54 protein-coding genes and 1 tRNA gene (2 of these 55 cut by a window edge) are annotated in these 57,221 nt (G+C 53.4%); 26 read left to right on the forward strand and 29 right to left on the reverse strand.

Annotation, left to right across the window (positions count from 1 at the left end):
- On the reverse strand, positions 1 to 204 hold the 5' portion of the coding sequence (gene ygfZ, locus RT644_RS04960) for a tRNA-modifying protein YgfZ (protein ID WP_313626056.1). 780 nt of this gene lie to the left of the window's left edge; only the first 204 of its 984 coding nucleotides appear in the window; the start codon lies at positions 202 to 204; its stop codon lies beyond the left edge, outside the window.
- 246 nt (positions 205 to 450) lie between these two features.
- Between ygfZ and sdhE the strand changes: the two genes are divergently transcribed.
- Entirely contained in the window at positions 451 to 717 is a 267-nt protein-coding gene (gene sdhE, locus RT644_RS04965) for an FAD assembly factor SdhE (protein WP_020455135.1), read from the forward strand.
- Positions 698 to 1,114, forward strand: a complete 417-nt coding sequence (locus RT644_RS04970) for a protein YgfX (RefSeq protein WP_020455134.1) — start codon at positions 698 to 700, stop codon at positions 1,112 to 1,114. The genes sdhE and RT644_RS04970 overlap by 20 nt, the downstream gene beginning before the upstream one ends.
- Positions 1,115 to 1,127: 13 nt before the next feature.
- Here the strand turns inward: RT644_RS04970 and fldB are convergent, their stop codons facing one another.
- Positions 1,128 to 1,649, reverse strand: coding sequence for a flavodoxin FldB (gene fldB, locus RT644_RS04975; RefSeq protein WP_020455133.1), 522 nt, complete (start codon positions 1,647 to 1,649; stop codon positions 1,128 to 1,130).
- Between the two features lie 99 nt (positions 1,650 to 1,748).
- Between fldB and xerD the strand changes: the two genes are divergently transcribed.
- From xerD to lysS, 5 genes are all read left to right on the forward strand, one after another.
- On the forward strand, positions 1,749 to 2,645 hold the full coding sequence (gene xerD, locus RT644_RS04980; RefSeq protein ID WP_065370112.1) for a site-specific tyrosine recombinase XerD: 897 nt from the start codon (positions 1,749 to 1,751) through the stop codon (positions 2,643 to 2,645).
- A gap of 24 nt (positions 2,646 to 2,669) precedes the next feature.
- Positions 2,670 to 3,380, forward strand: a complete 711-nt coding sequence (gene dsbC / locus RT644_RS04985; RefSeq protein WP_020455131.1) for a bifunctional protein-disulfide isomerase/oxidoreductase DsbC — start codon at positions 2,670 to 2,672, stop codon at positions 3,378 to 3,380.
- Positions 3,381 to 3,385: 5 nt separating this feature from the next.
- Entirely contained in the window at positions 3,386 to 5,119 is a 1,734-nt protein-coding gene (gene recJ, locus RT644_RS04990) for a single-stranded-DNA-specific exonuclease RecJ (protein ID WP_045512778.1), read from the forward strand.
- Between the two features lie 91 nt (positions 5,120 to 5,210).
- Positions 5,211 to 6,309 (forward strand): peptide chain release factor 2 gene (gene prfB, locus RT644_RS04995; protein ID WP_097406127.1). Its coding sequence is split into 2 segments (ribosomal slippage): positions 5,211 to 5,285 and positions 5,287 to 6,309, totalling 1,098 coding nucleotides; the frame shifts between segments, so codons are not numbered across the junction.
- A 9-nt stretch (positions 6,310 to 6,318) separates the two neighbouring features.
- Positions 6,319 to 7,836 (forward strand): lysine--tRNA ligase, encoded by a 1,518-nt coding sequence (gene lysS, locus RT644_RS05000; protein WP_097406128.1) that lies wholly within the window; start codon positions 6,319 to 6,321, stop codon positions 7,834 to 7,836.
- Between the two features lie 48 nt (positions 7,837 to 7,884).
- Here lysS and idi read toward each other — a convergent pair whose 3' ends face one another.
- The 4 genes from idi to RT644_RS05020 form a co-directional block, all read right to left on the reverse strand.
- Positions 7,885 to 8,436 (reverse strand): isopentenyl-diphosphate Delta-isomerase, encoded by a 552-nt coding sequence (gene idi, locus RT644_RS05005; protein WP_020455127.1) that lies wholly within the window; start codon positions 8,434 to 8,436, stop codon positions 7,885 to 7,887.
- A 116-nt stretch (positions 8,437 to 8,552) separates the two neighbouring features.
- Positions 8,553 to 9,269: a DUF554 domain-containing protein gene (locus RT644_RS05010; protein WP_313626057.1), complete on the reverse strand. Its 717-nt coding sequence runs from the start codon at positions 9,267 to 9,269 to the stop codon at positions 8,553 to 8,555.
- Between the two features lie 15 nt (positions 9,270 to 9,284).
- On the reverse strand, positions 9,285 to 9,872 hold the full coding sequence (locus tag RT644_RS05015; RefSeq protein ID WP_313626058.1) for a UbiX family flavin prenyltransferase: 588 nt from the start codon (positions 9,870 to 9,872) through the stop codon (positions 9,285 to 9,287).
- A gap of 10 nt (positions 9,873 to 9,882) precedes the next feature.
- Entirely contained in the window at positions 9,883 to 11,376 is a 1,494-nt protein-coding gene (locus RT644_RS05020; protein WP_045512769.1) for a UbiD family decarboxylase, read from the reverse strand.
- A 218-nt stretch (positions 11,377 to 11,594) separates the two neighbouring features.
- Here RT644_RS05020 and RT644_RS05025 point away from each other — a divergent pair, with 218 nt between their 5' ends.
- Both RT644_RS05025 and actS read left to right on the forward strand, forming a co-directional pair.
- Positions 11,595 to 12,494 carry a LysR family transcriptional regulator gene (locus RT644_RS05025; RefSeq protein WP_045512765.1) on the forward strand — a complete coding sequence of 300 codons (900 nt, stop codon included), beginning with the start codon at positions 11,595 to 11,597 and terminating at the stop codon, positions 12,492 to 12,494.
- Positions 12,495 to 12,559: 65 nt separating this feature from the next.
- Positions 12,560 to 13,294: an amidase activator ActS gene (gene actS, locus RT644_RS05030; protein ID WP_045512762.1), complete on the forward strand. Its 735-nt coding sequence runs from the start codon at positions 12,560 to 12,562 to the stop codon at positions 13,292 to 13,294.
- Positions 13,295 to 13,349: 55 nt separating this feature from the next.
- On the opposite strand, the gene RT644_RS05035 is transcribed toward actS, so the two are convergent.
- The gene (locus tag RT644_RS05035; protein WP_313626059.1) at positions 13,350 to 13,766 is read right to left on the reverse strand and encodes a hypothetical protein; all 417 of its coding nucleotides are present in this window, start codon (positions 13,764 to 13,766) and stop codon (positions 13,350 to 13,352) included.
- Between the two features lie 200 nt (positions 13,767 to 13,966).
- On the opposite strand from RT644_RS05035, the gene RT644_RS05040 reads away from it, so the two are divergent.
- Positions 13,967 to 14,040 (forward strand) — tRNA-Gly (locus RT644_RS05040).
- 709 nt (positions 14,041 to 14,749) lie between these two features.
- On the opposite strand, the gene RT644_RS05045 is transcribed toward RT644_RS05040, so the two are convergent.
- Complete coding sequence (locus RT644_RS05045; protein ID WP_313626060.1) at positions 14,750 to 15,904, reverse strand: PAAR domain-containing protein; 1,155 nt, start codon at positions 15,902 to 15,904, stop codon at positions 14,750 to 14,752.
- Between the two features lie 404 nt (positions 15,905 to 16,308).
- Here RT644_RS05045 and RT644_RS05050 point away from each other — a divergent pair, with 404 nt between their 5' ends.
- From RT644_RS05050 to RT644_RS05075, 6 genes are all read left to right on the forward strand, one after another.
- A complete protein-coding gene (locus RT644_RS05050) occupies positions 16,309 to 17,100 on the forward strand; it encodes a hypothetical protein (protein WP_313626061.1) in 792 nt (263 codons plus the stop codon).
- 108 nt (positions 17,101 to 17,208) lie between these two features.
- Positions 17,209 to 18,426 carry a flagellin lysine-N-methylase gene (fliB, locus tag RT644_RS05055; protein WP_313626062.1) on the forward strand — a complete coding sequence of 406 codons (1,218 nt, stop codon included), beginning with the start codon at positions 17,209 to 17,211 and terminating at the stop codon, positions 18,424 to 18,426.
- A 210-nt stretch (positions 18,427 to 18,636) separates the two neighbouring features.
- Positions 18,637 to 19,131 (forward strand): ATP-binding protein, encoded by a 495-nt coding sequence (locus RT644_RS05060; RefSeq protein WP_313626063.1) that lies wholly within the window; start codon positions 18,637 to 18,639, stop codon positions 19,129 to 19,131.
- A 76-nt stretch (positions 19,132 to 19,207) separates the two neighbouring features.
- Positions 19,208 to 19,438 carry a 4Fe-4S mono-cluster protein YjdI gene (gene yjdI, locus RT644_RS05065; RefSeq protein WP_017457634.1) on the forward strand — a complete coding sequence of 77 codons (231 nt, stop codon included), beginning with the start codon at positions 19,208 to 19,210 and terminating at the stop codon, positions 19,436 to 19,438.
- 11 nt (positions 19,439 to 19,449) lie between these two features.
- Positions 19,450 to 19,722, forward strand: coding sequence for a GNAT family N-acetyltransferase (locus RT644_RS05070; protein ID WP_020455113.1), 273 nt, complete (start codon positions 19,450 to 19,452; stop codon positions 19,720 to 19,722).
- Positions 19,723 to 19,993: 271 nt separating this feature from the next.
- Complete coding sequence (locus RT644_RS05075; RefSeq protein ID WP_313626064.1) at positions 19,994 to 21,454, forward strand: methyl-accepting chemotaxis protein; 1,461 nt, start codon at positions 19,994 to 19,996, stop codon at positions 21,452 to 21,454.
- A 192-nt stretch (positions 21,455 to 21,646) separates the two neighbouring features.
- Here the strand turns inward: RT644_RS05075 and RT644_RS05080 are convergent, their stop codons facing one another.
- The 3 genes from RT644_RS05080 to uxuA form a co-directional block, all read right to left on the reverse strand.
- A complete protein-coding gene (locus RT644_RS05080) occupies positions 21,647 to 22,852 on the reverse strand; it encodes an MFS transporter (RefSeq protein ID WP_313626065.1) in 1,206 nt (401 codons plus the stop codon).
- 186 nt (positions 22,853 to 23,038) lie between these two features.
- A complete protein-coding gene (locus RT644_RS05085) occupies positions 23,039 to 24,373 on the reverse strand; it encodes a gluconate:H+ symporter (RefSeq protein WP_313626066.1) in 1,335 nt (444 codons plus the stop codon).
- A gap of 66 nt (positions 24,374 to 24,439) precedes the next feature.
- The gene (gene uxuA / locus RT644_RS05090; RefSeq protein WP_044489729.1) at positions 24,440 to 25,507 is read right to left on the reverse strand and encodes a mannonate dehydratase; all 1,068 of its coding nucleotides are present in this window, start codon (positions 25,505 to 25,507) and stop codon (positions 24,440 to 24,442) included.
- Positions 25,508 to 25,890: 383 nt separating this feature from the next.
- Here uxuA and cspA point away from each other — a divergent pair, with 383 nt between their 5' ends.
- Both cspA and RT644_RS05100 read left to right on the forward strand, forming a co-directional pair.
- Positions 25,891 to 26,103: an RNA chaperone/antiterminator CspA gene (cspA, locus tag RT644_RS05095; protein WP_017457639.1), complete on the forward strand. Its 213-nt coding sequence runs from the start codon at positions 25,891 to 25,893 to the stop codon at positions 26,101 to 26,103.
- 9 nt (positions 26,104 to 26,112) lie between these two features.
- Positions 26,113 to 26,301 carry a cold-shock protein gene (locus tag RT644_RS05100; protein WP_071925288.1) on the forward strand — a complete coding sequence of 63 codons (189 nt, stop codon included), beginning with the start codon at positions 26,113 to 26,115 and terminating at the stop codon, positions 26,299 to 26,301.
- 90 nt (positions 26,302 to 26,391) lie between these two features.
- Here the strand turns inward: RT644_RS05100 and RT644_RS05105 are convergent, their stop codons facing one another.
- Positions 26,392 to 27,171, reverse strand: a complete 780-nt coding sequence (locus tag RT644_RS05105; protein ID WP_313626067.1) for a helix-turn-helix transcriptional regulator — start codon at positions 27,169 to 27,171, stop codon at positions 26,392 to 26,394.
- A gap of 60 nt (positions 27,172 to 27,231) precedes the next feature.
- Between RT644_RS05105 and RT644_RS05110 the strand changes: the two genes are divergently transcribed.
- Complete coding sequence (locus tag RT644_RS05110; protein ID WP_409521832.1) at positions 27,232 to 28,041, forward strand: class I SAM-dependent methyltransferase; 810 nt, start codon at positions 27,232 to 27,234, stop codon at positions 28,039 to 28,041.
- A 40-nt stretch (positions 28,042 to 28,081) separates the two neighbouring features.
- On the opposite strand, the gene RT644_RS05115 is transcribed toward RT644_RS05110, so the two are convergent.
- Positions 28,082 to 28,963, reverse strand: coding sequence for an alpha/beta fold hydrolase (locus tag RT644_RS05115; protein ID WP_160268771.1), 882 nt, complete (start codon positions 28,961 to 28,963; stop codon positions 28,082 to 28,084).
- Positions 28,964 to 29,102: 139 nt separating this feature from the next.
- On the opposite strand from RT644_RS05115, the gene RT644_RS05120 reads away from it, so the two are divergent.
- Entirely contained in the window at positions 29,103 to 29,678 is a 576-nt protein-coding gene (locus RT644_RS05120; RefSeq protein ID WP_313626069.1) for an ABATE domain-containing protein, read from the forward strand.
- Between the two features lie 558 nt (positions 29,679 to 30,236).
- Here the strand turns inward: RT644_RS05120 and RT644_RS05125 are convergent.
- Positions 30,237 to 31,304 carry an SDR family oxidoreductase gene (locus RT644_RS05125; RefSeq protein ID WP_313626070.1) on the reverse strand — a complete coding sequence of 356 codons (1,068 nt, stop codon included), beginning with the start codon at positions 31,302 to 31,304 and terminating at the stop codon, positions 30,237 to 30,239.
- Between the two features lie 103 nt (positions 31,305 to 31,407).
- Here RT644_RS05125 and RT644_RS05130 point away from each other — a divergent pair, with 103 nt between their 5' ends.
- Both RT644_RS05130 and RT644_RS05135 read left to right on the forward strand, forming a co-directional pair.
- On the forward strand, positions 31,408 to 32,340 hold the full coding sequence (locus RT644_RS05130) for a LysR family transcriptional regulator (RefSeq protein WP_020455101.1): 933 nt from the start codon (positions 31,408 to 31,410) through the stop codon (positions 32,338 to 32,340).
- Positions 32,341 to 32,404: 64 nt separating this feature from the next.
- Positions 32,405 to 33,526, forward strand: a complete 1,122-nt coding sequence (locus RT644_RS05135; protein WP_020455100.1) for a cupin domain-containing protein — start codon at positions 32,405 to 32,407, stop codon at positions 33,524 to 33,526.
- Positions 33,527 to 33,582: 56 nt separating this feature from the next.
- Here the strand turns inward: RT644_RS05135 and RT644_RS05140 are convergent, their stop codons facing one another.
- The 3 genes from RT644_RS05140 to RT644_RS05150 form a co-directional block, all read right to left on the reverse strand.
- A complete protein-coding gene (locus RT644_RS05140) occupies positions 33,583 to 33,894 on the reverse strand; it encodes a CcdB family protein (RefSeq protein WP_020455099.1) in 312 nt (103 codons plus the stop codon).
- Positions 33,895 to 33,897: 3 nt separating this feature from the next.
- On the reverse strand, positions 33,898 to 34,143 hold the full coding sequence (locus tag RT644_RS05145; RefSeq protein WP_020455098.1) for a type II toxin-antitoxin system CcdA family antitoxin: 246 nt from the start codon (positions 34,141 to 34,143) through the stop codon (positions 33,898 to 33,900).
- A 137-nt stretch (positions 34,144 to 34,280) separates the two neighbouring features.
- On the reverse strand, positions 34,281 to 34,997 hold the full coding sequence (locus tag RT644_RS05150; RefSeq protein WP_082071801.1) for a nitroreductase family protein: 717 nt from the start codon (positions 34,995 to 34,997) through the stop codon (positions 34,281 to 34,283).
- 483 nt (positions 34,998 to 35,480) lie between these two features.
- On the opposite strand from RT644_RS05150, the gene RT644_RS05155 reads away from it, so the two are divergent.
- Complete coding sequence (locus RT644_RS05155) at positions 35,481 to 35,912, forward strand: hypothetical protein (RefSeq protein WP_160268778.1); 432 nt, start codon at positions 35,481 to 35,483, stop codon at positions 35,910 to 35,912.
- Between the two features lie 2 nt (positions 35,913 to 35,914).
- Here RT644_RS05155 and oxyR read toward each other — a convergent pair whose 3' ends face one another.
- The 9 genes from oxyR to RT644_RS05200 all read right to left on the reverse strand — a co-directional run bounded on the left by oxyR (position 35,915) and on the right by RT644_RS05200 (position 49,244).
- Complete coding sequence (gene oxyR, locus RT644_RS05160; RefSeq protein ID WP_313626071.1) at positions 35,915 to 36,829, reverse strand: DNA-binding transcriptional regulator OxyR; 915 nt, start codon at positions 36,827 to 36,829, stop codon at positions 35,915 to 35,917.
- A 210-nt stretch (positions 36,830 to 37,039) separates the two neighbouring features.
- The gene (locus RT644_RS05165; RefSeq protein ID WP_097406150.1) at positions 37,040 to 38,050 is read right to left on the reverse strand and encodes a glycosyl hydrolase family 8; all 1,011 of its coding nucleotides are present in this window, start codon (positions 38,048 to 38,050) and stop codon (positions 37,040 to 37,042) included.
- Between the two features lie 43 nt (positions 38,051 to 38,093).
- The gene (galU, locus tag RT644_RS05170) at positions 38,094 to 39,023 is read right to left on the reverse strand and encodes a UTP--glucose-1-phosphate uridylyltransferase GalU (protein ID WP_313626072.1); all 930 of its coding nucleotides are present in this window, start codon (positions 39,021 to 39,023) and stop codon (positions 38,094 to 38,096) included.
- Positions 39,024 to 39,057: 34 nt separating this feature from the next.
- Positions 39,058 to 40,017, reverse strand: coding sequence for a sensor domain-containing diguanylate cyclase (locus RT644_RS05175; RefSeq protein WP_045512536.1), 960 nt, complete (start codon positions 40,015 to 40,017; stop codon positions 39,058 to 39,060).
- A gap of 46 nt (positions 40,018 to 40,063) precedes the next feature.
- Entirely contained in the window at positions 40,064 to 40,525 is a 462-nt protein-coding gene (bcsD, locus tag RT644_RS05180; RefSeq protein WP_044489478.1) for a cellulose biosynthesis protein BcsD, read from the reverse strand.
- Positions 40,526 to 40,537: 12 nt separating this feature from the next.
- Complete coding sequence (locus RT644_RS05185) at positions 40,538 to 44,239, reverse strand: cellulose synthase subunit BcsC-related outer membrane protein (RefSeq protein ID WP_313626073.1); 3,702 nt, start codon at positions 44,237 to 44,239, stop codon at positions 40,538 to 40,540.
- Complete coding sequence (locus RT644_RS05190) at positions 44,236 to 46,554, reverse strand: cellulose biosynthesis cyclic di-GMP-binding regulatory protein BcsB (RefSeq protein WP_313626074.1); 2,319 nt, start codon at positions 46,552 to 46,554, stop codon at positions 44,236 to 44,238. The genes RT644_RS05185 and RT644_RS05190 overlap by 4 nt, the downstream gene beginning before the upstream one ends.
- Positions 46,544 to 48,661: a UDP-forming cellulose synthase catalytic subunit gene (bcsA, locus tag RT644_RS05195; protein ID WP_313626075.1), complete on the reverse strand. Its 2,118-nt coding sequence runs from the start codon at positions 48,659 to 48,661 to the stop codon at positions 46,544 to 46,546. The genes RT644_RS05190 and bcsA overlap by 11 nt, the downstream gene beginning before the upstream one ends.
- A gap of 190 nt (positions 48,662 to 48,851) precedes the next feature.
- The gene (locus tag RT644_RS05200; protein ID WP_313626076.1) at positions 48,852 to 49,244 is read right to left on the reverse strand and encodes a hypothetical protein; all 393 of its coding nucleotides are present in this window, start codon (positions 49,242 to 49,244) and stop codon (positions 48,852 to 48,854) included.
- A 568-nt stretch (positions 49,245 to 49,812) separates the two neighbouring features.
- On the opposite strand from RT644_RS05200, the gene RT644_RS05205 reads away from it, so the two are divergent.
- A complete protein-coding gene (locus RT644_RS05205) occupies positions 49,813 to 51,456 on the forward strand; it encodes an EAL domain-containing protein (RefSeq protein WP_313626077.1) in 1,644 nt (547 codons plus the stop codon).
- Between the two features lie 119 nt (positions 51,457 to 51,575).
- Here RT644_RS05205 and RT644_RS05210 read toward each other — a convergent pair whose 3' ends face one another.
- A complete protein-coding gene (locus tag RT644_RS05210; protein WP_020455084.1) occupies positions 51,576 to 51,701 on the reverse strand; it encodes a hypothetical protein in 126 nt (41 codons plus the stop codon).
- Positions 51,702 to 52,336: 635 nt separating this feature from the next.
- On the opposite strand from RT644_RS05210, the gene RT644_RS05215 reads away from it, so the two are divergent.
- Positions 52,337 to 53,665: a sensor domain-containing diguanylate cyclase gene (locus RT644_RS05215; protein WP_313626078.1), complete on the forward strand. Its 1,329-nt coding sequence runs from the start codon at positions 52,337 to 52,339 to the stop codon at positions 53,663 to 53,665.
- Positions 53,666 to 53,685: 20 nt separating this feature from the next.
- On the opposite strand, the gene RT644_RS05220 is transcribed toward RT644_RS05215, so the two are convergent.
- Both RT644_RS05220 and RT644_RS05225 read right to left on the reverse strand, forming a co-directional pair.
- Positions 53,686 to 54,828: a trans-sulfuration enzyme family protein gene (locus RT644_RS05220; RefSeq protein WP_160268796.1), complete on the reverse strand. Its 1,143-nt coding sequence runs from the start codon at positions 54,826 to 54,828 to the stop codon at positions 53,686 to 53,688.
- A 10-nt stretch (positions 54,829 to 54,838) separates the two neighbouring features.
- Positions 54,839 to 56,209, reverse strand: coding sequence for a pyridoxal-phosphate dependent enzyme (locus tag RT644_RS05225; protein WP_044489477.1), 1,371 nt, complete (start codon positions 56,207 to 56,209; stop codon positions 54,839 to 54,841).
- 395 nt (positions 56,210 to 56,604) lie between these two features.
- On the opposite strand from RT644_RS05225, the gene RT644_RS05230 reads away from it, so the two are divergent.
- Positions 56,605 to 57,221 carry the 5' portion of a methionine ABC transporter ATP-binding protein gene (locus tag RT644_RS05230; protein ID WP_045512519.1) on the forward strand. It continues 406 nt past the right edge of the window, so the window shows 617 of its 1,023 coding nt (coding positions 1-617); the start codon lies at positions 56,605 to 56,607; its stop codon lies beyond the right edge, outside the window.

Raw genomic sequence — 57,221 nt, forward strand, 5'->3', positions numbered from 1 at the left:
TTTGCCTTTAGAATCGCAATGCGCCGCCAGCAGATGCTGATCCGCCGCCATCTTCGATACGTCAGCGGTAACCTGTCCTTGCAGATATTTCTCGCTATCCGCACCGGTAATGGTTGCCAGCGCCCAGTCATCGAGCGTCATAAGCGTCAGCGGCAGACGGGCAGATGCGGTCGGCTGACGCGGAGGAAATGGAGTAAAAGCCATAATAATGTCCTGATTAGCTTAACGCTGTGTTGGTACTTAATGGTAAAAGAGCCATTGTTCAATGCAAGCGATAAAGCATGCGATTTGTGCCATTGTGCGAGCATTGCGAGGCGCTACGCAGCACAGTGATAATTTTGCAGACGATGCGATTTATTCTGGAAGCTGGCCCGGGAAGCGAAATATTCCGCAAAAGGAATATTAAAAACACGTTACAATAGGCCTTCATGCCTATGAAGGGAGAAGAACATGGATATTAATAATAAAGCCCGTATCCATTGGGCCTGTCGCCGCGGAATGCGCGAACTCGATATCTCCATCATGCCTTTTTTCGAACACGAGTACGACTCGCTCAGCGACCATGACAAGCACCTGTTTGTGCGTCTGCTGGAGAGTGATGATCCGGATTTATTCAACTGGTTGATGAATCATGGCAAACCCCAGGACGCGGAGTTGCAGCGAATGGTGCAGTTAATTCAGACACGGAATCGGGATCGTGGTCCTGTGGCAATCTGATTTACGCGTCTCATGGCGCGCACAATGGATTTCGTTATTACTGCACGGGCTGGTGGCGGCGTTCATTCTTTTTATGCCCTGGCCGTTGAGCTATACGCCGCTGTGGCTTTTGCTGCTGTCGCTGGTGGTTTTCGACTGTGTGCGCAGCCAGCGGCGGATCAACGCCTGCCATGGCGAGATCAAATTGCTGATGGATTCCCGCCTGCGCTGGCAAGGTGTGGAGTGGGATATTGTCGGTACACCCTGGATGATCCGCGGTGGCATGATGTTGCGTTTACGCCGTGCGGAAGATGGGCGGCGCCAGCATTTATGGCTGGCGGCAGACAGTATGGATTCGCAGGAGTGGCGCGATCTACGCCGGATGATCACCCAAAATCCGGCGCAGGGGCTGCATTAAGGTGGGGGATGGCTCAGCCGAGCCGTTCCGCCATTTCCGTCAGTATTTGCTCGCACCAGCCTTGGATACGTTCATCGCTTAAATCGTACTGATTGGTTTCATCCAGCGCCAGCCCGACAAAGAGCTGCCCGTCGGCAATGACCGGTTTTTTACTGGTAAATTCATAGCCTTCTGTCGGCCAGTAACCGATGAATGTCGCGCCTTTGGGGGCCAGTTTGTCGTGGAGCATGCCGAGTGCGTCGAGGAACCATTCGCCGTAACCGAGCTGATCGCCCATGCCGTACAACGCAATGATTTTTCCGTCGAGATTGAGGTTATCAAGCTGATCCCAAATCGCTTCCCAATCTTCCTGCAGCTCGCCGAAATCCCAGGTTGGAATGCCCAGAATAAGCGCATCGTACTGTTCCATCAGGGCGGGAGCATCGTCTTTCAGGTTGTGCAGCGTCACCAGTTCCGGGCCGATAATATCGCGAATTTTTTCTGCCGCCATTTCGGTGTAGCAGGTGCTGGAACCGTAAAACAGACCGATATTCATAACGTAAACTTCTCGATTCTTGATGTGTCTTTTCACGCAGTGTACCAGAATCGTACATCAATCAGGCATAATGCAGCGTTTGAGTAAAGGAGACGCTGGATGGAACAGGATCTCGCACGTATCGAACAGTTTCTCGATGCTCTCTGGCTTGAGAACAACCTGGCGGAAAATACGCTAAACGCTTACCGCCGCGATTTGAAAAGCGTGGTGGAGTGGCTGCACCACCACGCCAGCAGTCTTGAAAAAGCGCAAGGCGATGATTTACAAGCGCTGTTAGCTGAAAGGGTGAGCGGTGGTTATAAGGCCACCAGCTCGGCGCGCTTGCTTAGCGCCGTGCGGCGTTTTTTTCAGTACCTTTATCGGGAAAAAGTACGCAGCGACGATCCCAGCGCTTTACTCGCATCACCTAAATTGCCGCAACGTTTACCGAAAGACTTGAGTGAAACGCAGGTAGGCAGGCTTTTGCAGGCGCCGGTGGTTGACCAACCGCTGGAGTTACGCGATAAAGCGATGCTTGAGGTGTTGTATGCCACCGGCCTTCGCGTCTCTGAACTGGTTGGCCTGACGATGAGTGATATCAGCCTGCGCCAGGGCGTGGTGCGAGTGATTGGTAAAGGCAATAAAGAACGCCTGGTGCCGCTGGGCGAAGAGGCGGTGTACTGGGTCGAAAACTATCTGGAGCATGGTCGCCCCTGGCTGCTAAACGGTGTCTCAATTGATGTGCTGTTTCCCAGCCAGCGCGCGCAGCAGATGACGCGCCAGACTTTCTGGCACCGCATCAAGCACTATGCGGCGCTTGCGGGCATAGACAGTGAAAAGCTCTCGCCCCACGTTTTGCGCCATGCGTTTGCCACTCATCTGCTGAACCACGGCGCGGATCTGCGCGTGGTGCAAATGCTTTTAGGCCACCAGGATTTATCGACCACGCAAATTTATACGCATGTCGCTACCGAGCGACTGCGCAAGCTTCATCAACAGCATCACCCGCGGGCGTGAATGCTGACAATCTAAGGATGTGTTATGAAAAAAGGTTTAGTGATGTTCACCCTGCTGGCTGCGTTTACCGGCGCGGCGCATGCCGATGATGCGGCTATCAAACAGTCGCTGGCAAAACTGGGTGTACAAAGTGGTGAAGTGCTGCCCGCACCTGTTGCCGGAATGAAAGCCGTATTGACCAACAGCGGCGTGCTGTATGTAACCGAAGATGGCAAACATATCATCCAGGGCCCGATGTACGATGTCAGTGGCGCGCAGCCAGTGAACGTCACCACGAAGATGTTGTTACCGCACCTGAACGCGCTGGAAAAAGAGATGATTGTCTACAAAGCGCCACAGGAAAAACATGTCATCACCGTGTTCACCGATATCACGTGTGGCTACTGCCAGAAACTGCATAGCGAAATGGCAGACTATAACGCGCTCGGCATCACCGTGCGTTACCTTGCCTTCCCGCGTCAGGGTGTGCCAAGCGAAGTTGAAAACCAGATGAAGGCTATCTGGTGTGCAAAAGATCCTAAAAAAGCCTTCGATAATGCGATGGAAGGTAAAGAGGTGAAACCCGCCAGCTGCGATATCGACATCGCCAACCATTACGCGCTGGGCGTGCAGTTTGGCGTCAACGGCACGCCAGCCATCGTGCTGAATGACGGCTACCTCGTTCCGGGGTATCAGGCTCCGGCGGAAATGAAAGCCTTCCTCGATCAACATCAAAAAGCGACCGGCGGTAAATAATTCGCGTGAAAGCTCAGATACAACTTCGCCGCCGTGAGGTGGATGACGCAGCAGAACTGGCCGCAGACTTGCCGCCGCTGCTGCGTCGCTTATACGCCAGCCGCGGTGTGCGCACGGCCAGTGAACTGGAACGCAGTGTTAAAGGCATGCTGCCGTGGCAACAACTTACCGGTATCGATGATGCAGTGGCGCAGCTTTATAACGCCTTGCGTGAAGGGTTGCGCATTATTGTGGTGGGCGATTTCGATGCGGATGGCGCAACCAGCACCGCCCTTAGCGTGCTGGCATTGCGTGCGCTCGGTTGCGAAAACGTCAGTTACCTGGTGCCGAACCGTTTTGACGACGGGTATGGGCTGAGCCCGGAAGTGGTTGATCAAGCGCATGCGCGCGGTGCGCAGCTTATTCTGACGGTGGATAACGGTATCTCCTCACATGCCGGCGTGGCGCGTGCGCATGAACTTGGCATTCCGGTGGTAGTGACCGATCACCATCTGCCGGGTGACACGCTGCCGGATGCCGAAGCCATTGTTAACCCGAATCTGCGCGACTGTGATTTTCCGTCGAAGTCGCTGGCCGGGGTTGGCGTCGCGTTCTATCTGATGCTGGCGCTGCGCGCCTTTTTGCGTGACAACGGCTGGTTTGAGGCGCGCGGCCTGGCGATGCCAAATCTGGCGGAACTGCTTGATTTGGTTGCGCTGGGAACGGTAGCGGACGTGGTGCCGCTGGATGCCAATAACCGCATTCTGACCTGGCAAGGGCTGAGCCGTATTCGCGCCGGACGCTGCCGTCCGGGCATTAAGGCGCTGCTGGAAATTGCCAACCGCGACGCGCAAAAGCTGGCGGCAAGCGATCTCGGTTTTGCGCTTGGGCCGCGCCTTAACGCGGCGGGCAGGCTGGATGATATGTCGGTAGGGGTTGCGCTGTTACTGTGCGATAACCTTGGCGAAGCGCGCCAGTTAGCCAGCGATCTTGACGCGTTGAACCAGACGCGCAAAGAGATTGAGCAGGGGATGCAGGCAGAAGCGCTGACGCTGTGCGAGCAGCTTGAACGCAGCGGTGAAACGTTGCCCGGTGGCTTAGCGATGTACCATCCCGAGTGGCATCAGGGAGTGGTCGGCATTCTCGCTTCGCGCATTAAAGAGCGCTTTCACCGTCCGGTGATCGCCTTCGCGCCAGCCGGAGACGGGGTGCTGAAAGGCTCGGGGCGTTCGATTCAGGGGCTGCATATGCGCGATGCGCTGGAGCGTCTGGATATGCTGTTTCCTGGCATGATGCTCAAATTCGGCGGTCACGCAATGGCGGCCGGTTTGACGCTGGAAGAAAACCGTTTTGAAGAGTTCCGCCAGCGCTTTGGCGAGCTGGTGACCGAATGGCTGGATCCGGCGTTATTACAAGGTGAGATTGTCTCTGACGGCCCGCTGTCGGCGCAGGAGATGACGCTGGAAGTCGCGGAGATGCTGCGGGAAGCTGGCCCCTGGGGGCAAATGTTCCCGGAACCGCTGTTTGACGGTGAGTTTCGCCTCCTGCAGCAGCGGTTGGTGGGTGAGCGTCATCTCAAGGTGATGCTGGAGCCGGTTGGCGGCGGTCCGCTGCTTGATGGTATCGCTTTTAACGTCGATACCTCCTGCTGGCCGGACAACGGTGTGCGGCAGGTAAATATTGCTTATAAACTGGATGTGAACGAGTTTCGCGGCAATCGTAGCGTACAGCTGATCATCGAGAATCTCTGGCCACTTTAGCGCCAGTATTCGCTATAAAACAGGGCGGGAATCCGGTAAACTTCCGCCCTTATCACCGCATTTTGACTAGTCCATTAAAAGAAATCAGACCATGTTTGAAATTAACCCGGTAAAAAATCGTATTCAGGACCTCACGGAGCGCTCCGACGTTCTTAGGGGGTATCTTTGACTATGACGCCAAGAAAGAGCGTCTGGAAGAAGTAAACGCCGAGCTGGAACAGCCGGACGTGTGGAACGAACCTGAGCGCGCACAGGCGCTGGGCAAAGAGCGTTCCTCACTCGAAGCTATCGTTGATACGCTGGATCAAATGCGTCAGGGGCTGGAAGATGTCAGCGGCCTGCTGGATCTGGCGGTTGAAGCCGAAGACGAAGAAACCTTTAACGAAGCGGTCGCCGAACTGGATGTGCTGGAAGAGAAACTGGCGCAACTGGAGTTCCGCCGCATGTTCTCTGGCGAGTACGACAGCGCCGACTGCTACCTGGATATTCAGGCCGGTTCCGGCGGCACCGAAGCGCAGGACTGGGCGAGCATGTTAATGCGCATGTACCTGCGCTGGGCGGAAGCGCGCGGCTTTAAAACCGAGATCATTGAAGAGTCTGAAGGTGAAGTTGCCGGCATTAAATCTGTCACCATTAAGATCATGGGTGATTACGCCTACGGCTGGTTGCGTACCGAAACCGGCGTTCATCGCCTGGTGCGTAAGAGCCCGTTCGATTCCGGCGGACGTCGCCACACCTCGTTTAGCTCCGCGTTTGTCTACCCGGAAGTGGATGACGATATTGATATCGAAATCAACCCGGCGGACCTGCGCATTGACGTGTATCGCGCATCCGGCGCGGGCGGTCAGCACGTAAACCGTACGGAATCCGCGGTGCGTATTACCCACATTCCAACCGGGCTGGTCACGCAGTGCCAGAACGACCGCTCCCAGCATAAGAACAAAGACCAGGCCATGAAGCAGATGAAGGCGAAGCTTTATGAACTGGAAATGCAGAAGAAAAATGCTGAGAAACAGGCGATGGAAGACACCAAGTCGGACATCGGTTGGGGCAGCCAGATCCGCTCTTATGTCCTGGATGATTCCCGCATTAAAGATCTGCGCACCGGGGTTGAAACCCGCAACACGCAGGCGGTGCTGGACGGCAGCCTGGATCAATTTATCGAAGCAAGTTTGAAAGCAGGGTTATGAGGAACCAACATGTCTGAACAACAAGCACAAGGCGCTGACGCGGCAGTCGATCTTAATAATGAACTGAAAACTCGCCGCGAGAAGCTGGCGCAACTGCGTGAGCAGGGCGTGGCGTTCCCGAACGATTTCCGTCGCGATCAGACCTCTGACAAGCTGCATGCGGAATTCGATGCCAAAGAGAACGAAGAGCTGGAAGCGCTGGGCATTGAAGTCGCCGTTGCGGGCCGTATGATGACCCGCCGCATCATGGGTAAAGCCTCTTTCGTAACCTTGCAGGACATGGGGGGCCGCATTCAGCTGTATGTCTCTCGTGACGATCTGGCGGAAGGTGTCTACAACGAGCAGTTCAAAAAATGGGATCTCGGCGATATCCTCGGCGCGCGCGGCAAGCTGTTCAAGACCAAGACCGGTGAACTCTCTATCCATTGCACCGAGCTGCGCCTGCTGACTAAAGCGCTGCGTCCGTTGCCGGACAAATTCCACGGTTTGCAGGATCAGGAAGCGCGCTATCGTCAGCGTTACCTGGATCTCATCTCGAATGATGAATCCCGCAACACTTTCAAAGTGCGCTCGCAGATCCTGGCTGGTATCCGCCAGTTCATGGTAGGCCGCGACTTTATGGAAGTGGAAACGCCGATGATGCAGGTGATCCCGGGCGGTGCGTCTGCGCGTCCGTTTGTCACCCACCATAACGCGCTGGATCTCGACATGTACCTGCGTATCGCGCCGGAACTGTACCTTAAACGTCTGGTGGTTGGCGGTTTCGAGCGCGTGTTCGAAATCAACCGTAACTTCCGTAACGAAGGTATCTCCGTTCGCCATAACCCTGAGTTCACCATGATGGAACTCTATATGGCGTATGCGGATTATAAAGATCTGATCGAGCTGACCGAATCTCTGTTCCGTACGCTTGCGCAGAACATCCTCGGCAAAACCGAAGTGCCGTACGGCGACGAAGTGTTTGATTTCGGCAAGCCGTTCGAAAAACTGACCATGCGCGAAGCGATCAAGAAATACCGTCCGGAAACCAACATGGCGGATCTGGATAATTTCGACAGCGCGAAAGCAATTGCTGACAGCATCGGTATCAAGGTTGAGAAGAGCTGGGGTCTGGGCCGTATCGTCACGGAGATCTTCGAAGAAGTGGCCGAAGCGCACTTGATCCAGCCGACCTTCATTACCGAATACCCGGCGGAAGTTTCGCCGCTGGCGCGTCGTAACGATCAGAACCCGGAAATCACCGACCGCTTTGAGTTCTTCATTGGCGGACGTGAAATCGGTAACGGCTTTAGCGAGCTGAACGACGCGGAAGATCAGGCGCAGCGCTTCCAGGATCAGGTCGATGCGAAAGCAGCGGGCGACGACGAAGCAATGTTCTTCGACGAAGACTACGTGACCGCGCTGGAACACGGCTTACCGCCGACTGCCGGCCTGGGTATCGGTATCGACCGTATGGTGATGCTGTTCACCAACAGCCATACCATTCGCGATGTGATCCTGTTCCCGGCGATGCGTCCGGTGAAATAATCGCTCAGCGATAAAAAAAGCCCCGGCGTTTGTCGCGTCGGGGCTTTTTTATTGCGCTAATTCTGCGGCAAATTGTCGTAACTGCTTTTCCGCGCTTGTGGCTTCCGCCGCCATCCACGGGCTGAAAGCCCAGGGCGCAGCATTGAGCGCGTGCAGCAACGCATCCAGTTTAACCCACTGATATTCCATCACTTCATCACTGTTTATTTTAAGCGGCGATACGATCTCTGCGGCAAAGACCGGGCAGATCTCATTTTCGACAATGCCTGAAGGATCGGTTTCCCGGTAGCGAAAACCCGGTGCGATAGTGGTGATAGCGGCGATTTCGGCTCCCACTTCGTAGCGGCAGCGGCGGACAATCGCCTGCTCAATGGTTTCACCCATTTGCGGATGGCCGCAAACGGAGTTGGTCCAGACGCCGGGCCAGGCTTTTTTACTCATGGCGCGGCGGGTAACCAGACATTCGCCTGTCGGGCGAAAAAGCCAGGAGGAGAAAGCCAGATGCAGCGGTGTATGTGAGGTATGCGCGGCATATTTCTCCTTTGTGCCGAGTACCTCTCCCTGGTCGTTAACTAAAATAACGTGCTCTTGTATAACCATAACGACTCCCGAACATAACAACGCCGGGTGGCGCTATGCCTGACTTACCGGAAGAACGCGATCTCACGGACCTGCCAGGCACAGCGCCACCGGGCAAACGCTAGTATATCCGAGGCTCAGGCAAAAAGAGTGGCCCAGAGAGCGGAAAAGGGCATCACCAGCACCAGACCGGGGAGCATGTTCGCCACCGGAAAGGGCTTGATATTACAAATTCGCAGCCCGGTCGCCACCATGATTAAACCACCCGCGCAGGAGAAGTCGCCCATCATATCCGGGGTGATCATATGCAGGATAAAGACCGCGAGCGTAGCCAGCGTCACCTGGACGATGATCAGCGGAATACCGATAGTCATCACCGAGAAGCCGAGCATGGTGGCAAAAATCGCCGCCGTGAACAGATCCAGCACCGTCTTGATATACAAAATCGAGGGATCGCCGGTCATACCTTCATGCATCGCACCGAAAATCCCCGTGCCGCTGGCGCAAAACAGCACCAGAATGGCGACGAACTTCTCGGTGAATTCATCATGGGTAAGACCCTGAACCGGCGGGAAAATACGGTTGATTAAACCACGCGTGGTGCCGGCCGCTTTGCCGATCTGTTTTTCGAGGAAAAACGCTTCGCCGATTACCGCGCCGATCACCATCGCCAGCACCACGGCGGGCATAAATTTCACTTTAATAACGAGATTGATACCCAGACCAACAGAGCACAAACCAAATGTCAGCGGCAGCGCCACTTTCACGCGTTCGGGAATGTGCGTACCAACCAGTGAACCGAGCAGACCACCAACAATGACGGCGGCGCCGTTCACATAAGGACCGATTAACATAATGTTTCCTGCACGTTACGCGTGATGAGCGAGGTTTCCCTCGCCCCAGCGCGGGAGATTTTTCACATCAATACCAAACAGATCCAGCGCACGGCTGACGCTGTGGGTAATGATCTCATCAGTGGATTGCGGACGCTGGTAGAGCGCCGGGACCGGCGGGAAAATAATCCCGCCCATTTCGGTCACTGCCTGCATATTGCGAATATGTCCGAGATTAAGCGGCGTTTCGCGCGCCAGCAGCACCAGACGGCGTCGCTCTTTGAGCACCACGTCGGCGGCGCGGGTGAGCAGGTTATCCGTCAGGCAGTTGGCGATAGATCCCAGCGTTCGCATGGAGCAGGGCGCAACCAGCATGCCCATGGTTTTATACGATCCGCTGGAAATGGCAGCCCCAAGATTGCCGACAGGATGCACCACATCCGCAAGCGCCATCACCTCATCTAGCTGATAATCCGTCTCCAGCGCACAGGTTTTTTCCGCTCCTTTCGAGACAACCAAATGTACTTCCAGGGGCTGCCCGCGCAAAAGCTCAAGTGCTTTCACGCCATACTGAAAACCGGAAGCGCCGCTGATGCCAACAATGATGCGTTGCAATGTGGTCACACCGGCCCCCTTATTCGAAATCTGGCAGGAAGCGTTTCACATCCACCGCTTTGAATTTCGAGCGTTCAAAGTGGCTTTTCAGATGGAACGGCACCGTACAGTCAAAAATGGTTTTGCAGGACATGCCCTGCTGCAAAATGCTCGGGCTGTATTCCGGCACCTGCGATGGATCGAGCGGGTGACAACGTACGCCGGGAATGGTGACGGTATCGACATCGCCCTGATAACGGGTTTGCATCGCCCACAGCACATCGTCGCTGTCGAAAATATCGACATCTTCATCAACCAGAATCACGTGTTTCAGTTCCGGGAACGCGGAGAATGCAAGCAGCGCGGCCTGGCGTTGACGGCCTTCATCCGCAGGCGAGAATTTTTTGAATTGCATCACTGCCAGCAGCTTGCCGCCGCCCGCTGAGTGCGCGAAGACGTTAAGCAGTTTACCCGGCATGGCGCGTCCCACCATATCAAGAATGCTGGCTTCTGTCGGAATACCCGCCATGTTGACGTGTTCTTCGCCCGGCCCAACTGTGGTACGCCAGATCGGGTTATAGCGATGGGTTACCGCTTTCACCTTGATAACTGGCAGGGCTTCTTTGGCTTCGCCGGTGTAGCCAGGAAACTCAGGCATCGCTTTGCCGGTATCGGTGTTCTGATCTTCACGCAGACGCACGTGCGGCAGCAGTTCGCCTTCAATAACGATTTCCGCATGGGCAATGGCGCGTTCGTTGATGGTTTTACACTGCACCATTTCCACGGCGTGCCCGCGTAGCGCACCGGCAACGCTCAGTTCGTCATAACCCAGCGGTGTGGTCGGCGGCTCAAAGCAGGCGGCAATTTCAATTGCCGGATCGACACCGATACTGATGGAGATCGGCAGCGGTTTCCCCGCGGCTTCCGCTTTCATGCGAAATGCGTCGATATGGCGACCCGGTGTTAGCCACATCGACAGTTCATCGCGGCTCTGCACGCACAGGCGGTGAATGGTGATATCGGATTCACGCGTTTCTGGATCAGAGGCGTAACATAGACCCATGGTGATGTAGGGGCCAGCATCTTCTTCGGTGTTCGTTGGTGCAGGTAGCAATTTGCGTAGATCGAAATTCGCATCACTTGCCAGATGCACCACTTCCTGGCACACCGCGTGGTCTTGGGTCAGCACTGGCGGAATCGGGTTTTGTACCGAGTCTTTCAGCAGGTGACCAAGTTTTTCCGGCGCGCAGTTAAGGAAGTGGCTGACGCGTTTGCGGGAACCGTTGAGGCCGATGGCGACGCTGATATCCTGAAAACCTTTTACCTTGTTGAACACCATCACCGGGCCGTTTTTCCGCGTCGGGCGCTGGCAGGTTCCGCCTGCGCCAACATAACGATAAACCCCGGAGAGTTCCGCGTGTGGATCCACTTCGGTGTCGGTTTCCACATATTCGCCGGGCAATGTTTTGAGTAATTCAAGAGCAGAACGTAAATCGCAAACGCCGCTGGCATTATTATTTTTGCTATTTGACATGGTCTTTTCCATTTTCAGATGGGAATTTACTGACTGCCGTTACCTTATTTTTCCTGTGGTGATTAAACAAATACCGTTTTCCTGAGGCAGACCAGATCAAAAAAGTACTCTTTATAAGAATGTTAAATTCAGGTTGATAAATGACATAAAATGTCGTGCTTTTCCTTTTTTACGCCAGGTGTGATACTGAGCGCTCAGGTATAGCGGAGAAAAGCGGTATGGATTTGAAAAGATTGCGTTATTTTTGCCGTGTGGTAGAGCAGGGCTCCGTAAGCCAGGCGGCGAAAGTGCTGAATATGGCGCAGCCGCCGCTCAGTAAACGGATCCAGGAACTGGAGGAAGAGTTACAGGTTTCCTTATTTTCGCGTCAGGGAAACAGAATTGAACCCACCGAAGCCGGTTATTTTCTTTATCGTAAAGCCTGTGAAATATTACGTCAGGTTGAAGATACGGCACGGGAAACTGTAGCAATTGCCAATAAAGAAAAATTCCAGCTAAGACTCGGCTTAACCCATCTTTTTCAATGCTATTTTAAACCGTTATTACTGGAGCTTTATAAGCGCCACCCCGACGCTGAAATTAATATATCCGTTACTGATTCCAGCCATTTAGAAACCATGCTCAATGAAGGCACGATCGATCTGGCGATGATCCAGCGGCCTTATCGCAGCGAAGGCTTCGATTATGTGTCTTTTGATCCGGTGCGGCTGGTGGCGGTGATCAGTAAGCAGTGCCTGGCGCAAGCTCCTGTGAGCCCGTTTGATTATCAGGCGCTGGCGGCGTTTCCACTGGTGTTGCTGCACCGGGCAAAAGACGCGGGTACTTACGAGATGCTGATCGATCTGTTTCGTAAAGCGGGTGGTAACCCGAAGGTGATTATGCACATCACCCAGCCGGGGGTGATTCTGGAGTGGCTGGAGTCTGGTCTTGCCGCGGCAACGCTGCTGCCGTCATCGGAAGTCGACGCCCGTAAACTCAGTCATTGCCATGTTGTGGATGTGTTTCCCTCACCGCAGGTATTTTATCCGGCGCTGGTGAAGATGCCCTCCACACCTTTTTTGCCGGAGATAATGGAAATTATCGCGCAGGGTTACCCGATTCCGCGCAACTCCGTTTGAAGGGTTTAGCAACCGGCGAGTGGCTGGTATGATATGTCGCCATTTATTCTATTCGAGGATCTGTTTTGCGCGCAGGATGCCTGACGAAAAGCCCGTTTCGTATTGTCATTTGCCTGGCAATCAGTTTGCTGCTGGCGAGCTGCGCCGGTAGTAACTCTACTTATTCCGGCTCCGTTTATACGGTGAAGCGGGGCGATACCCTGTACCGCATATCCCGTATTACCGGCACCAGCGTAAAAGATCTTGCCAGCATGAACGGTATTTCACCGCCGTATACCATTGAAGTGGGGCAGCGATTGAAAGTGAATGGCGCGTCGAAAACCACCTCATCCTCGACAAAATCCGGTACTAAAACCGCGAAAGTGGTGCCTTCCTCGCAAGTTCCGCTCTCGTCGTGGCCGCCGGTAGGGCAACGCTGCTGGCGCTGGCCGACAACCGGAAAAGTCATCATGACCTATTCCACCTCTGATGGCGGGAACAAAGGCATTGATATCGCTGGTACACGCGGTCAACCGGTTTATGCCTCTGGCGCCGGGAAGGTGGTCTATGTCGGCAATCAGCTGCGCGGCTACGGTAACCTGATCATGATTAAGCACAGCGAAGAGTACATTACCGCTTACGCGCACAACGATACGCTGCTGGTCAATAACGGGCAGAGTGTGAAAGCGGGTCAGAAGATCGCCACCATGGGCAGCAGTGACGCGGATTCCGTGCGCCTGCACTTCCAGCTGCGCTATAAGGCGACAGCTATCGATCCGCTGCGTTATTTACCGCCTCAGGGCAGCCCGCCGAAATGCTGATGAGTAAAGCTAACAGGCGGTCGCCCGGCCTGTTAGCTCGAATAGTTGTCTGGAATTAATTGTTTTGCGTATCCTGGCCGCCGAAGATATTTGCGCGGCTGGTTGAGGACTTACCGTTGCTGTAGCTAGTATCCTGGCCATCGAAAATGTTGGCCCGGCTGCTGGAATGACTACCGTCGCTGTAATCGGTGTCCTGGCCGCCAAAGATATTCGCTCTGCTGCTGGATGATTTACCGTCACTGGACGTTGTATCTTGCCCACCAAAGATATTGGCTCGGCTGGTTGCGGTTCTTCCGTCGCTGTACCTGGTATCCTGCCCGCCGAAAATATTGGCCTGGCTGCTGGATGTTGTGCCATCGTCATAGCGGCAATCCTGGCCGCCAAAAATGTTGGACTGGCAACTATCCGCCAGTGCAGTATTCAACGAGCCCGCAAAAATAATAAATCCCAAAACCAACGGCTTAGCGTTCATAGCGATTCTCTGAAAATGAGTGGGAACTGGAGCTATGCTATGCCTGAAAGCGTAACGCGGGAGGTTATGTTGTCCTAATTTTCGCAACAAAATGACGGCGCTATACCAGAGACGATTAACTGCTTAAAACTCCAGCGGTTACCCGCAAACTCGCCTTGCTCTCACGCGCTAAGAGGTTATAATGCTTGTCGCATCTCAATGCGGGCGTAGTTCAATGGTAGAACGAGAGCTTCCCAAGCTCTATACGAGGGTTCGATTCCCTTCGCCCGCTCCAGAATCCCCCCTTCTTTCTTATAAAACACCGCCGAAATTGGTTTATATGTGTTTAGTTTCAGAAATTTACTATGCGAAGGTTATTTTTGATCGTTCTGACATTCAACGACGAACCACCAACGGGTATTCGGCGTGTATTGTCCTGATAAAAAGAAAGGGAAAGGCTGGATCTCTCCAGCCTTTGGCGGTCATCTCACTTTCTTGACGATGAGCAAGATCAGAGGAACGCAGACAGCGAAACCTATAAGAGAGGCTAATGCCGAATCAACGTGATTTTGCGATAACTCCATAACAAACCAGGTCAACTGAGAGGGCGTAAAATCCCATCCCTGGCTTACTGTTTCTGAATAGTTCACTGCGAATACAAGATCGAAGTAAAGCACGATAACGTAATACGCAACGCAGATGAGCGCGATACACGCCCACCTGATCCAGTACTGCTTATTCATTATCGTACCGTTTTAAAGATAATTAAGATCAGCGGGACACAGATCGCAAAGCCAAAGAAGGCGACACTAAAAACGCCATCAGTGGCTTGCATGAGCGAGTCTATTGATGCTTTGTACTCTTTTAATGGAATTGGGCCATAAAACTGCATACTTTCTCGCTCACTGAATGCACTGTAAGCGAATGTTGATGCTATCAGTGTAATAAAGTAGCAAAGTGATACTGCGACTATCCCGCCCCATCGAAAAATGGCTTTCGTTAAATTACTCATCATATTCTCCAAGAATTCCACCAACATTCGCGCCTGAGTATGGGGAAATCGAACCTATTGAAGACATTGTTTCTGCGGCGAAGCGTTTAGCTTTGCCTTTGATTCCTTCTGGAGATACATGTTGTCCGTTTATGTTCGGATACTGATTTTTAAACTCGTCAGTAACTTCTACAACTGCCATAGACTTTAGGTTTCGGCTTTTACCGAGAAGATGATTTTGTAATGATACTGGTATGGCAAAATACTCTTCTGCTTCAATAGGGAGCTGAGTGCTCTTTGAGTTGTAGCTTGTATCAAAGATCGTCGAGCCCGCTGCTTTTATGCCAGCCACTGTGTGGGTTGTGCAGTTTCTTCCCGTTACATCGTAGGAGTCAATTGAGTGACCTGTTCGATCTGTAACGCTGTTTTCCTTTATCCCCACAGGCTTTGTTCCCTTTTCCCACAAGTTTTCAAAGAAAGCGCGAGTTTTCGGTATGCTTGCGTCATTGATGTTAAAAACGCGGGCATTATTTTCGTAAAGTTCCTTTCTGTAGTACTCCCTCGCATCTTCGCCTTTCATAAAATCGAGAATACCGTCACCTGTCGTTTCAATTGGCCCGCCAGTTCTTCCGTATCTGCCATAGGTGTAAAGGTAAACAACGTTATTTTCATGCACGGAAACAAAAGCGTGCCCGGTTTCTGTGATTTCAGTCCAGATATAAACGCCGTTCAATAGCGGGTTATCTTCGGGCCCACAGGTGTCCGCAAAGTTATTTTTCTTCTTCGCCGCTTGTGCATATTGTTCAGGTTCTGCAATTTTTGCAGGTTGAGGAGGAGCGTTTGCAACTGGCGGGGCAGCGACAGGAATGGCTTTAACTGGTTTTGCTTCTTCAAGCCAATAAGAGGCATTTGGAAATGACGAAATAAATCTTGCTCTACAGGGACACGTGCTTCGGCTATGCAACGTCCCTGCTGCTGCAACGCCATAAATCCAGTAATCGGGTATGCCACCCGCGATGTAGTAGATCTTTCCATCTTTACCACACGATACAGAGTCACCATTCCTTGCGGTCGCCATCCCGCCAAAGCTATGGCGCGGAGAGCCTGAAAGAATACGGCCGCCGCATGTTGTCTTATCGCCAAGACGTAGAAAATAACCCGTTGGCATAGAATCATCCTTAATAAATTTTATTTACAGAGATACTTACGCAAGCATTTCGATTTACCTGTTGTTTTCATCCTGACCGTTCAATAATCACTAATTATGCTGCCCGCATAACAGTTTGATGAATCATAAATAGAGGGCATATCGCCAGTAATTTATATTTCTCTCCTCTAAGTTTGGTTTTTTTCACTCTCCTGCCGGGGGATTATTCTACAAACACGTATCCTGATTTTTATAGAGAATATGCTTACGTTAAATTCTGATTTTTAAATAGCATCAGAAGAGGCATTTCAGGTGTTGCGTGAGGTTCTCTGTTAGAGCATGAACGCCTGTTATCACGTTTTTACGCATAAAGTTTTATTCCCTGCTGCCGTTAATATGAGCAATGGACTTCAGGAGTATTGCGCATGCTTCGCCCCACGTTTACTGGCTCTCTCGATCTTTACGTATTCTCTTCCGCCAAAGGAGGAACGGTTCGTACTCAGGAGGCCACCCGCACCAGTGAAACCGTTAACCCCACGCCTGCCAGCATCGTGACGCTCAGCCCGCAGGCGAAAGAGTATTACGAAAATTTGCAGGAAAACCTCACCACGCTTAATCGCTTTACGCAGGAAAATGCCCAGAACAGTAAAGCGAATGCGCGCGCAAAACTTGAGGCATTGAAACGGGAAATCGCCCGCCTGAAAGCGCTGGCCATGTTGTTTGGCGGCTCCGGGGGCTACATTATGAAACAGCTCAAACAGCTATCGTCTCAGCTTGGACAACTCGCTTCCCAGCTAGGTCAGAGTGATAACACTGATGCAGGCAATGGTGCCGATGCTAACGCTTCTGACGCAGCACAAGCTTCTACCGGTGAAAGCGATGAATCTGCCATAAAAGCCCAGGCCGCCTCTGACCCTGAAGTGAGCGACGAAGAAAATCCGACCGAAAAAGAAAAGTCGGCAGAGATCGCGGGCGTACAATCTACTATCGATAACGTTATCAATACGCTACAAAACGCCAGCCAGCGTCAGGAAGATGCCCGTTCCCTGAAAGAAGCGCTCCGGGAGCTAAAATCGCTGCTGTCGCTGATTAAAAGCAAAATGCGGGAAGAGGGAAACGCGTCTGGCAATGAGCGCAACGATGTTACCTCTGTTGAGCAGAATCTTAACGACAGTGGAAATATCATTTCGCAGATGGAGCTAACTCCAGGATTTTAAGCGCGCGGAACCATGTGGTGAAATGCTGAATATTGTGCGCGCTTATGCAACTTTTGATATTGACTTTTGTCGTGTAACTTTCTGCTTTTCATTTATAAAGAATGTATTATGCGACACCATAAAACAGTGACACCTGTTTTCTTTGATAAATTCAAATGCGTTGGTCCGGATTGTTTAATTTCCTGCTGCCGTAGCTGGAAAATAAATATTGATAAGAAAACGCATCAACGTTATCTGTCCTCATCCAATCCTGTTATTGCAGCCATTGCGAAAGAGAATTTAATCACGGTTCATAACGGCAAAAATGAATATTCGGTCATTAAATTGAATGAGGATAAGCAGTGCCCGTTTGTTGATGAAAACCGGCTTTGCATGGTTCACCGTGATTTAGGTGAAAAAGCGTTATCCCCTACATGCTCAACCTATCCGCGTGGTGTACGCAAATATGCCGATGAAGTACGCTTTAGCATGACGCTCTCCTGCCCGGAAGTGGTACGCCAGGTGCTTTTCGACCCGCAAAGCATGCTGCTGCAAGAGAAAAGCACGCTGGTTGCCCGCTCAAAAGTAAAATTACTGCAGCAGCAAAAGCCGCGAGACCAGGTGGGCCATCTGATACATCTTTTCGCCTGGAATCTGGTTCAGGCGCAGAGCAACAATATTGAAGAGAATTTGATGGCGCTGGCGCAATTTATTCTCTATCTGCAAATGCTCAACTTTGATCTGCAGAATAATCTGGCTGAAGTGGAAAACTTTTATGCAGGGCTGATCGATGAACTACAGAACGGTCGAACGCTGCTTCGTGCGCAAAATACTGTTCGCGCGGCCAGTATGAAAGTCGATGCGTTAACCGTGATGGGTAAACATGTGGCGAAATACGCTTCGCGCGATCCGCTGATATCACAAGGGCACCTGCAAGTTGCTGAATATCTGGCAATTACGCCAGAGACGAAAGCGTCGGTGCTGAGTGAGAAGTTTGCCGCTCTTGATCAGCAGTGGGAGCAATTGTGCAAGCATTCCTGTCTGGGTGAACCGCATGTGCTGCGAAACTACTTACTGTATAAGCTTTATGAAAGCGATTTTCCCGGCACGAATACGGCGACAATATTGCGTCAGTTTTATCGCATCGTTATGGACTATTTTTATCTCAAAACGTTCCTCAGCGTACAGTCGCTGCATGTTGAGATAGACCAGCCACTGGTGATGAAAACGATCGCCAGTTTTTCTGAAAAAACCATGCATAACAGCACCATCAACAAACGCATGGATGCCGCGATCGATACGATAAACGGTGGCGATGATCTCTCCTGCCTGCTGTTGATCGGCTAACCACGATGGGGCTGGCTATAAGCCCCACCCATACAAACCGTTGGCAACGGAGCAGGTTTGCTGCTACGTTGCCAGTATGCCTGTTAAATATTCACCCCATTTATCTATTGCGAGCATTATTTGCACCGTCAATCGACCGGTGGGATAACGTTTGTCCTTTTCCCGCCAGCACGGCGGGGCCTTGCTGGCAGCAACCTGCGAGGTGATGTTATGAATGTTTGTTCCGCTTCTTCTGCAACACTCCATCTTCTGTGCGGCAAAATCGCATCGGGTAAATCGACGCTTGCCAGCGAGCTGGCAAAAGCACCGTGCACGGTGGTGCTGAGCGAAGATAGCTGGTTATCGTTGTTATTTAAGGACGCGATGACCACCGTTGAGGACTACGTTTTCTACTCGGCAAAATTAAAATCCGCCATCAAGCCGCATGCCATCGCGCTACTGCGTGCAGGCGTTAATGTAGTTCTCGATTTTCCCGCCAACACGCTGGCCAGTCGCCAGTGGATGATGTCGATCGTTAACGAATCCGGCGCGCCGCATTTGTTGCACTACTTGCCGGTTAGCGATGAGATTTGCAAGGCGCGTTTACGCCAGCGAAATACCGCAGGCGACCACGATTTTGCCGCTACCGACGAGCAGTTTGCGCTTATTACCCGCTACTTTGTCGAACCGACTGAACAAGAAGGGTTTCGTATCGTTCGTTATTGATTAAACGCCGGAGGGTGCGTAAAAGTAGAGCGGCTATGCTTACTTTTCCAACACCAAAAAGAACAGGGGCAATGTCATGGATAAGGAACTGCTGGACGCGGGTTACCGCGTCTATACCGGTGAAAAGATTGACGTTTATTTCAATACTGCGGTCTGTCAGCACGCGGGAAACTGCGTACGCGGCAGCGCGAAGCTTTTTAACCTGAAACGCAAACCGTGGATCATTCCCGATGAAGTGGATGTCGCAACGGTGGTGAAAGTCATTGATACCTGCCCGAGCGGTGCGCTGAAGTACCGCCACAACTAAGTGAGAAAACCATGGAAATTCTGGAAGGCCACAACAAGTTTTATGTTAATGACGCCCAGGGAACGCAGGTTGCTGAAATCGTCTTCGTTCCCACCGGCGAGCATTTAAGCATTATTGAACATACGGATGTGGATCCGAGTCTTAAAGGGCAAGGCGTAGGTAAGCAGCTGGTCGCGCGAGTGGTGGAAAAAATGCGTGCGGAAAACCGTAAAATCATCCCGTTGTGTCCCTTTGCCAAACATGAGTTTGACAACACACGCGAATATGACGATATCCGTGCGTAAATAAAAATACCGGCAACGCCGGTATTTTTGATATGCAATCCAGTAAATAGCTTTTAGTTTTTTCGCTTTATTAATTCGCATTTTCAGAATTTATTCATTTTTGGCAAAATAGTTGTTTCCTTATGGGTGAAGGAGTATATGTTAGCGTTGCTAATAATCCTGAATAACCCATTGGGCGCAGACTGCGTTTATCGTTGCAGTATGCGTTTTTCCTTGTGCTTTATTCATGGTGAAACAAATTGAAATTTACTTGATGAATCAAGGATGGGGTATGTCTGTAAAGAAGGGAAGATTAAAATATACCGTTATATTTTCCTACGTGATTCTTTTTACTTCGCTTTTATTTGTTTCGGGCTATTCGCTGCTCGCTCTGAACAATATCAAAGAGAGCGTGAGGGGCTTAGCTCTCGGGTTTTATCAATATGATGCGCTTGCTCAGACGAGTGCACGTTTGCAGCTTGATGGCCTGCCAGCGACGCAGAGAAGTGCGGCGCTGGCAGAGGTTACCAGAGCCTATAACGGTTTTCTTCAGGTTGCGCCGGTCAAGACCGAAAGTGGCGTGAAAATGACGCGGGAACTCACCTCAGCTATTGAGTCGATTAAACAAGAGCCAACGCGTGAAAATGTTAATACGTTTAATAAGCTGGCCAGGAATTTTCGTGGATTAATCGTCAAATATGATGTTCAGGGCACGCAGGATTATGTAGCTTCTGCCCATAGATTTACGGTTATCACTATCATAACCACATTATCTGCGTTTTTAATTGCATCAGTGATTTTGTTCTTTATATTGCGCAATGAATTTTTGAGTATTACCAATACAATCAAAAAGAATATTCATAGGATATCGCAAGGGGATTTGCATCACGACGCTGATAATAGCGGTGGCGATATTAATGGGGTGCACCATGAACTTGATGGAATGAGAGCATCGCTGACAAAAATCACCGCTTCGCTTAAGACATCGGCCGCGCAGATAAAATTAATCTCCGGCGAAATGGCCAGCGGCAATCACGATCTCGCTTCACGTACTGAACAGCAGGCCAGCGCTTTACAACAGACCGCCGCCAGCATGGAAGAGATAAAAACTACCGTTGTCGGTAACACCGAGCATGCTCATCAGGCGAATATGTTAGCGGCAAAAGCCAATGAAATCGCGCAAGCTGGCGCACAGTCCATGTCGATCGTGATCGCCGGGATGAAAAAAATTGAACAAAGCACGGCGCATATTGCAGAGATTAACCATGTCATTAATGGTATCGCGCATCAGACGAATATTCTGGCGCTGAATGCCGCCGTAGAGGCAGCACGTGCCGGGGAGCGTGGGCGAGGATTTGCCGTGGTGGCAAGCGAAGTGCGTAGCCTGGCGAGACGAAGCGCTGAAGCCGCCGATGAGATCAATTCGCTCATCCAGGGCTCAATGCACGATGTCAGCGCTGGCGCGAATCAAGTTCAGGATGCAGCGAAAGCGATGGAAGACGTGGTGGATTCAATATCGCAAGTTAGCGCCATTATGAATGAGATTACCCACTCCTCCGAAGAGCAGCGCACCGGTGTGAACCAGGTGGCAGTTGCGCTCAACGAGATGGATAGAGCCACGCAGCAAAATGCAGCGCTCGTCGAGCAGTCGGCGGGAATCGCGCAAAGCATGGATCAGTACGCGCAGCAGCTGGCCGATGTTGTGGCGTTCTTTTCCCTTGATGAGCAGAAAAAAACGCCGTCAGTCCACTGACCGTGCAGGAGGGCTGCAAAACCCGTATTAACTCACCCATCCGCTCCCTGCGCCGCGTAAAACGCAGGGAGCGAAACGCAGACAACGTTCAGGTTTCGCCAGGCTGCTTATCCAGCCGAAATACAATAGCCAGCCTCACTACACGCCTTATCTGATGGCAGCTCAGCCAGAATGACGCTGTGCTCACATAAATCAGCTGCGATAGCGCAGCAGCACCATCATCACCAGCGCCAGCGTGCTGAATGAAACTGTATATAACGCCTGCGCTGCCCCCCATTTTGCCGCCAGTAAGGCGGCAATCAGTGTCGCCACGGCGGCGCAGCATGATTGCCAGCGCCATACTTTTGCCGTAGCGGTGGGAACGGTATCGGCATGGAAATTGTGCAACAAGCCGAATGTCCCGACGGCAAAGACCATATTCGACGCCAGATGAGCGGCAAAGATGATGAGCAGCGCGATTTCAGGAAAGGATGTTAAACCCGGCAGCACACAGTAAGCTGCCAGAAAGGCCAGTAAACAGCCGACGAGATACCGGTTATGGCTGGCATAGCGTTTGAGGTTATCGGCCTTTAGCAGCAGCGGGCCACAAAGCTGGCCCAGGCTGCGCGCAAAGATAAGCGGCAGCGCAAGCTCAGTGGTTTCAGCGGGACGCATTTGCTGTATCAGCGCCGGGAGCAACGCCATTGCCGGCGCGCCAACGGCGGCAAGCGCCGGTAACAACAACAAGCTGCGTTTTTGAATGACCGGTAAATGATGCCAGCGCAGGATTACCCTCTTTTCGTGGCGATCCTCGTGGCTTACCTGCGGCAGGTAACGTGCCGTGGCGCATAGCAACACCGTAGACAACACGAAACTGATGGCATCGATTGACAGCAGTGACAACGGTGATACCCGGTCAAAAAGCACCACGCCGGCACCTGCGCCCAACAACACCTGAGAGGCGAAAATCACGGTTTCCATACTGGTCGCCGCCGGCAGTTCGTTTGCGCTTAAACCCCGTTTAAAAACCAGACTCATGGCAGGCCAGGATAACCCGGCGGCAAATGCTTCGAGTGATTGCACTGCAAGCAGCGCGGGAATGCTGTGCGCCAGCAAGCCGTAGAGGGGGAAAAGCAGCCCGGCAAGGCCAATTAGCTCACACAGCAACAGTAAGTGCAGCGGCGAAACACGCCGGCACCCGTATTCCCCTAATAAACTGCCAAAAAAACCGGGTAGCGTAGCCAGCATATAGCTCAGCGTGAGCGTTGCCGGGGAGGCATGCCAGCGTAATAACTGACCAAGGATCAGGGTTTGCGTTAACCCATTGCCGATAGAAGAAAAAAGATAGGCACTACCAAACAAGCACAGCCAGCGGTGCTGGCGCAGCGCGCGCACCAGAACCATCAATAATGTGTTCATTGTCGACATTCTCACGTAAACAGAAAACCGCGTGCGGCATACAGCGCACGGTGCAAAGGTATGTTCACAAAGAAAATGTCGTTACATTGGCGAGCCTGATGAATTGCAGAGATCTGTAAACCTAGCATCACTTTTCTCGAAAGAGAAGGGGACGGGCACATCCTTGTCCCCGTCGGTTTTCATCCGCTACGCGATAAACAGGCTGAGCAGCAGAACCATACCTAAGCCGACCACCGAGTTTATTAACTCCAGCAGCCCCCAGGTTTTGAAGGTGTCTTTCATCGAAATGCCGAACGTCTCTTTAAACAGCAGAAAACCGCCGTCGTACATCAGTGTGATGGTGTTGCTGCCGCAGGCAACGGCCAGGCACATCAGTGCCGGATTGAGGTGAAACGCGCTGACCATCGGCGCAACGATACCCGCCGAGGTGATGGCCGCGACGGCGCCCTGTCCGGTGAGAATGCGGATTATCGCCGTGATTATCCACGCCACGATAAACGGCGACAGCGGGACGTGACTCATAATGTCCACGATATGGTTCCCCACACCGGAAACTACAATCACCTGTTTCAGAATGCCGCCGGCGCTGATGACAAACAGCACATTGGCGATTTTCGCAATCGCGTCGCTGGCGCAGTGGGTGACGCCTTCTGCTGACATCCCACGCTTGATGCCAAGAAACCAGATTGCCGCCAGCGTGGCTAACAGCATGCTGATTTCCGCGCTGCCAAAGAAGGTGCAGACTTTTACCAGCTCCGAGCCTGCGGGCATTAACCCTTTGATAATCGACGCGACAATCATTAGTACCGCCGGGATCAGCGGGATCAGAATGCTGATGCTGAACGGTGGCAAATCCTGCGCGGTTTTCTCTTCGACCGGTTTCAGTAGCGAATTCAACGGAATCGCGTTAATCCCCGACAGGTATTTGGGCAGCAGAATGCCCGCGCAAAACAGCGCCGGGATAATCACTAAAATGCCGTACAGATAGACCTGTACAATGTCGGCGTTGAATGCGCTGATGAGCGCGACCGGGCCGGGCTGCGGCGGGAAAAGGCTGTGTCCCATGGTCGCGCCAACCACGGTGGGCACCACTAATTTCATATACGGAATATTGGCTTTTTTAGCGATATTCAGCACCAGCGGCATTGCAATAAGAAATGCCACTTCATAAAACATGGCGATGCCAAAAATAACGCCGATAAACATCAGCCCGACCGAAAGAAAACGTGTTCCGCAGCGTTCAATAACGCTATCCGCAATCCGCTGGCTGGCACCAGATTCGGTCATGAATTTACCGATGATAGCGCCAAATATAATAATCAATGCAAGATGGCCGAGAATACTTCCCAGACCGTCCTGAATAACCGTGACAATTTTATCCAGCGGAATACCTTCCATGATCGCAACAAATATCCCTGCAATCAGCAAGGCGAAAATATTGTGGAATTTATATTTAAGGTTCATAACGACCAGGAGTGCAATACCAACCAGCACCCAAAATAGCGCTAACAACGGGGACATAGAGAATACCTTTCGGATTTGCCTTACATGAAAGCCGGTGGAGTCACCGGCCTGAATGACATTTTATTAATGTTGTTTTTCGAGTGCTTCCCACAAACCGTGCAGGTAGGTGACACCGAGGGCGCGGTCGTAAAGCCCGTAGCCCGGACGCCCGGTTTCGCCCCAGATAAAGCGCCCGTGGTCGGGGCGGATATAACCATCAAAGCCGTTATCGTAAAGTGATTTCATTATCTGGAACATATCCAGCGAGCCGTAGCGGGATAAATGCGCAGACTCATAAAAATCTTTATCTTTAATGAGCTTAATATTTCTAACGTGGGCAAAGTGAATACGTTTGCGGCGGGTAAATTCTGCGAGGATTTGGTAGACATTATTATCCGGATCTTCAGCAATGGAGCCAGTGCATAATGTAATACCATTGGCTTCTGAATCCACCGCATTACAAATCCAGTCGAGATCGTCGCGGTTTTTTACAATACGCGGCAGCCCAAAAATAGAATACGGCGGATCGTCCGGATGAATGGCCATTTTTATGCCGACTTCTTCACACACCGGAATAATACGTTTAAGGAAATACACCAGGTTTTCGCGCAATTTCGCGTCGTCGACATCTTTATATTTGGCAAACAGCTCCTGCACTTTTGCAAGCCTTTCTGGCTCCCATCCGGGCAGGGCGAAACCGTTGGAATTCTCCAGCACCTCTTTCACGACTTCATCAAGAGTTTTATCGATGCCTTTTTTCTCGAACGCCATGGTGAGTGAACCGTCTGGCAGAACATAGTTCATGTCGGTTTTCATCCAGTCGAAAACCGGCATGAAGTTATAGCAAATCACCTTGACGCCGACTTCCGCCAGGTTGCGAATAGTTTGCTGGTAGTTGGCAATTAGCTGCTCGCGGCTGGGCAGGCCAATTTTGATATCATCGTGAATGTTAACGCTTTCAATGACTTCCATTTTTAAACCAGCCTGATGAACCTGATCGGCAAGCGCGCGGATTTTCTCTTTGGGCCACACGTCGCCAACCGGAACATCATAAAGCGCGCCAACGACACCTTCGACGCCGGGAACTTGCCGGATGTGCTCCAGCGGAATTTTGTCTTCAACTGGACCAAACCAGCGCATTGTCATTTGCATGCTCATTACCACCCTTAAACGTTTTGCTTAACTACCATACTAGTATTGATAATAGCCGGATGGTAAGCGCATTTGTGCGATCCACTTCACACAAACCCCTTTGCCGGGATTGAATCCCTGAGAAGCAAACAGAACAGCACGTTAATCTGCTGATAACGTTTTACTGACAAATATTTTTAAAATAGTGCTTGCGCTGTCAATGCAACCATGCGTTAATGCGTCGTCGGTTTGATAAATCATTATCTCCAGCAGTTCACTAAAGTCTTTCTCATCTCTAAGTACCTCCTTGCTACTTCTTTTTGGGTCTTCGCTTTACACTCTGATAAAAATAATGTCTCAGACCATTACTGCCGCATTCGGCGAACAAAAAGAAGGTAATAAGCATGTCTACTAAAATGAACGGTATCGTTAAATGGTTTAACGCTGAGAAAGGCTTCGGTTTCATTACTCCGAAAGATGGCAGCAAAGATGTATTCGTACATTTCTCCGCTATCCAGAGCAATGCATTCCGTACTCTTGAAGAAAATCAAGAGGTTGAGTTTACTATTGAGAACGGCCCGAAAGGTCCGGCTGCGGCCAACGTGGTTCCGCGCTAAGGATTTAGAATTATTAATCGTATTCATTTTCGCTGCCCGTGCTGTCACGGGTCGCAATACCGAATTTCCAGCTTTGATATAACTGAGAAAAATCCGGCAGGTGCCAAATGTATTTTTTGCAAATCAGCAATGACCACATTTGATAATATCGCCGCATTTGTTCAGGCCAGCCAGGCGCCACTGGAATTCCGTAAATAATAAAAAAACAGGTCAGTTTTCTGGCCTGTTTTTTTTATGTCGAGCAATAAACTCCATTTTTTTCTGCGATATACAGAATCCGCGCCCGAATTACTCGTCCATTAACATAATCATTTTGATCGAACGGTTGCTGGTTAGCTGCCAGGTCATCTGCCGGTAGTGCAACTCGCCTTGTTGCGGATGATGAAAAACGCGCTCGCCACCCTCACGCACCACCACTTGCTGGCGCGACCAGAACGCGCGAAACAGTTCGCTGTCGTTACTCAGACTCTGCACAAACTGGTTCAGTCCTTTGTCGTGCGGGTAGTGCATCGCGTCCGCGCGTAGCTCGGCGACAATCCGGCTGGCGCGCGTTTCCCAGTTGACAACCAGCGTTTGCGCCAGCGGGTGGCGAAACATAAAACTCATCATATTCGGTTGGGTATCCTTATCCAGCCAGCCGCTGAACAGTGTCTCAGCGGGTGTATTCCACGCCAGCATATTCCAGGTCAAATCCAGCAAATAGCAGGGGCAGGCCATCTGATTCACCGTGGCCAGCACAGCAGGTTCGACGGTAATGACGTGCTCTTCCTGCGGGTCGTTTTGCAGCGCCAGATGAAACAAATACTTGCGCTCTGCAGCGCTCATTTTTAACACGTTGGCGATATTCGACAGGGTTTGCGGCGAAACAACAATATCCCGCCCTTGTTCAATCCACGTATACCAGGTGGTGCTAATGCCGCTAAGTTGCGCCACTTCTTCCCGCCGCAATCCACGCGTGCGCCGCCGCCCTTGCGCCGGCAAGCCAATATCTGCAGGCGCGGTATTTTCCCGCTGCGATCGCAAAAAAGTGCCAAGGGTTTTCGGCCCGGCAAATAAGGTACTTTCCATGGGGGGTACTCATTAATACCAGTATAAGTACACATATTGTACCCCTATAAAGGCGGTCGTATAGTCGCCAAAGAGCAACTTTTTGTCGTGCTAAAAAGGAAAAAGAGAATGTCGGTTAATCATCATGAGTTAACAAAAAAGCAGTTTGGCGACCAGGCCCAGGCCTACTTGACAAGCCAGGTGCATGCGCAAGGCGCAGATTTAGTGCGTCTGGTCGAGTGGCTGAGTACTGATGCGGATGCCTCGCTGCTGGATTTAGGCTGCGGTGCCGGGCATGCCAGTTTTGCCGCCGCAGTCGTGGTGCGCGAGGTAACAGCGTATGACTTATCGGAAAAAATGTTGGCGGTAGTGCGCCAGGCGGCGAGCGATCGTCAGTTACACAACATCACTACCGCACACGGCGCGGCGGAAAAGCTGCCCTTTGCCAACAATACATTTGACGTGGTAATCAGCCGCTACTCGGCGCACCACTGGCATGATGTCGCGCTGGCGCTGCGCGAAGTAAAACGTGTGCTGAAACCCGGCGGGAAATTTATCCTGATGGATATCGCTTCGCCTGGCCGACCGGTGCTGGATATCTGGCTGCAAACCATTGAAGTGCTTCGCGATCCGTCCCACGTACGTAACTACTCGCCAGCCGAGTGGCTGCAAATGACGCAGCAAAGCGGCATGCAGGTTGAGAAGATGGTTTCTGATCGGCTGGCGCTGGAATATCACTCCTGGGTGGAGCGCATGAATACGCCGGAGGTATTGCGCGCGGCGATCCGCTACCTGCAAAACCAAACCTCGGACGAGGTGAAAGCACACTTTCTTATTGGCGACGATGGCTCGTTTACGTCCGACACGCTGATGTTTCAGACGCGTGCGTAAGCAAAATCGGTGCGCCCACCACGCGGGGCGCACCGGTTTCTTAGCCAATCGCGTTACCGATCACATCACGAATGCGTTGGGCAATGTAGCCAACATGGGTTTCCAGTGCGAAATGCCCGGTATCAAGCAGCTCGACCACCGCATTTGGATTATCGCGTTTATAAGCGTGCGCGCCTGGCGGGATAAAAAACGGATCGTGCTCGCCCCAGATAATCAGCGCGGGTGGCTGGTGGGTGCGGAAAAAGGCCTGAAACTCCGGGTAGCGCTTCAGGTTGTTGGCGTAATCAAGAAACAGATCCAGCTGGATCGCTTTATTTCCAGGGCGCTCCATCAGTAATGTATCCAGTTGATAACCTTCCGGAGCGACAGTTTCAGGGTCGCGCACACCGTGCAGGTACTGCCATTTTGTCCCTTCCAGATTGAGGATCGCATCGTGAACGACCTGCCGGTTTTCCGCGGTCGGCGCGTGCCAGTAAGCCTGTACCGGCGCCCATGCGTCGCCTAAACCGTCCAGATACGCATTGCCATTTTGCGAAATAAACCCGCTCACCCGCTGCGGATAATGCAGCGCCAGCCGCAATCCGGTCGGCGCACCGTAATCAAAAACATACATGGCAAAACGTTGCAGATTCAGCGCATCGACAAAAGCAATCAGCGTGTTTGCCAGCCCATCAAAGCTATAGCGGTAATCGCGCTCAGCGGGAACTTCGGTAAAGCCGAAGCCGGGCAGATCCGGGGCGATAAGGTGAAACTTATCTGCCAGCAGCGGGATCAGTTCGCGAAACTGATGCGAAGAGCTGGGAAAACCGTGCAGCAGCAGTAATACCGGGTTTTCCGGGTTACCGGCTTCACGGTAAAACACCTTGACGCCATCGGCGTCTGCATACTGATAGCGAACCGGGAAATGCGTATTGGCAGCCATATCGTCACCTCTTTTGAAACCGTTAAAAGTTAATTTATAGGGTTACTTCGAAGCTGAGTATGGCGAAAGCATGTAACTGTGTAAAATATATTTTATCGGTTACAATATGCGGAAGAATGAGAAACAGGGGAGAGCAACGATGACAGCAGCCACGTTACCCGGTGCGGAAGGCCCGTGGTTCATAGCTGAAGATCAGGCGCTGGATTTTATCAACACGCTGGCGATGGCGGAAAAATCGCCGCATGACTTTTGGCAGTCCGATGACGATGTGCGCCAGTGGCTACAGCATGTCGGGTTGCAGGTTAACGCGATGGCAAAGCCGGGAGAGTTGCTGGCTGAGGCGCGTAAGCTGCGTGCGTTGATCCGCCAGCTTGTCGAAGAGAAAAAGCACGGGCGGGAGTTGTCGCTGGATGAGCTGAACGGCTGGCTGGCGCAGGCGCAAAGCCACTTACGCCTCGTGGTCGATGAGCAAGGCGCGCTGCAAACGCAGCGCGTATACCTGCTTGATACGCCGCAGCAAGCACTGGCACCGGTCGCAGAACAGGCGGCAGCGTTACTGGCAAACGGGCAGTTTGACTATATTCGCCAGTGCGAACACCCGGATTGCACACTGTGGTTTTACGATAAGACCAAAGCGCATCGCCGCCGCTGGTGCAGCATGGCGCTGTGCGGCAACCGGGCAAAAGTGGCCCGATTCCGCGCCAAAAGTAATTAATCCGTGACCCAATGGTGAATAAGCCACGGTGACATAAACACTTTGGCACCATAGGCCTCGCGCAGTGCCTGCCAGAAAGTAAATTTGCGCATAAGTCGCTGTTATAAATTTACTTAGGGTTTGAGGACTAATGAATCAATCTCTGCTGGTGCTGGTGCTGGTGCTGGTGCTGGTGCTGCGACGCTGTTGGCTCTTTTATGGCGCAGGCCGCGCCAACGAGTTTTCTACCAGCATATTTTTCCGGCAATGCGGGTTTCGCCACTTGAAAATGCGCAAGGCGCTGCCGCAACGCCGAAAATCAACGGCGTCGATATTTAGTATCTCCCCGCCACCAACGCCAGTGACGCGACGATCGTTAGCGGTTTGCCGGAATTGGCCGCGCAAAATGTCACTTTGCGGCACAGCAATATCGCCGCCAACTACGGTATGTGAACCGGCAGGGGAATGCGGTGCATAGCGAGGTGCAACAAGGGGCAATGCCGGAACAGTGCCGCAGACGGCGTTGAACCTAAATTGAGGAATTGCCCGGCATGTCAGCGCTGCCGGGCAAATACTGCTTTAGCGTGGGATAATGTTTTCCGCTTTCAGGCGGTCAAACAGCGCGGTGAAGGAATCCAGCGTGCTGCGATAACCGGTAAACCCGGCTTTTCGGCTCTTGCTCATATCAGCGAAGGCTTCCATCGGGCGACCGAGATCGGCATCCGTATGCCACCAGGAGGCCAGTTTACCGATGTCTGATTCTGCCAGTTGATACTTGTCCGCGATCTCTGTCCACGCGGCTTGCGCCTCTTGCATGCGCCCTTCCAGCGGCATCATGCTCGCCGGGAAGGCGGCCGCTTCAATGCCGAAATAAGCCGCCAGCCGCGGCCATAACCAGTTCCAGCGGAACACATCGCCATTCACCGCATTAAAATCTTCGTTCGCGCCACCGTCGCTCACCGCCGCCCAGCTCAACTGCTCCGCCAGTAAACCGGCGTCGGTCACATCGGAGACACCGTTCCACTGCTCAGGTGAGCCGGGGAAGATAAACGGCCACCCTTTTTCGCGGCACAACGTGGCGTAAACCGCCAGCGTCTGCCCCATGTTCATGGCGTTACCGAGCGCATACCCGATGATGCTGTGCGGGCGATGTACGCTCCAGCGATAACCGTATTTTTTCGCCCCGGCGAACACTTCATCTTCCTGGGCATAGTAGAAGTTATCCACGTTCTGGCGGCCCTGCTCTTCGCGAAAAGGCGTGACCGGCACATTGCCTTTGCCGTAGGCTTCGAACGGGCCAAGATAGTGTTTCATTCCGGTGACCAGCGCGACATGCGCCCCGGCCAGGCGTTCGCCCAGCGCATCAATGACATTTTTCACCATCGCGCCATTGACGCGAATATTGGCTTTTTCATTCTCCTGGCGCGCCCAGACGCTAAAGAACAGCGCATCGGGTTTCTCGCTTTTCAGCGCCTCGTTGACCGCCGCCGCGTCGGTTAAATCCGCCGTCAGGCTGGTACAGCCCGCCGGAACCGCGCCGCGCCCGCGTGATAAACCAGTAACCTGCCAGCCGTCTGCCAGCAGTTTCTCCGCCAGCGCCCGGCCAATCACGCCGCTGATACCGACAATTAATGCTTTTTTCTGCATGAGATGTTCCTCTGGGTTTTGTCTACCTCACAGGCTAATAGAGAATTAATTTCTTATCTCTGGTATTAATTCACATTATTCGTAACTTAAATTCACTAATCCCATGAGCGATCAACGTCTGAAAGATATCGTCCCCTTCGTTGCCAGCGTTGAAGAGGGGAGTTTTACCGCAGCGGCGGAACGCCTGCATCTGACCGGCTCGGCGGTGAGTAAAAGCGTTGCCCGTCTGGAAGCGCGGCTGGGTTCGCGTTTGCTGGAGCGCACCACGCGTCGTCTTGAAGTCACCGATGCCGGGAACGCGTATTACCAGACCTGCATTCGTATCCTGGAGGAGCTGGCGGAAGCCGAGTCGGTGCTGGCGGCACACCGCACCATTCCGTCCGGGCGGTTGCGTCTCGCCGTGCCAAACACCTACGGGCGGCTGGGCGTGATGCCGCTGCTGATCCCGTTTTGTCAGCAACACCCGGAAATTGATCTTAGCCTGACTTTCTCCGATCGTTTTGTGGATCTGTTCGATGAGGGAATCGACGTTGCTGTACGCATCGGGCAAACCGTCGATCTACCCGCATCGCTGGGGTGCCGGCAAATTGGTCGTGAAAAGATGGTGTTTTGCGCCGCGCCCGATTACCTGCAACGCGCCGGGACGCCACAACATGAGGCGGAGCTGATGCAGCACCGGGCTATTCTTTATGAGCGGGTGGATGGCAGCACCAAGCCGTGGTTATTTACCACCGCCGACGGGCACCCGGAGTGGCGCCGCGTGCCGTATCGCATGGCGCTCGGCGATGTCGATGCGCAGGTGCAGGCGCTTTGCGCCGGATTAGGCGTCGGGCAGATGCCGACCTGGCTGGTGCATGAGCACGTGCAGCGCGGCGAGTTGCAGGTAATTATGCCGCAATGCCAGCCGCACGGGCTGGCGCTCACGCTGGTGTGGCCGCGCCGCAAGCAGCTATTACCAAAGGTGGACGCGTTACTGATGGCGCTCGGCGCGCTGGAGATCTCTCCGCCGCTTGCCGCACCAGCACTTGACCAATGACAAGGCGGGTGGGTAGGGACTCTCTTTATAATCAGCCCCGTTTCCCTTCTCACTGGTGTGATTTATGGCTTACCAACTCAACCTCAACTGGCCGGAATTTCTTGAAAAATACTGGCAAAAGAAACCTGTTGTCCTGAAACGCGCGTTCCCGGATTTTGTCGACCCGATTACGCCAGACGAACTGGCCGGGCTGGCGATGGAGCCGGAAGTCGACAGCCGCATTGTCAGCCATGTGAATGGTCAGTGGCAGGCGTGGAATGGCCCGTTTGAATCGTTTGATCATTTAGGCGAAAAAGACTGGTCGCTGCTGGCGCAGGCGGTTAACCACTGGCATATGCCCTCAGCCGAGCTGGTGAAGCCGTTTCGCGTGCTGCCGGAGTGGCGTTTTGACGATCTGATGATTTCTTACTCCGTGCCGGGTGGCGGCGTTGGCCCGCATATCGACCAGTATGATGTGTTTATTATTCAGGGGATGGGCAGCCGTCGCTGGCGCGTGGGCGATAAACTGCCGATGCGTCAGTTCTGTCCGCACCCGGCGCTGCTGCATGTTGATCCCTTCCCGCCGATCATTGATGAAGATCTGGAGCCGGGCGACATCCTCTATATTCCGCCAGGATTCCCGCATGACGGTTTTACACACCAGGAAGCGTTCAACTACTCAATTGGTTTCCGTGGGCCGAATGGCCGCGATCTGATCAGCAGTTTTGCTGACTACGCGCTGGAAAACGATCTCGGGAACGAGCACTACAGCGACCCGGATTTAACCTGCCGCGAACATCCGGGCCGGGTAGAAGCGTACGAGCTGGAGCGCGTGCGCAATATGATGATCGAGTTGGTTAGCCAGCCGGAGCATTTCAAACAGTGGTTTGGTAGCTTTATTTCCACGCCGCGCCACGAACTGGATGTCGCACCTGAGCCAGACGATTACCGCGTTGAGGAAATTGTCGATGCGCTAAAAGAGGGGCAGGTGCTGACGCGCCTTAGCGGTTTACGTGTGCTGAACGTTGACGGCAGCGTCTTTATCAACAGCGAATATCTGGACACGGCCGATGCGCAGGCCGCCGATGCGCTGTGCCGCTACACCATTATCGGCCGCAAAGAACTGGGCAACGCGCTGGATAACCCGGCTTTTGCACAAGAGCTGACCGATCTGGTGAATCAGGGTTACTGGTACTTCGACGAGTAAAATTTGTTCGTGTTTCCAGCAATAAAGTGACTGAGCATTTATGGTGTTCAGTCACTTCAAATCCCGTGAAAAATAAAATCCATCGCGTTGCGGATCACGTCGCGCTGCGCGCGCATACTGCAAACCTCTTCACCCAAAATCGCCAGGCTGACGCCTGCAAGATCGTGGGTCAGTAACAAATACGAGTTCCCTTCGATCTCCAGTACCGGGTTTAACCGCTCAACCCGGCGGCGATCTTTGTAATCCGCCAGTGGGCAGAGCGGGATCACCACCCGCGAGTTCATGCTACCGATAATATCGCTCTGTACATCCAGCAGAAACGGGAAATCCCGGCTGTTACTTTTGTTCCGATAAACCGAATATTGCATGGATTAAAACTTCCTGTGTTCATCCGAGAAGTGGCCGCGTTCGGCAATAAATTCATTTAGATCGGCAATGGCGGCGGCATTTTCGCGCTTCCAGCGCTCAGCTGCCAGATTGCGCAGTTCACCTTGCAAGGCGGTCGCAAGTGTTTGCGAAAGGTTGATGCCTTCTTTGCGCGCTTGTTCCAGTAGCTCGCGCTCGACGGTCACGCTGACATTTTGCTTGTTTCGCTGTTTAGGTGCAGTAGCAGGCATGACGTCCCCCTCCTGTGTATAGATGTGTGTAGTATACGCAGGTGTTTGCATGCCATCTAGCCAAAATTTGTACAATACCAATACGTAGCGGAGAAAAAGAATTGCCCGCTCAGCGGGCAATATCTTTATCAATATCGTTATCTCGCGACGATAAAGCGCTTATCGTCGTCGATATAGCTCTTTTCATCAGCGGCAGTAACAATCGAACCAAAATTCATTTCTGCGCGCAGCTTCCAGCTTTCCGGGATCTGCCACGCGGCGCGAACATCAAGATCGATTAACGGGTTGTAGTGTTGCAGATTCGCGCCAATGCTCTTTTCCGCCAGCGCCAGCCACACCGCGTACTGGGCGATACCGCTGCTCTGTTCTGACCAGACGGGGAAATTATCGGCATAAGCGATGTACTGACGCTGCAGGTGAGTGACCACTTCCTGATCTTCAAAAAACAGCACGGAACCAGCGGCGGCGGCAAAACCGTCGAGTTTATCGGAGGTGGCGTGAAAGCTCTCCGCCGGGATCACTTTGCGCAGCTGCTCGCGCACCATCTCCCAGAAACGATCGTGCTCTTTACCGAGCAGGATTAGCGCCCGCGAACTCTGCGAGTTAAACGCCGACGGCGCCTGGCGGATGGCCTCTTTAATGATGTCAACTACCTCATCTTCGGCGATGGGCAAATCTTTGCCGAGGGTATAAATGGTTCTGCGTGCTTTGGCGAGCGAGAGGAAATCGTCCACCGCAACGTGAGCAATCCTCGGTTTTAACTCCGCTTCCAGCAATGCCTGAGGCTTGATGGCAGGTGGTGCGTCATCGGTGCGGGCGAGCGTTGATTTTAATATTTGCTGAAACGGATCCATCAGGTGCGGCTCCTGTCATGAGCGTCAGTGGGGTTAAAAGTATCATTATCAGAGCATAGGCCAGAGCATTTCCATCCTTCAAATAGATGAAAGAAAGCGTGGTATTTGGCGCAAAAAAAGAGGTGTCACGGCACCACTCTCGTGATGATGTGGAAAAGGACGAGGCTGTTGAGATAATCCTGAACCATACTTTTCCCCTTTAGGTGATAGATTTTCATCTTACAGGCGAAATAAGCTCAATATTATTCAACAATAACCTGAGTAAGGCGGCGTTAAATTTATGAAATAAATGAAAAATGGATATTTAGATCGATGCTGTCAATAATTGATCACGAATTAACCTTTTGCTTTATATGATTTTTTTAACGTTTTAAGACGATCCGCATAGCTAATTTTCCTGTTATTCTTTATTTTAAATAATATTCCTAAAGTATTTTCCAGACTGGTCGATGAATAGAGTTTCGCCAGGCATCGAGGAAAAAAATGAAAACGCAATCATTCGGTCAGGACCTGCCTTTGCACCCGGATCCGCAGGCGACGCAAAATATCCCGATCCCACCTTTTGTCGAGACCATTGCGGTGCGTTTATCCTGGGCCTCATCTGTTGCTGAATCGGAAGCGTATCGCCTGCTCGCGGCACCCTATTATCACGGTGCGGTGACGGCGGAAAACAGAGAACAGCTACTCGCACGCTTTCCTTTTATGGCGGAACTGAATGCGCCTGCGCCGATTGCCGACTATACGATTATGCTGGTCAGCCTGTGGCTTACTATTGAAGAGATGTATCACCGGGGCAAGTTATTGCCGGACGAGATTATGCAGGGATTAATGGCAAAAACGACAACCACGCATTTGCGTGATTGTCGTGAAAATGAAAACGGCTGTACGCAGAATATTCCACAACCGCACGATTAAGTTCACGCCATAACGTTGTAATCGAGAAGGTAGCGTTCCATATGACGGGCAATAACGTTGCGCAGAATTTCATATTTCTTGCGCATCGGATCGCTGCGGTGGAAAATCAGCACCACTTTACGTTTTGGCTCCGGGCTAACGCAGCGAATATAACGAATATTCTCGTTGCCGCCCTGCTGTGTGGAAAGCAGCGGAAAGAAAGAGACGCCGCGATTAAACGCCACACCGCGCCGCAGGGTTTCCAGATGCATGGCGACAAAGCGCGAATCCGGCTCCAGCTCAAATTGATAGCAGTAACGCAGTACCTGGCTATGCAGGCAGTTGCCGTCATCCACCATCAAAATCTTATTATTCTTCAGATGCCCCATATCGATTTCGCTCATTCGCGAATAGGGGTGCTGGTGGCTCACGCCCAGCACCAGCGGTTCGTCGAACAGCGGCAGCTCGACATATTTGCTGGTGTCTTTATTGGAGGTCATGATCGCGCATTTAATGGTGTCCGACTCCAGCATATGCAGCAACTGGTTAGTTTGCGCTTCGTGAATTTCCAGCTCGATTTCCGGGAAATTCTCGCGACACACCGTATTGAGATGAGAAAAAATATAGGGTGCGAGCGTCGGAATAATACCGACATCCAGCGTCTGCATCAGGTTCTGATAATGGCTGCTGCTGGCCATATTTTTCAGCGCTTCAATTTCGCGCAGCACCACCTGGGTTTGCTCAACCAGCCGCAACCCGGTTTGTGTGAAGCGGATCTTACGCGTGGTACGTTCCAGTAACTGCAAGCCCAGCTCATTTTCCAGCTTGCGTAACTGGGCGCTGAGCGTTGGCTGGCTGACATTACACGCTTCGGCAGCGCGCTGAAAATGGCGATGTTTCGCCAGCGCGACAAGGTACTCAAGATTACGGATGTTCATTGTGTTCCCCGGGGCGCAAGTTTCCGTTCTGCTGAGAACCCGCCTGTAACAACATGCTGTGCAAATGACGTGTGATTGTTTTCAACTCAGTCATCAGGTTTTCCCCCTCATGTTTGCACATGAGATTTGATGGTTTTTATTATTCATTTCGCGCTTGAAGCTTCCTGCCTGACTCCTGCGCAATCCCGCGCCGGCATTGTTGCTTTACTACTATTTCGTTTTTAATGAGACGGCAAAAAGCGACAACATGTGCAAAACGGACAAATAATAACCTTCGCCCGGTAGCACAGATGTCTCTATTTGCTGATAGTCGCCCATCGTTAAATCACGCACTGCCAGCATGCCGCCGGACATCGCGTAACTCGCCCGTTCGTCGCCGGAGACACTCACCCACGCAGGCGTCGTGCTGCGGGCATAATTAGCCCAATAATGACGGAAATTCTCCATCGAATGCGCTTGCGTATCGCTGAGGCTTAAATACAGCGGAACGCGAATCGCGTCATAACCAAATCGCGCCGGCCAGTTTTCGGCAGGCATGACTTCACCACTATTCTTAATAAAAATCCAGTCGCTGGGCAGTTGCGGCTTACCGAAGCGCGCTTTATTGAGCAATTCGAGGCTTGAGCTTTTTAACTTAAGCCAAATCTCATTATGCCGCTGCCGCCAGAAGCTCTCCCACGCCGGAAAAATAAAATAAGAGGGGTTAACAATATAGCCGTCGTCTTTGGTAAAACCGCTCAGCCCCGGCAGCAAAAGCAGGCGGGAATCTTGCTCAATAATCAGGCAATTGATCAGCGCATCCTGAATATTATTCGAAGCCGCCAGGTAACTCTGATCGTGCCATTTATTACCGGCCAGCAATAAGGCCCAGGCAATCAACGTATCGCCGTCGCTGGCGTTATTTTCGTCCGTCACGTTGTGTGTCTTCGGATCGTAACGCCAGGCAAACAGCCACAGCGACGGGCGTAATAAGGTGTTGCGCGTCCAGCGCCACATTTTTTCAAACGTGGCGGGATCGTCATTCAGTACGGCCAGTAACATGCCATATCCCTGACCTTCCGAATGGCTGATATCGCCATTTTCATGGTCAACAATGCGGCCATCCTGGCTCAGGTAATTCTGCTTAAATAGCACCCAGTTACTGTCCTGGCTGTGGGCTGAAAAAGCGGTCATGGCCAGCGACAGTAACAAACACGGCATGAGCCAGGTGGTTCTTAACATGAGATTTCCTGTGGTAGAGATAGGGCAGTTACCTGCCCAGGCGTTACACCGCTTCAGCGATACGTTCTACGACCTCAGCCACCGGCTTGAGCGCCAGTTCATGCTGCAGCCAGTGGCGGAAAGCCGGGCCGGTCGCGCCGTGGCGCAGGCCGTACTCCACAAAAGCTTTCATATAGCCAATTTTGTCCCCGCAGTCGTGTGACTTGCCGGTCAGCGCGTAGGCTTCAACCGGCTCACGCGCCAGCAGCATAGCGATCGCATCGGTCAGTTGAATTTCGCCGCCTGCGCCAACCGGCGTTTTATGCAGCAGCGGCCAAATCGCTTTTGACAACACATAGCGACCCACCACCGCCATATCGGATGGCGCTTCCTCGACCGGCGGTTTCTCCACCATGCCCTGTACCTGGCCGAAACCACCGGCGGGCAGGTTTTCACCGCCGCAATCCACCACGCCATAGCGCGAAACATCGTCGTGATTAACCTGCTCGATCATTAACTGGCTGGCGCCGGTGATGGTAAAGCGATTGATCATCGCCGCCAGGTTGTCCTGCGCCATATCGCACTGGCTATCGTCGATCAGCACGTCCGGCAGCACGACGACAAAATCGTTATCGCCAATTAGCGGTTCGGCGCACAGCACCGCGTGACCAAGGCCTTTCGAGTGACCCTGGCGCACATGCATAATGTTCATCCCCGCCGGGCAGATGGTGCGCACCTCTTCCAGCAGCTGGTTTTTCACGCGCGATTCCAGCAAGGACTCCAGCTCAAAAGAGGTGTCGAAGTGGTTTTCTATGGCGTTTTTAGACGAGTGCGTTACCAGCACGATCTCGCGGATCCCGCAGGCGTAGCACTCCTGCACGATATACTGGATAAGCGGCTTATCGACGATGGGTAACATCTCTTTCGGAATAGCCTTGGTTGCCGGAAGCATACGCGTGCCGAGGCCTGCCACTGGGATTACAGCCTTTAACATAGTTATTTCCTGTTTTTTTATTGCTGTTTAAATATCAACACACAACGGTGTTAATGATGCCACCCGATTCATTAATGCCCGGAACCTGGTAGTTAATATAATTATCACCGCCTCGCGCCTTCACTTTATAAAGGGCGGTATCGGCGGCTTTTAAAATGGAAGAAAAATTCGGCCCATGTTCGGGATAACTGGCGACGCCAATACTGACCGATAATTCCACCGTCTGTTGCAGGTACTGCAAATACATCGGCTGGCGGGTGGCTTCGACAATTAATTGCAACACGCCACGCCCGGCAGGTTCGTCGACACCTTCAATGTACGTCAGCGCAAATTCATCACCGCCAAGCCTGCCAAGCAGCGTGCCGCGAGAAATGCACTGTTTCACCCGGCTGATAAAACAGCGCAGCACCTCGTCACCGGCGGCGTGGCCCAGGTCGTCGTTAATGTTTTTAAAATTATCGAGATCGAGGATCGCCACCACAATCTGCGCGCCGCGCGCATTGGCGGCACGGATTTTCTTGCGGCTGCGAATATAGTAGCCCTGGCGATTCAGCGTTTTGGTTAATGCATCGTTGTGAGCGCGAAAATGTAATTTCTCGCGAATCGCCATATGCCGGGTAATATCAAAGCCCAACAAAATAAACGCGAATATTTCACCGCGCTCATCTCGCTTAGGCATTAAGCGGGTGTCGAGCCAGACAATTTCACCGCTCTTTTTACGCTGGGATATTTCTCCTTGCCAATTATCGCCGGTGGTTTTGGCGATATTTATCGCCGCCGCCAGTGAGATTTCCGTGTCGTCGTCCGCGGTCTGAAACAGCACCTGGCCTGTCACCTCATCCGGCGTAAAGCCGGTGAGCTGATAAAAGAACGGGCTGGCGTGAATCAGTCGCCCGGCGGTGTCGAGCACCAGCGAAACAAAGGCATTATCCTCCATATAATTAACGGCTTCGATTTCAAGTTTCCTGCCTGAAACCATAATTTCATTCACCATGATGATCACCTGATCGTTGATATAGAGTTTTCATGCCTTTGTGTACTTATTCGCCGATGGCGTAGCGGAAAATCAGTACATCTTCCGTGGCGTTGTCTTTCCAGCGTACCGGAACCTGGTTGCCCGCCCCCTGCGATACCAGCCACTGGGAGTAAGCCCCTTCCAGCACATACGCACTGGCACGACGCCAGCCCGCTTCATCGCGGTACTCCGGCGCGTGCGGCCAGGCGCAGTGCAGCAAGATCAGCTCGCGCTGCGCCGGTGCCATTTTCACAAAACCCCAGTTGAACAACTCCAGCACCCGGTTAATGCTGGCTTCCAGTTCGCTCACCGTGGTGGCGTTATCAATGGGATACCACTGAGCCATCATCTGGCCGATGCGTCTCAGGGCGTCGGGATCTTTATCGCCACGGCCTTCGGTGTATTCGTTAAAAAACAGATACACCAGGTCATGCCAGCCAGCCTGATAATTGCGTTGTAAATAAGTGTCCTGATTGCTAAACATCATCTGTCCCACGGGTTATTTATCTTGATCGACGTAATATTTGAAATAAAACAACGCTTTACCTTCGTTATAACTGCCGAAGGTGTCATAGCCTAAGTTCGCACCCAGAGCCAGGTTGTCGCTGAGGTGGTAGCGCGCATCCACGCCCAACGTGTAGCCAATGCCGTTTTTCGAGGTGGCTTTGTAAACCGCATCCACATCGTCATCGTCGCTGGCGTAGCTGTTTAACTGCGACTGCAGGCTGCTGTGGCCGGGGAAATAGTCGCTCTTACTCTGTTTGTAGGACTGGTAACCCACTGCGCCGTTGAGCGTCAGATCCCAGTCATTAAGATGGCGCGTCAGCGTGACCGGCAGCGAAACCGCCATAAAATCCTGCGGGCTGAAATAACCGCCCTGGCCGAGCGTGTAGTAACTGAGGTTACGGTCAAAGTTCATGTAGTTGACGTTAACCCCGACTTTCAGCTCGCTGTCGGTGGTTTTCCACGGCCGCAAATAGCTGCCCGCCTGCGCGCTCACCGCGTGATTGGTCGGTACGTTGGTGCCAACATAGGTGTCGAAACCTAACTTGCTGTAAAGCCCGATTAACTCGTTATCCCAGGCAAATTGTGCCGACACGCCGTTACGGGTGATGCCGCCCCAACTCTCACCGGTGCTCTTATCCTTCACGCCGACATAAGAGAGCAGGCTGTCGGTCACCGCGCGGCGCTCTGCTTTCAGGTTCAGCGAGCTGTTTTGTGTCAGTTTCGGGTTCCATTCCACGCCGCCCACCAGCCGGGTGAACTCGCCGCCGGTCGGCGTGCTGCCGATATCCAGCTTATAGTTGTCGCCGCTCATGCTGAGGCTGGCGGCAACACCGTTCGCCTGCTGGCTGCCCTGAGAAGCGGCATTCGTCGAGCTGGTGGTGGTTGAAGTGCTTGCCGCCGCTTGCGCCAGTTTTTCCGCATGCTCCAGCGCCCCGGAACCAAAGCGGTTCGCCGCTTCGCCAGACATCTCCCCGGCATTGAGTGACACCGGCGTGATATTCAGGCTCAGGCGCGTGGCGTCGCCGATGGCACCGGAGAGGATCATCGGCGCCTGCACTTCATCCAGCGCGCCAAGGCCGGACTCGCCATTACGGCTACGCAGCGAGACGCCCGCGCTGGTCCACGTGGCGCTCTTTTCCTGCAAATCGCGCATCATGCTGTTGATGCCGCTCATTGCCGTTAACTGCGCCTGGCGCGTCGGCGAGGGCAGGGACATCACGGCGCTGAGTTCGTCGTTGTCGTTCTCATCCCCCTGTTGCAGACGCCACTGGGCGGTGCGCAGCAGCGACATGGCGCGCTGGTTTTCACCGTTAGCGGCGGCGACACGCGCCGCCAGCAACATGTAATCGGCATCCTGGCTTGGCTCAAGCGTAGAGAACGCCCGCCGCGCCGCATCGTTATCGCCACGCGCCAGTGCCAGGTTTACCAGCCCGGTCAGCGCCTGTTTATCGCGCGGGGATTTGCGCAGCACGTACTGGTAGATCTCGGTGGCTTTGTCGTCCATGTGATCGGCCTGGTAAATACGCCCCACCGCCAGCAGCAGATCCGTATTGGTCGGGTTGCGTTGCAGTTCCGGCATGAGCAGATTCCACGCTTTGCCAATTTGTCCTTTTTCCCGCAGGCGGTCGGCGCGGGCGATCAAGCTGCCGGTACGGATATCGTTCATCTCCTGCTGGCTGGTGCCGTTTTGCAGCGCCGGGGCGTTGAGAATGCTCTCCGCTTCGGCGAACTGACCGGCCTGATTGAGGACGCGGATCTGCCCGGCGTAATCGATCACCGAACCGTGCAGCCCCTGCGCCTGGTTTTCCCGCACTAATTGCAGTGCGCCGCTGCTGTCACCGCTTTGCATTAACAGTTCTGCCAGACGGCCAACATCGACCGGGGTTTGCGGCGGGTTACGTTGCAGCGCCAGCAGCGAGTTGCGCGCGGCAGCAGCATTGCCGAGCCGTAAATAGTTACGGGCAATATCCAGTTGTTGGTTGGTCTGCACGCGCGTGCTGAGCGCTGTCATATCGGCGCTGTAGCTGCTGCGGGGTACGCGGGCGAGCAGGCTTTGCGCGCGTGACCAGTCGTTCTCTTCGGCGGCGAAAACCGCGGCGGCATACAGCGCTTCTTTGCTGGTATTACTGCGCGTGGTAACGGCGGTCATTACTGTCGCGGCTTGCTGTTTCTGTCCGGCTTTGCGTAAAGCGCGCGCATAGTCGAGTTGCAGCCAGACGTTTTGCGGATATTTACCGGACGCCGCCTGTAAAATTTGCATCGCGCGTGAGCTGTTGCCCGCCTCCAGTGCTGACTGCGCGGCTTTGCGTTCGCCGTCGCCGTTATCGCCAACGGCGGCAAAGCGGGTGCGCAGGCTGGCGGGCAGGGTACGCAGCATGGCGTCCGCTTCGCTTTGCTTGTTTTGCTGCTTTAACACCCACCACAGGCCGGTGCGGATATCGGTGTTTTGTGGACGTTCAGCCAGCAGCTTGCGATAAATCTCTTCCGCTTGCGGCAATTTTCCCTGGCGGCGCAGGATGTCGGCGCGCAGCATCTCTGCCGCCAGTTGTTGACTGTCGTCGTGAGTGTTGCTGCCTTCAAGGCTTGCCAGAGCTTGATCGTAGCTGCCTTTCAGGCTCAGGCTGCGCGCCTGGCCGAGCGCACCGTAAAAGCGAGCGTTATCGGCATCTTTCGCCCACTGCTCGTTGTTCGGATTAGTGGTGTCCTCCTGGGCGGCGCGGCGCAGAAATTTTTCCGCATCGCTGAAATTATTCTGTCGCAGCGCGACGTAACCCATCCCGGCCAGCGCGTTGCCGTTATTGGCGCGGGTTTGCAGCGCTTCGGCAAACTTATCTTTCGCGCCGCCTAAGTCGCCGCTGTTTAACGCGTCGAATCCGGCTTTGGTGGCATCGCCCTCCACGCTTTTGCGGTAGTGATCCATCGGCGCGCTATCGTCCGGGTGGCGCTGCGCATACGCGGTGTAGGCCGGGAGATCGCCCGCTTTGGCATCGAGCCACAGCAGCGCTTGTTGCAGCGCTTTGTCGGCGTTTTTATCGTCCGGCGCAAGGCGGCTCAACTGTGCGATCCCTTCCCGGCGCGTTGGCTCCTGGTAGGTGAGCGCCATCGCCAGCGCCTGTCTGGTCGGCACATCATCCGGCATCACGCTGGCGCGCTGGCGCATCGCGGCAACCGCTTCTGACCAGCTGGCGCTGTCGCCTGCCATCGTCTGGTAATACTCCAGCGCCACATCGTCCGGCGGCGGATTACCGTTAAACAGCGCACGCCATGCGGCAATCGCCTCTTTAATCTGCCCACGGCTTGCCAGTTGGCGGGCCGCAGTGAGCTTGTCCTGCGGGATATTACGCAGCGTGCTGGCGCTGTTCAGCGCGTTGAGGCGCGGATCTTGCGGTGAAAGTTCGGCGATTTTTTTCCGCCAGATTTCCGACTGCTGAACATTGCCTTGCTGCAACGAGTAGAGCGCCAGCAGATACATGGCGTCGATATTTTTGTCATCCGCCGCCAGCACTTTTTGCAGCGCGTCGATAGCCATTTCGTCGTGGGCTTTGCTGTGCCAGTAACTGGCCTGCGCCAGCAGTTTTTTCACCGCCGTGTCATTGGCGTTCGCATCCGTGCTTTCCGTCGCGGCCGCCGGGTGGCAAGCTCCCAGCAGGCAGAGCAGATAAAAGGCGTGCGTCAGTGGTTTACGCGTATTCATTTCTTCGTCTTATCCTGCAAGCGTTGGTGGGCATGGCGCTGTAACGCGTTAAACAACATCGGGCCGGTGACGGCGGCAATCAGGCAGGTAAGGGCAACCAGCCAGAAGATATGCTCGCTGGCAAACCACAAAATTTTCATGTAGCCCGGCAGGTTGCCGCTGGTGAACTGCTCGCCCACGCGCCAGCTTCGCACGTCGCCCGCATTGCTGATGGCGGTGAAGTCCCCGCCGGCATTGGCGAGAAATGCCGGTTTGCTCATGTCCGCTGGCAGTAAGGCCAGTTGCTGGTTGTCCGTGCCGGTGGCAATGACCACGACGCGTTGTGCGTTCCACGGCGAGCGCAGGCTCAGCAGGCCACGCCACTGGTTGGTATCAAGCAGGTATTCGGCGGCGTCCATGTCTGTGCGTGGCTGGTCGCCGCTCAGCAGAGACAGCACCCGGTTGATCACGCTGGCGGTCATTACTTCGAGCGTGTTTTCGTTGAGCGTAAAAGCACTGCTTTGCAGCAGGGGCGTGAGCAGTTCACGGTTGCTCAGGCTGCCAATCGCCAGAATGTCGCTGTCAGCAAGCTGCGCTTGTGCCTCTTCCTGCCCCGGCATGCCGGTGTACAGGTGCAGATAATTGACGCTTACGCCGGTATCGCGCCCGGCTTGCGCCATCAGGTTTAGCAGCAGCGCAATATCCTCGGCGGACGGGCGTGCCGGCATCAGCACCGTGGTATGTGCCAGGTCGGCATGGCGAGTGAACGGGAACATGGCGCTGCTAAACCAGGCCAGATTGGGCAGCTTGCCAAAGTGCCAGGCGCGGCTGAAATCGAGCGTCGAATCACCTTCAATGCGGCTTTGAATGTTCTCATCCGCCAGCGCGTTACACGGGGCATTTTTCTGCGCCTGCAAGCCAAACCAGAAGCCAAGCTGGTTGTTGCCGAGGAGCGCCCGTGGGTCAATGTTCACCACCGCGCTTTGTTGGCGGTGCGACAGACCGAATGTCGCCAGCACAGGCGCCAGCAATCCCTCTTTACTTACCGGCAGGCGTTTGAGGAACTCACCGTTCAGGCTGACATTAAGGAACGATGCCTGATCGTCGAGCCAGCTTTTCTGCGCAAAGCTGTAGTTCAGGTGCAGGGGAACGGCAGAACCGTCCCATAAGAACAGATCCGGCGCGGTGCGAAACGGCAACTGATTCTCGCCGTGCCAGACGCCGTGCGCCACCAGCGCGCCTTCATCGCTGAGCAAAGAGCGTATGGCCACCGGACGTTCGGTATTGATCCAGCGCGGAGCATCCCAGGCCGCGCGTTGCGCCACTTTCAGGGGCGGCACATCCAGCGTGTCGCTGTCCGGCAGCCCCGGTATGTTCAGCCGCCAGGCGGCCTGGCGCAGTTGCATGTCGTTATGACCGCTTACGATCAACAGCTTGTATGCCGGGTTTTGCGGGTTGTCGATAACCTGCAATGCCGCGCCGTTGCTCTGCGGAATGGTAACGCCTCCGATGGTCTGGCCGGGTTTGCCAATCAGGATGCCATTGCCCGCAGGCAGGGTGTCGTACTGCACCTCAAAGCGGCTGGGTTTGCCATTACTCAATGCGCCAAACTGCGAGGCGACAATTGCCGACGCGGTGAGTACATCCGCATCCGGCGAGGCCGGATAAGCAATGCTAATCGTCTGGTCTTTGGTCTGCTTCACATCGAAGAACGGGCGCGGGAATGTGCCGAGGGTTTTGCGCACGTTCAGCCATAATCCCTGGTAATTCAACGACGATTCCGGCTGTAACATCACTTTGTAATCGGCGGGCAGCGCGCGCTGGCAGCTCCAGACGTTATTGATAATGTCGTCACCGGTTTTTAGCTGGAAGCTGAGGTTGTTGCTGGACGCAATCATCGACGCGGGTACATCAAGACTCCAGGCTCCTTTATCCTGCTGCAACTGATCGAGCGGAATTGCGCCGAGCGGCTGGCCGTTGAGCATCAGTTGCAGGTTTTCACCGCTCACATCGCTGCGGTTAACCTGCACATTCAAATTGATATGCGCGTTGGTTATCACCAGATCGCCCGGCAGGTTGAACGACACGCCGTTTTGTAACTGCTGTCCGCTGAGGGTTAAACCGCCGGTTGCGCCCATATCGCCAAAGCTGAGCGTGCTGGCAATATCCTGGTTGCTGCTGCCCGCAACGGGTGCAGGTTGCGGCTGCGGTTTTGCGCCTTGCAGCGTGACCGGCAGCGGTAATTCCGGTAGCGCATCATTCTGAGCCGTAAAGGCGCAGAACGGGCTGAAGCCGCCCACCAGTAAGGCGGTCAAAGTGAAGGGGTTAAAGCGCATTGTTAACCTCTTCCTGTTTTTTCGCCACGGCGGACATCTGGCTATTAAAGCCACTCACGGTTTTTTTGCGGCCGAAGAACAGCTCATACACGCACTGCAAAATTCCCATAAACGACACCAGCGGGCGGTCTGGCGCATGCGGCGGGCGATACCAGGCATCGGCGCGGGAGAGCACCACGCGCACCAGCTTACGGCGTTCGCTCAGCGCCACGGTGTCGAACTCAAGACGGAGATCGCCCACGCCAGTCCCGGCGGCGCGAATCGGCACATGGGCGATTTCACCGCCCAGCCCCAGCTCGATTTGTACCGGGGTTTTGTGGCTCATATCTTCGCCTTTCGCCAGCGCCACGCGCGCGCCGCCCATCGAGATGTCAAAGGTGCGGGTCTGCATTTTTGAACCGTCAGAGAACAGCACCGTGACCGGCAAGCGGGCGTAAATACGGATGGTTTTGCGGATCTGCTTGGTCTCTTTCGCCACCGCGATGGAGGCCAGCAAAATAATGGTACTGAACGTGCCCCAGGCGATGTTGAACAGGATCACGCGCGGATCGATACCGGCGTAATCATGCATAAAGTAGCGTACGCCAACCCAGATCATGCTGCCCACCATCAGCAGGGTGGTGATGATCAGGGGGCGTACCGTGTGGGCATCGAAGTAATCGCGGTCGGTCAGGTCGCCTTTATCGGTGACGTTGAACTTGCCCAGACGCGGTGAAATCAGGCTGAGTAGCGTCGGCAGAATCAGGTGGTACGCCATCACCGTTTCATAAATTTCGCCCCAGAACGCGTAGCGGTAGCGCCCGGTAATACGCGAGTTGACCATTGTCGACAGCACCAGATGTGGTAATACATAGGCGAAAATCAGCGTTGCCGACGACGAAATAATGTTCAGATTGAACAACATAAACACCAGCGGCGAGGTCAGGAACACCACACGCGGCAGGCCATACTGGAAGTGCAGCATGGCGTTGAGATAGCAAATGCGCTGCGTCAGCTTCAGGCCACGGCCTAACAGCGGGTTGTCGATACGGAAAATCTGCGTCATGCCGCGCGCCCAGCGAATACGCTGGTTAACGTGCAGCGCCAGACGTTCGGTTGCCAGTCCCGCCGCCAGCGGAATATCCAGAAACGCGGTGTTCCAGCCGCGACGCTGTAATTTCAGTGCGGTGTGCGCATCTTCGGTCACGGTTTCCACGGCAAAGCCGCCAACTTCATTGAGCGCGCTACGGCGGATCACTGCGCAGGAGCCGCAGAAGAACGTGGCGTTCCAGTTGTCATTGCCCTGCTGCACCGGGCCGTAGAACAACGCCCCTTCGTGCGGAACGCGCTTTGCCGCTGTCAGGTTGCGCTCAAACGGATCGAGTGAATAGAAGTGGTGCGGCGTCTGGATCAGCGCCAGTTTATCGTCACGGAAAAATTCGCCAATCGTGGCTTGCAGGAACACGCGCGTTGCCACGTGGTCGCAGTCGAATACGCAGATAAGCTCGCCGTGGGTGATGGTCATCGCGTGGTTGAGATTACCGGCTTTCGCGTGGCTGTTATCCGGGCGGGTAATATACCCAACGCCCGCTTCAGCGGCGAAATCACGGAATTCGTCGCGCTTTCCATCGTCAAGAATATACACCTTCACTTTATCTTGCGGATATTCGATACACTGCGCGGCCAGAACCGTATCGCGAACAACTTCAAGGCTTTCATTATAAGAGGGGACATAAATATCGACGGTCGGCCAGATTGATTTATCTGCCGGTAAAGGCGCAATCGGGCGTTCTAATGGCCACGCCATTTGAATATAACCCAGCAGTAAAATCGTCCACGAGTAAATTTCTGCGGCAAACAACAAACTGCCGAGCAGCATTTCAACCGTTGAATCAAAATGCAGCGTTGTTGTGGCGCGCCACCAAATATAACGTGTCGACATCAATACGGAGAGGGAAAGCATTGCCAGTACGGCTTTTTTGCTTTTTACTCTTCCCAGAATAAATACCACTGCCATCACGCTAAGGCCAAAAAGGTATTGTTTATCGCTGCTCATGGGAGTAATCACTACCAGCAGCGATAATAACAGCAGTATCAGCGTGAAAATAATTCCGATGATTTTTTTCATGTTGTTATCATCTTGCACAGAAAAGAATAAAGGCATACCGGCGCGACAATGTCTTCCGGTTACCAGTTAAAATTCGTGACGAGACGGATTTATCCGGTCAGTTAAAAATCGTTACTGTTTACCGGGCCGCAGGCCAAGAAAAATCGTGCGTTATTATTACCAGGTGAAGATTTCACATGGCAGAGCGATATTATTTGCCAATAACGGAAAATAACATATCCAGCCGAACTGGATTGCGCTCGCGAACGTCCACCTCCGCCGGGCGGTGAAGGGCAGCCACGCTCTGCAAAATACCGTTAGCCGGTGTGCTAAAGGCATCAGGCGCGGGGACCGGTACCGGTTTATTTTTAGGCCAGGAAAGGGTGTTAGCCGGGATGTCCACAGGTGCGCTGGCCTGGTTAGCCTCCTTGTGGCTCGCCGGCGTTGTTGCAAGCGCGGCGGCCTGCATATCGTCTTTGACCTCGGATGTGACTGCCGTTGTGGTTACTGCTTGCATTGTTGCACCATCTTCATCACTCATTTCCTGGAAAGAAACACCGGACATCTTCAGTTTTTCAGCCAAAGAACCTAAATCATCATACATAGTATTTGCCTGACTCCGATGTGTTGAATATGCGCTAATATAAGCACGTGGTGGTTGTTTTCTCTTTTATTCGCGAACAAAGGTTACGCGTTAAAACGGACGGGGTGTCGTTAATATTAATTTCCGCATTCCGCTTTAAATGAGAATTTCCTTATATACTGTCGGTGGCGGTCAGTTAAGGTCAAGTGACGTTATCGATAAATAGCCAGACACTTATTAAATGCATCTATGAATGCAACGTTTATTTATTGCTGTGCATCGCGTCGGAGCCGCTAAGTACGCGGGATGGCGAGGGGAAAGAGGTAAATATTATCGTTGTGCGTTACGTCAGTATTTTTATTGATAAGCACGTATAATTAAAATCTCCATAATTAATCCATAATTCTTCATTTTTTGATCGTTTTTAATTGTTCGGCATTTGCTGCGGTTTCTTTAACGATAAATAACTGTTTATTTATTGAGGTTCTCTATAAATGATATGGCTGCATAATATTACGGCTGGGTGATATTGAACCTGTTATTACTTTCAATTAGGATGTTGCCGAACTCTTCTTTAAGAAAAAAGATTATGCATTCTGAAAATGATATTTTCGGCTCTGAGAATATGCTTGCCGCACTCGAAAATGTTCACGATGCTGTCGTACTGCTGGATAGTACGGAAACCGTGTTTTTCTTTAATCGCGCGGCAGAGAAATTATGGGGCTATCCACGTATTTCAGTGCTGGGCTGTAAAGCCTCGGCCATTCCGTTATTCGGCTCGCTGGATATGCTGCCCGGCGAAATGGAAAGTGAGCGTGCGCTGACGGTGATCTCGTCTACCGGCGAGGAGACCTCGCTGGCGGCGACTATCTGTTATGAAGGCGCTAGAGGCGACCGTGCGCCTTGCCGCGTCGTGGTGCATATCGATCAGGAGCGCGTCACTAAGCTTTCCACGTTTGATCATTTAACCGGTCTGCCCAATCGCAGCGCGCTGCATCACTATATTGATCAGATGATCGCAGGCGACATTCATCAGCGCGCCGCGTTTTTCTTTCTCGATCTCGACCATTTTAAAGATGTGAATGATGCGCTTGGTTACGCCGCCGGGGACAACGTGCTGGTGGCGATAGCGCAGCGTCTGCTGAGTGAATTTTCACGTCAGGGCTTTGTCAGCCACGCCGATAGCGACGCCTTTGTGCTGGTGATCCCGGACTGTGATTACACGCGTGCCACCAGCATTGCGCAGAAGATCCAAGCCCTGTTCCGTATGCCGTTCAATGTCGCCGATCTGGCGCTGAATGTGACGGTCAGTACCGGCATCAGCGTCTACCCGGATCACGGCGCCTCACGCGATGGCCTGCTTAAACATGCCAACCACGCCTCGCATCTGGCGAAAGCGGCGGCCTCCGGCGGCTATCTGTTTTTCAGCCCGGAGATGAACCAGGTCGATCAGGAACGTTTAAAACTGGCGGCGGCGTTAAAGCTCGCTATCGCCAGTAACCTGCTGCATTTGCACTATCAACCGCAAATATGGCTGAAGAATGGCGAGCTTTATGGGGTTGAGGCGCTGGCGCGCTGGACAGATCCGGTTCTTGGCGATATTCCCCCCGGAAAATTTATCGCCCTGGCCGAGGAGACCGGTGAGATTGAAGCCATTGGTCGCTGGACACTCCATGAAGCTTGCCGCCAGATGGCGGAGTGGCGCAGCAACGGTATTCACGTGCCGGTGGTGTCGGTAAATCTTTCACCCATTAACTTCTATAACAGTAGCCTGCCGCACTATATCAACTATCTGTTGCGCCAGTACCGGATCCCGGCCAGCAGCCTGACCATTGAGATCACCGAAGGGGTGATGATGGATAAGCGCCCGGAAACGATGGAAGTGATTTGCGCGGTGCGCGAGCTCGGCGTTGGCCTGTCGATGGATGATTTCGGCACCGGCTTTTCCTGCCTGTCACGCCTGGCGCACCTGCCTATGACCGAGCTGAAAATCGATCAAAGTTTTATGCGCGATCTCAGCGAAGGCAGCAAAATGAAAGCCATTGCCACCACGGTGGTGAAAATCGGCCAAAGCCTGCACCAGACGGTGGTAGCCGAAGGGGTGGAGACCGAACAGCAGCGTAATCAGCTACGGGATTTGCAGTGCGATATCGCCCAGGGATATCTCTATTCCCGGGCGTTAAATGCCTCGGCGTTGGCAGGGTGGTTACAAAGCCGACATGCAGCGCAATAATAAAAGAAGTGAGTTTGCAAGGTAGCAGCAGTGGCCCAGGCCCGCAAGGAGTGGCGAGCCGGAATATATCCCCCGTTATCGGGGGATTATTTTATTGTTTTAATACCCATCTCGCCGATTCAGCTAAAAAACTTCAATACCAGCAGAAATAAGCAAAAGAATAACATTCCCCACGACATCTGGCGGTGCGCCTGGCGCGCCGGGTTGACGCTGGTGGTTTTATTTTTGCGGTTATCGCTATTCATTGTTTTTATAACCCTGAACTAATAACAAACCCGCACCAGGCCTTGCGGCGCGGCGGGCGTGATGAGTAAAGCGTTGTGGCTGTACCGCCAAAGTAAATGCGGTAACGTTATTTTTATTTTATAGATAGCATTAATTAATTCGTCTTTATATATCGCTATTGTCTTGCGTGATAAATATCGATGGCATAATCGGTGAAGAGAAAATATATTAACCGGAAAACTTAAAAAATCCAGGAGTAATTTGCCTTAAGGTAAATTAATTGCTTTAAATAGATACGATCTATAATTTCTTATTGTAATTAAGGTGACGATAAATAAATCGCAGGTTCTGGCCTCATTGCCGCGAGATAAAAAAATAAGCCGCATGAAAAAGTCTGACGAAATCGTGTACAGTGTGGCTATTATTACTTCTGGTGATTGAAAACAGGCTAAGCAGGCGCAAAACCGACATCTCCGAAGCAGAGATGTTGCAGAAAAAAACGCCCAAAGTAAGTATGAATCTTATTCACTTTCATTGGGTTAAGGCGCAGCTTAGCAAAACAGATAGATATATTTTTGTGGTGAATATTTCTTGCCTTCACCACGCTGACCAGGCAAGTTGTTGCGCGCATAGCGGGCCATGCGGAACAGAAACCATGAATAATGACAAAAAACGGCTGGATCACCGGGAAGAAGATGCCAAACATCTCTTCGAATTGCTGCACAACAATTCTGACTGGGTGTGGGAAGTCGACGCGCAGGGACGTTATACGTGGTCTTCCGACGTCGTGACGGAATTGCTCGGCGTACCGCCTGACCAGGTGATTGGCAAAACCCCTTTTGATTTTATGCCGCCGGGCGAAGCGGAACGCGTGGCGGGCGCGTTTGGTGCCATTGTGGCGGAGAAGCGTGCGTTTTCTGGCCTGGTCAACCGCAATCAACGCGCCGATGGCAGCATTGTGGTGCTGGAAACCAGCGGCATCCCGCTGTTTGATGAGCAGGGTGAGCTGCGCGGTTATCGCGGTATCGATCGCAATATCTCCAACCTCGGTGAACGGGTGCTGCAACTGGAGACCATTTACGAAACCACGCCGGTGGCGCTGTGTATGATTGACCGCCACGGGCGTCTGGTGATGTCCAACAAGGCGATGGTGAAATTGCTGGGTGAGGCGCTGGAAACAGAGGATCACTTTCAGCGTTTGATGCCTGATTACTGGCCCTTTTTCCTGACGGATTTCGCGCTGGCGGATAAGGGTGAGGCGTTGCCGTCACGCGAGTTGGGCTGGCGCGATCGCTGTTACGATATTCAGGCGGTACCGGTACATGACGCTATGGATATGGTGGTGGGGCTGTCGGTCACGTGGGTCGATATCACCGAACGTCGCCAGGCAGAGCACAAGCTCGCCAGCGCGAATAAAGTGTTACAACAGTACGCGCAACACGATCACCTGACCGGGTTGTTTAACCGCCGCTATATGGATGAGTGTCTGCTGAGCGAGATTTCCCGCGCTTTGCAGGAGGATTTCCCGCTGTCGGTCTGTCTGGCGGATATCGACTATTTCAAAAACTACAACGATACCCAGGGGCATCAGGCCGGGGACGATTGCCTGCGCCTGGTTGCCCGCACGCTCACCTCGTCACCCTTGCGCAGCGGCGATAACGTCAGCCGTTACGGTGGCGAAGAGTTTCTGATTATCCTGCCGGGAACCAACCTGATGCAGGCGATGAATGTCGCCGAAGATGTGCGCAGCAATATCAACGCGCTTAGCGTACCGCACGCGGCCAGCCCGACCGGTTTTTTGACCATCAGCATCGGCGTGGCGACATTGCAGGCCGGGCAAGTGCACTTTGAAGGTAAACCACTGCATATGATTGCCAGTGGTCTTATTCACCGGGCCGATACGGCGCTGTATGCCGCGAAAAAACAGGGCCGCAACCAGGTGGTATCAGCGTGGGACAGCCCGTTAACGTCGCAGGGAGCCTGATGGCTCCCCGATTTATGTGCTTACGCCAGCGCGTTTTTCCAGTCAGCAATCAGATCCTGTTCATCTTCGATGCCCACCGACAGGCGGATCAACTGCGGTGTGATGCCGTTTGCCAGGCGCTGTTCAAGCGGAATTGACGCGTGAGTCATGCTAAACGGCTGGCTGACCAGGCTCTCCACACCGCCGAGGCTTTCCGCCAGCGTAAACAGTTTTAGCTTATTGATAATCTCTCTCGCCCGTGCGTCATCACCTTTGATGACCACCGAAATCATGCCGCCCGGCAGCGCCATCTGCTTGCGCGCCAGTTGATACTGCGGGTGCGATTCCAGCCACGGGAACCACACTTTCTCCACCTGCGGCTGTTGTTCCAGCCAGCGGGCGAGCGCCAGCGCGTTGCTGCTGTGGCGCTCCACGCGCAGGGAAAGCGTACGAATGCCGCGCAAGGTGAGGAAACTACTGAACGGATCGAGCACCCCGCCGACGGCATTTTGCAGATAACCGAGTTTTTCGGCCAGCGCCGGGTTATCGCCGACCACGGCCAAACCGGCAACCACATCCGAGTGCCCGTTCAGGTATTTCGTGGCCGAATGCACCACGATATCAAACCCTAACTCCAGCGGGCGATGGATAACCGGCGATGCGAAGGTGTTATCCGCCACGCTGAGAATATTATGACGTTTGGCGATGGCGGCAATCGCCGCCAGATCCGCCAGCTTCAGTAACGGGTTGGTTGGCGTTTCCACCCAGATCATCCGTGTGTCGGGGCGAATGGCAGCTTCGAGACCTGCGAGATCGTCCGGTTTTACCCAGCTCACCTGTAATCCGGCGCTGCGGCGGCGCACATTTTCAATCAGGCGATAGGTGCCGCCGTACACATCATCAATCGCCACCAGATGGCTGTCTTTATCCAGCAGTTCCAGCACCGTGGAGATGCTGGCGAGGCCCGAAGCAAACGCGTAACCGCGCGTGCCGCCTTCCAGTTCGGCGATCGCCGTTTCCAGCGCATGGCGTGTCGGGTTGCCGCTGCGCGAATATTCGTAGCCGGTGTGTTGGCCCGGCGCAGGCTGTGCGAAAGTGGAGGTGGCGTAAATCGGCGGCATCACCGCGCCGTGTTGGTCGTTGAATGCGCCGCTGTGGACGCTCTGCGTTGCCAGTGTTTTCATTTTATTTCCCTTATTGTTCAAGACGGTTGCGCCAGGTGGTCAGCACATCGCTGCGGGTTATCAGGCCAACAAAGTGGCCGTTGTCGGCGATCACCGCGACCAGGCCGCGATCAAAAATGGCGTACAGCGCGCTTTCCGGCGCGTGTTTATCGAGGATTTCCACGTTGCGGGTCATCGCCGCTTTTACCGGCAACGCGAAACGCGCACTGTCACCGCGCACGTGGCTTATCAGATCCCATTCGTCAACAATCCCCACCACCTGACCGTTTTCCAGCACCGGCAGTTGCGAGATATCGTACAGCCGCATGCGCGCCAGCACGGCGGCGAGGCTATCCTCTGGCGCAGCGGTGACGGTGGCCCCTTCGTCGTGGCGCAGGGCGATAAAATCCGTGAGATCGCCGTTAGAAGGGCGCGTGAGCAACCCTTGCTGGCGCATCCAGTCATCGTTGAACATTTTCGACAGATATTTGTTGCCGCTATCGCAGGCGAACGTCACCACGCGTTTCGGCGCGGTTTGCGCCTGGCAGTAACGCAGGGCAGCGCTGAGCAGCGTCCCGGTGGACGATCCCGCCAGGATCCCTTCCTGTTGCAGCAGTTCTCTGGCGGTGGCGAAGGCTTCGCGATCGGTAATACGAAAGGCTTTGCGCACACCGTCGATGTGCGCCAGCGGTGGAATAAAATCTTCGCCAATGCCTTCAACCAGCCAGGAACCTGGCGTGCTGTAACGACCATGTTCCACCTGATCGGCGAGGATCGAGCCGGCCGGATCGGCCAGCACAAATTCGGTGTGCGGCGAGTGTTTAGCAAACCAGGCTTGCAGTCCACCAAGCGTGCCGCCGGAGCCCACGCCAACGACGATGGCATCGATTTTGCCGTCCAGTTGTTCAAAGAGTTCCGGCGCGGTTGTCGACGCGTGTGCCAGCGGGTTGGCGTCGTTATTGAACTGGTCGATGTAAAACGCGCCCGGCGTCTCTTGCGCCAGGCGGCGCGCGTAATCCTGATAGTAAGCCGGATGGCCTTTGTTCACGTCTGAGCGGGTGAGCACCACTTTCGCGCCCAGTGCGCGCAGGTGGAAAATCTTCTCGCGGCTCATTTTGTCCGGCACCACCAGCACCAGTGAATAACCCTTTTGCGCAGCGATCAGCGCCAGTCCCAGCCCGGTGTTACCGGCGGTGGCTTCAATAATCGTCCCGCCGGGTGCGAGCAAACCGAGGCGTTCGGCTTCGTTAATCATCGACAGCGCGACCCGGTCTTTAATCGAACCGCCAGGGTTCTGGTTTTCCAGTTTGAGAAATAATTCGCATGGCCCGCTCGCCAGTTTATGTAACTGCAACAGCGGTGTTTGACCGATCAATTCGGTTACAGAATGGAAGACTGACATTGTAGATTCACCCGTTAACATTCGTGATGAGCGGATGATAGGTCTGTCATTTTGCCTGTTTAAATAACCTTTATTCGGCGTTTAGAGCGATTGGAAATATAAACCGCTGTTTAGCCATCAGGACGGCGAGCCATACAGTCGTCCGGATGGATTGATTGCCAGAAAAGCGGGTTTTAGCGCTGATTTCAGGCACTTTTCCTCTTCTCTCCATCGCAGTTATGCAATTTCCGGCAATGCAATGCGAAATAAAGTCTTATCGTCGAAACCCCTGTTCCATCGCTGTTAGCGTGTTTAGTTATAAGTAATGTCTATTTGGTTATTTGAATTATAACTGCGGCTGATTATTATCTTCTGGACATCCATACTGCTAAACCGCCAAACGGAAACACCAACGAATGATCGTCCTCAGGAATATCTCCAAGATTTTCGACCAGGGAAAGGCATCGATTACCGCCGTCGACAGCGTCAATCTGACGGTTGAGCAGGGGCAGATTTACGGCATTATTGGCTACAGCGGCGCCGGGAAAAGTACGCTGATTCGCTTGCTGAACGGTCTGGAAAAACCCACCTCCGGCAGCGTTGTGATTAATGGTCAGGACATTGCCGCCGCGCGCGGGGAAACGTTGCGCCAGGCGCGGCTGAAGATCAGCATGGTCTTTCAGCACTTCAATCTATTGTGGTCGCGCACGGTGAGCGAAAACATTGCGTTTTCGATGCAAATTGCCGGTGCGCCAAAAGCGCAGATTAATGCCCGCGTGGCGGAACTGATTGAGCTGGTGGGGCTGAAAGGGCGTGAAAAGGCTTACCCGTCGCAGCTTAGCGGCGGGCAGAAACAGCGTGTTGGCATTGCCCGCGCGCTGGCGAATAACCCGGATGTGCTGCTGTGCGATGAAGCCACCTCGGCGCTGGATCCGCAAACCACCGATCAGATCCTCGATTTGCTGCTCGATATTAACCGCCGTTTCAAACTGACCATTGTGTTGATCACCCATGAAATGCATGTGGTGCGCAA

The sequence above is a fragment of the Kosakonia sp. genome, from assembly GCF_032104925.1.
In the GTDB taxonomy this organism is placed as follows: Bacteria; Pseudomonadota; Gammaproteobacteria; order Enterobacterales; family Enterobacteriaceae; genus Kosakonia.

Coding starts and splice junctions, on each gene's coding strand:
- RT644_RS05165 (WP_097406150.1), bottom strand. CDS start 38,050: ATGTTAAGAACCACCTGGCTCATGCCGTGTTTGTTACTGTCGCTGGCC.
- xerD (WP_065370112.1), top strand. CDS start 1,749: ATGGAACAGGATCTCGCACGTATCGAACAGTTTCTCGATGCTCTCTGG.
- RT644_RS05150 (WP_082071801.1), bottom strand. CDS start 34,997: ATGGATCCGTTTCAGCAAATATTAAAATCAACGCTCGCCCGCACCGAT.
- RT644_RS05025 (WP_045512765.1), top strand. CDS start 11,595: ATGGATTTGAAAAGATTGCGTTATTTTTGCCGTGTGGTAGAGCAGGGC.
- oxyR (WP_313626071.1), bottom strand. CDS start 36,829: ATGAACATCCGTAATCTTGAGTACCTTGTCGCGCTGGCGAAACATCGC.
- RT644_RS05220 (WP_160268796.1), bottom strand. CDS start 54,828: ATGAAAACACTGGCAACGCAGAGCGTCCACAGCGGCGCATTCAACGAC.
- RT644_RS05200 (WP_313626076.1), bottom strand. CDS start 49,244: ATGTATGATGATTTAGGTTCTTTGGCTGAAAAACTGAAGATGTCCGGT.
- yjdI (WP_017457634.1), top strand. CDS start 19,208: ATGGATAAGGAACTGCTGGACGCGGGTTACCGCGTCTATACCGGTGAA.
- lysS (WP_097406128.1), top strand. CDS start 6,319: ATGTCTGAACAACAAGCACAAGGCGCTGACGCGGCAGTCGATCTTAAT.
- RT644_RS05050 (WP_313626061.1), top strand. CDS start 16,309: ATGCTTCGCCCCACGTTTACTGGCTCTCTCGATCTTTACGTATTCTCT.
- cspA (WP_017457639.1), top strand. CDS start 25,891: ATGTCTACTAAAATGAACGGTATCGTTAAATGGTTTAACGCTGAGAAA.
- RT644_RS05210 (WP_020455084.1), bottom strand. CDS start 51,701: ATGAATAGCGATAACCGCAAAAATAAAACCACCAGCGTCAACCCGGCG.
- RT644_RS05125 (WP_313626070.1), bottom strand. CDS start 31,304: ATGCAGAAAAAAGCATTAATTGTCGGTATCAGCGGCGTGATTGGCCGG.
- RT644_RS05135 (WP_020455100.1), top strand. CDS start 32,405: ATGGCTTACCAACTCAACCTCAACTGGCCGGAATTTCTTGAAAAATAC.
- RT644_RS05215 (WP_313626078.1), top strand. CDS start 52,337: ATGAATAATGACAAAAAACGGCTGGATCACCGGGAAGAAGATGCCAAA.
- RT644_RS05205 (WP_313626077.1), top strand. CDS start 49,813: ATGCATTCTGAAAATGATATTTTCGGCTCTGAGAATATGCTTGCCGCA.
- sdhE (WP_020455135.1), top strand. CDS start 451: ATGGATATTAATAATAAAGCCCGTATCCATTGGGCCTGTCGCCGCGGA.
- RT644_RS05045 (WP_313626060.1), bottom strand. CDS start 15,904: ATGCCAACGGGTTATTTTCTACGTCTTGGCGATAAGACAACATGCGGC.
- RT644_RS05130 (WP_020455101.1), top strand. CDS start 31,408: ATGAGCGATCAACGTCTGAAAGATATCGTCCCCTTCGTTGCCAGCGTT.
- bcsD (WP_044489478.1), bottom strand. CDS start 40,525: ATGATGTTTAGCAATCAGGACACTTATTTACAACGCAATTATCAGGCT.
- RT644_RS05085 (WP_313626066.1), bottom strand. CDS start 24,373: ATGTCCCCGTTGTTAGCGCTATTTTGGGTGCTGGTTGGTATTGCACTC.
- RT644_RS05225 (WP_044489477.1), bottom strand. CDS start 56,209: ATGTCAGTCTTCCATTCTGTAACCGAATTGATCGGTCAAACACCGCTG.
- RT644_RS05185 (WP_313626073.1), bottom strand. CDS start 44,239: ATGAATACGCGTAAACCACTGACGCACGCCTTTTATCTGCTCTGCCTG.
- RT644_RS05020 (WP_045512769.1), bottom strand. CDS start 11,376: ATGTCAAATAGCAAAAATAATAATGCCAGCGGCGTTTGCGATTTACGT.
- RT644_RS05035 (WP_313626059.1), bottom strand. CDS start 13,766: ATGAACGCTAAGCCGTTGGTTTTGGGATTTATTATTTTTGCGGGCTCG.
- RT644_RS05175 (WP_045512536.1), bottom strand. CDS start 40,017: ATGGTGAATGAAATTATGGTTTCAGGCAGGAAACTTGAAATCGAAGCC.
- RT644_RS05075 (WP_313626064.1), top strand. CDS start 19,994: ATGTCTGTAAAGAAGGGAAGATTAAAATATACCGTTATATTTTCCTAC.
- RT644_RS05060 (WP_313626063.1), top strand. CDS start 18,637: ATGAATGTTTGTTCCGCTTCTTCTGCAACACTCCATCTTCTGTGCGGC.
- RT644_RS05155 (WP_160268778.1), top strand. CDS start 35,481: ATGAAAACGCAATCATTCGGTCAGGACCTGCCTTTGCACCCGGATCCG.
- galU (WP_313626072.1), bottom strand. CDS start 39,023: ATGTTAAAGGCTGTAATCCCAGTGGCAGGCCTCGGCACGCGTATGCTT.
- uxuA (WP_044489729.1), bottom strand. CDS start 25,507: ATGCAAATGACAATGCGCTGGTTTGGTCCAGTTGAAGACAAAATTCCG.
- idi (WP_020455127.1), bottom strand. CDS start 8,436: ATGGTTATACAAGAGCACGTTATTTTAGTTAACGACCAGGGAGAGGTA.
- RT644_RS05010 (WP_313626057.1), bottom strand. CDS start 9,269: ATGTTAATCGGTCCTTATGTGAACGGCGCCGCCGTCATTGTTGGTGGT.
- fldB (WP_020455133.1), bottom strand. CDS start 1,649: ATGAATATCGGTCTGTTTTACGGTTCCAGCACCTGCTACACCGAAATG.
- RT644_RS05145 (WP_020455098.1), bottom strand. CDS start 34,143: ATGCCTGCTACTGCACCTAAACAGCGAAACAAGCAAAATGTCAGCGTG.
- RT644_RS05120 (WP_313626069.1), top strand. CDS start 29,103: ATGACAGCAGCCACGTTACCCGGTGCGGAAGGCCCGTGGTTCATAGCT.
- RT644_RS05140 (WP_020455099.1), bottom strand. CDS start 33,894: ATGCAATATTCGGTTTATCGGAACAAAAGTAACAGCCGGGATTTCCCG.
- RT644_RS05105 (WP_313626067.1), bottom strand. CDS start 27,171: ATGGAAAGTACCTTATTTGCCGGGCCGAAAACCCTTGGCACTTTTTTG.
- RT644_RS05080 (WP_313626065.1), bottom strand. CDS start 22,852: ATGAACACATTATTGATGGTTCTGGTGCGCGCGCTGCGCCAGCACCGC.
- dsbC (WP_020455131.1), top strand. CDS start 2,670: ATGAAAAAAGGTTTAGTGATGTTCACCCTGCTGGCTGCGTTTACCGGC.
- bcsA (WP_313626075.1), bottom strand. CDS start 48,661: ATGAAAAAAATCATCGGAATTATTTTCACGCTGATACTGCTGTTATTA.
- fliB (WP_313626062.1), top strand. CDS start 17,209: ATGCGACACCATAAAACAGTGACACCTGTTTTCTTTGATAAATTCAAA.
- RT644_RS05070 (WP_020455113.1), top strand. CDS start 19,450: ATGGAAATTCTGGAAGGCCACAACAAGTTTTATGTTAATGACGCCCAG.
- RT644_RS05190 (WP_313626074.1), bottom strand. CDS start 46,554: ATGCGCTTTAACCCCTTCACTTTGACCGCCTTACTGGTGGGCGGCTTC.
- RT644_RS05115 (WP_160268771.1), bottom strand. CDS start 28,963: ATGGCTGCCAATACGCATTTCCCGGTTCGCTATCAGTATGCAGACGCC.